Source organism: Bacillus sp. AY2-1 (assembly GCF_008368965.1).
Classification (GTDB): domain Bacteria; phylum Bacillota; class Bacilli; order Bacillales; family Bacillaceae_G; genus Bacillus_A; species Bacillus_A thuringiensis_S.
Genome location: NZ_QPEL01000028.1, coordinates 57672 through 114846, shown reverse-complemented (window position 1 = coordinate 114846; position 57175 = coordinate 57672). Strand labels below are relative to the sequence as shown.

Sequence of the window (57175 nt, the reverse complement as noted above, 5' to 3'; positions counted from 1 at the left end):
AGAGTTCGGCAGTAAGTTGCTTGGGGGATAGGGTATGTTGTACGTTTTGGATGTCTAAGGTTGTCGTTAAATCGATATCTTGTGCCGAATCGTTGATATAATGAAAAAATCGTTGATATAAGTGGAGAAACGATCGATATATTTGAAAAATCGTTGATATATTTAAGTGAATACGAAGTGGGGTATGTGGAAAAGAAGTTGCCGTTGGGTAGCTTCTTTTTATTGTAGTGCCGGTGTATGCAAACCAACATAAAAAAGCTGGAAGAATTCCTTCCAGCTTAAGAGTTACTTTCAATTTGGCGACCGCTATCTTCTTCATTGTCTTGTAATAGGTTGAATACGTCTGCTAAGCAGAATGCAATGAACCAAGTCCATAGACCGTGGAAGAAAGCTGAGCTTAATTGAAGTGGTAATGTATAGTTTGTCATTGAGTAGGAAATACATCCACCAACGATTCCAATCATTGTTAATAACATTGTTTTCTGAGCATTTTCTTCTGGATTGAAGAGGAAGTAAATGTATCCGCCTAAAATTGAAGCGCTTACAAGTGTTTCGATTCCATTAAAAATGATATTCTCTCCAAGCTGTGTGTTTGTCCAGAAACAAATCGTACCGCCGATAATAGCAAACAGGACAGCTATTGTATATCGTATATATTGATTCATATGTTCATCTCCCTATGTAATAAGATGATTTGGAAGTCAAAAAGGTAGGTATAGTATATTGAAGTGAGTTTTAATTGTACGTATCTTTTTATAAAAAGATCATTGAAGAGTAACTAAGATGATCGGTTGTTTAAACCGTTACGTGTATGGTGTCTGAAATATACCCGACTGCTCGTTTCTTTTTGCTTGTAAAATAAGAGAAACTTCCAAGTCTATATACTCTTTTTTTGTGAGTCTGCTTTCATTATAACACATTTAGGGACATAATAATAGAATTATCTGATTTTGTAATAAGTGTAAAAAATAAAAAGCGTAAGGAAATACCATTAACAATGCAGTTTAGTGGAAGAAGGATTTTAATTTATTATGATGAAATATGTAATCAAGGTGAGATCTAAGAAGGAGGCTTAAATACAATAAAAAATGTTTTGTAGCATGAATGTAAGGGAGGGGAGCTAACTTGGAGATCACAACAGAAAGATTAATAATTAGACCTTTTAAGAGTACTGATTTACAGGATGTATTTGCTATTTATAATAATGATGATACATGTAAGTTCCTATTACATAATAAGTGGACTCATGAAGACATGCAGAAAAGATTTAATAAGAAGCTAGCAAACAATGCACTTACTGAAGAATCAATATTAAGTTTGGCAGTTATATACAAGACTAAAGTAGTTGGTGATTTATCCGTATGGTACACAAATATGAAGGATACTGTTGAGATTGGTTATAGTTTTTCAAATGAAGTAGTTGGAAGAGGTTTGGCAACAGAAGCAGTAAGTAGTTTGGTATTTAAATTATTTAATGAATGTAATGTACATCGTATACAAGCTAATCTTGATGCACGTAATACAGCTTCAAAAAAATTGTGTGAACGAATAGGTATGAGAAAGGAAGCCCATTTCATACAAGATTTTTGGAATAAAAATGAATGGACAGATAGTTTTGTATATGGAATGCTATCCTCCGATTTGTAGTAATAAACTTCGTGATTTTATTATGCTAAAGGGTGCGTTAGTTGAATAACAAAGGGCATAACATAGTATATATGACTAATATGTTATGCCCTTTAATGTATTAACCTTTTTTATATACGTTTGAAACGGCCGACAATTTCAACTGTTTCAGTAATGTTCATAAATGCTTTGTTATCCACTTGACGGATAATACGTTTCATTTCGCCTAACTCATAGCGAGTCACGACAGTGTAAATCATTTTTTTCTTATGGTTTGTATAGCCGCCGACAGCGTCTACCATTGTCACCCCGCGTATGCCGTGATGTAGTAGTGCGCTTTTTATTTCCTCGCCTTTTTCTGTAATAGTCATTATCGTTAATTTAATATGTTTCGTATGCACAGCATCGATAACTTTGCTGACTACAAATCGACTAATTAACGTATAAAGTGTAATATCCCATCCGAAAATAAAACCTGCTGCGACAAGTAAGATTAAGTTGAATACAAATATGATTGCTCCAATTGAAACATCTCGATATTTTGCTACAATCAATCCAACAACATCAAAACCACCTGTTGAAGAAGCAAATCGGAATATAATTCCTGAAGCTGCTCCGCAGATAACACCACCGAATACAGAAGAAAGTAAAATATCGTCTGAAACTTGGTGTACCGGGATAATATTCATCGCTAAAGATGACACAGCTACAAAGTACGCTGTTAAAAAGGTTGTCTTCTTGCCTAAGTAAAAGTGACTTAAAATAAGAAGAGGAATGTTTAGTAAAAAGATAAGTGCACCGATATTGTAGTGCATTAAATAACCGATAATCATCCCTACACCAGCGAATCCACCGCTAATCATATTATGCGGGATAAAAAACATATTCATAGAAATTGCATACAAAATAGAAGCTATAAAAATAACAACCAACTGTATCATAAATTCTAAATGAAATGTTTTAGCTGCTGGGAAGGATAAAAAGGCGGTGTCGGGAACGTAATCGGCGTCTCCTAGTTGACCCATAGTATGTTTCATCTCCATATTCATTTTTGATTACAAGAAGAGAATAAAGGTTTTTTCAAAAACTGGCAATAGTTTTATTATAATGCAAAAATTTTATAAATTTCTAATAAATCAAGCCTATTCATTGATGTGCGTGAATATACTAAAGAAAGCGAATACAACGTTTCTTAATTATTGTTTTCTTGAGAAAATATGCAAAATACTTTTTTTGAAAATAAAAGGAAATAGAGAATGTTTGCCTAATGTGCTAAAATGACCTTATTAAGGATGTGAAGCGATGGAATTTTTATTGCAGGATGCAATTTTATATATATCGTTTGTAACGACGGCACTTTGTTTATTAGAAGTTTTCTTCCTTGCTAATGTTTCTCGCTTTGTGCGTCAACAAGCATCAAGCGGTAGACAAAGAGCTTTTGCGTTAGTTGATACATGTGAAGATAGTGCGGGAAATGTACCGCTATTTTCTATTTTTTATAAATATGGAATGATTCGTTCTGTACGTAGACAAGAATCAAGTGAAGAGAATGATGAGGTCGGTCCGTATACACCAATGTTTCGCTAAATAATTACGAAACATTGGAGGAATGAACATGTTAAAATCATACCGAGCTGTGCTCGTTAGTTTATCATTATTACTTGTTTTTGTTTTATCTGGCTGCAGTAATGCAGCCCCAATTGATGCACATAGTACTGGGATTTGGGATCATTATTTCGTATATCCAATCTCGTTTATGATTCAATTTGTTGCTCATCATATACCTGGAGCTAGCTTTGGGATTGCAATCATTATTATGACGCTCGTTATTCGTTCAGCGATGATTCCATTAGCTGTTTCACAATATCGTAGCCAAGCGAAAATGAAGAAAATGCAACCTGAATTGCAGAAGCTAAAGAAAAAGTACGGTGATGTAGGCAAAGATCTTGAAAAACAAAAGCAGTATCAAAAAGAAATGTCAGAGCTAATGAAATCAGGCGGTTGGAATCCACTTGCTGGTTGCTGGCCAATTTTTATACAAATGCCGATTTTCTCTGCTTTGTATTATGCGATTAGCAGAACGGAAGAGATTCGCACATCTTCTTTTTTATGGGTGAACTTAGGACATGCAGATCCATATCATATATTACCGATTATTGCAGCGTTAACGACATTTATTCAGATGAAAGTTTTCCAATCTAATATTACACCTGGAGAACAAGTACAGATGCTAAAGATACAGCAAATTATGATGCCGGCAATGATTCTATTTATGGGGTTTGCGGCGCCATCAGGACTTGTATTGTACTGGATAACAGGTAACTTATTTACAATGACACAAACAATCGTATTAAGAAAAATAATGGAACGTGAAGAGTTACAATTACAAAAAGCATAGAGAAACACCGCTCATTATGAGCGGTGTTTTTTATTCGAAACGTTAAGGGAATTTTAAGAAACCAACATTACTATTGGCATTGTATACGAAAGTGTACATGCTTTAGAAATATGAAGGAGGAAATTTCCTATGAAGAAGAAAACAGTTGGGTATTTAGCGATTGCAGGTGCTTTATCATTCGGAATCATTGGAGGAGTCGGTATTCCGGCATTCGCGGCAACGAATACTCCAGCAGCTGAACAGTCTACAAAAACGGCGAAAAAGGATTTGGATGACGCTACAAAACAAAAAGTAAAAACAATTATGGACGATACAAAGAAACAGTTAGAGAAACTAGGTGTAAAGCTTCCGGAGAAAGAGAAGCGTAAAGACATGTTTGCAGGATTAGATGATCAGGCGAAAGCAAAAGCGAAGTCGATTTTAGAGCAAAAGAAATCTGGAAAATTAACGCATGAGCAAGCAAAAGAGGAATTAACAAAGTTAGGCGTGAAAATGCCGGAGAAAGGTAAGCATGGAGACATGTTTGCTAACTTAGATGAACAGGCGAAAGAGAAAGCGAAGTCGATTTTAGAGCAAAAGAAATCTGGAAAATTAACGCATGAGCAAGCAAAAGAAGAATTAACAAAATTAGGTGTGAAACTTCCAGAAAAAGAGAAGCGTGAAGACATCTTTGCGGGATTAGATGAAGCAACAAAAACAAAAGCAAAAGCGATTTTAGACAATGAAAAGAAACAATTAGAGGAATTAAATGTGGATCTTCCGCATCACAAGTTTTTTATGAAAAAAGAAGATAAATAATTGATTTATGTATCTTTCGTGGGGCAACCGGAAGGTACATGCGAGGACCGATTTCTACTTATAGAAATCGGTCTCTTTTAATGATTCAATAAGATTCTTTTCATTGTTAGTATGTATCCGAAGACGCAGTAGAAGATTGCAAAACCGATAAACACTTCCGTATATTGATATTTACCCAATACGTAGAAGGAAACAGCTGGTATAATAGCTACCGCTAAAATGCTATAACCAGGATACTTGTTTCGATACATGATAGCGAATAGAACAGAGAGAAACGTAGCGATGATACAAAAGACAGCAATCATTATTGGTACACCTCCTAAATGAATTATACCATTTTTAGGGAATTAGAGAAGTTTTGTATCTTCTGTTATAATATAAGAAGAGAAATATTTCCTATGTTATATAAAAAAATATATTGATTTTTTCTAACAATTCAATATAATGAACAATAACTACAAAATTCGACATCAAGAAGTGATGATGAGGACACGATTAATTTTTTACGATTCCCAGAGAGGGAAGCCTTTGGCTGTGAGCTTCCTAATACGGAAAAATAGATTACCACCTCTGAACTGCAGCAGTGAACGAACATCTAGTAATTGCTTGCCGGCAAAAACCGTTATTTAGACTTGAGAAATTGGTGAAGTGTGTTACTTTGCGAATTGAAACAAGGGTGGAACCACGAATACAACACTCGTCCCTTTTTTAGGGAGGAGTGTTTTTTTATTTCATTTTTGCATCACACTAGAATTGGAAGGAGGATACGCAGCATGCATCATGATGAGAAGAACAAAATTGGTTTAACAGTAGCACTTTCTATCGTAGTAGGAACGATTATCGGGTCTGGTGTATTTATGAAACCAGGAAGCGTATTAGATTACTCAGGGAGTTCTAATATGGCCATTCTTGCTTGGGTAATTGGTGGTCTGTTGACGTTAGCGAGTGGTTTAACAGTAGCCGAAATTGGAGCGCAAATCCCGAAAAATGGTGGGTTGTATACGTATTTAGAGGAGATTTACGGAAGTTTTTGGGGATATTTATCAGGCTGGATGCAAACAATTGTTTATGGACCAGCTATTATCGGAACATTAGGTTTATACTTTAGTTCTTTAATGATTAATTTTTTCTATTTAGATAAAGTGTGGAATTTACCAATCGCAATCGGAACAGTTGTGTTCCTTGGCTTTGTAAATAGTATGGGAACAAAATACGGAGGTATCGTTCAAACAATCACGACAATTGGGAAAATGATTCCGATTGTATTAATTGTCGTGTTAGGTTTTTGGAAAGGAAACAGTGATATTTTTAACGTAGTAGTGCCGATATCAGAAAATCAAAGTATCGGTATGGCAATTTTAGCAACGTTATTTGCTTATGACGGCTGGATTTTACTTGCTTCGATTGGTGGAGAAATGAAGAATCCAACAAAGTTATTACCGAAAGCAATGACAGTTGGGATTTTAATTGTAACAGCTGCATACGTATTAATTAACTTGGCGTTATTAAATGTATTACCAGCAGCGAAAATTGTAGACCTTGGAGAAAATGCAACAGCGACAGCTGCGGGCATGTTACTTGGAGAATATGGTGGGAAAATTATTAGTATCGGTATTATCGTTTCTATTTTCGGTTGTTTAAATGGAAAGATTTTAACATTCCCACGTATTCCAATGTCTATGGCGGAACGTGGACAACTTCCATTTTCTAAGTTTATTGCAAAGGAAAGTCCAAGATTTAAAACACCAGCAAATGCGATTACTGTTGAAATCATTTTAGGGATTATTTTAATGATTATTAGTGATCCGAATAAGCTATCTGAGATTTCCGTATTTATTATTTATATTTTCTATGTAATGACGTTTATTGGTGTCTTCATTTTAAGGAAACGTAATAAGAATAAAGAGCGTGCATATAGTGTACCGTTATTCCCAATCGTACCAATCGTTGCGATTTTAGGTTCGTTCTTTGTAATCGGTAGTGCGATTATTAATGATCCGGTAAGTTGTTTCTTATCAATTGGAATTGTCTTTACGGGACTTCCGGTGTATTGGTACTTGAATAAGAAGAAAGAAACAGAATGATGGAAGGGTAGGCGTATAATACGCCTACCTTTTTTACTGTAAAAAAATTGTACTTGCGTCAACTTTCTATTTTGGTTACTATAGTCGTAGTAACCAAAATAGAAAGCGTGGGGAAAGACTTGAATTTTCGTGTTTATATTTTAGCTATCGCGGCTTTCGTAGTCGGAACGGTTGAGCTAATTATAGGAGGAACGCTCGATTTAGTTGCCAATGATTTAGGAGTATCTATTAGCGCAGCTGGTCAGCTTATAACAATATTTTCGGTAGTATTTGCTTTGTCAGGTCCAGTTTTATTAGCTTTGACAGGGAAATTTGAAAGAAAAACATTGTATGTTGGAGCATTATCGATTTTCTTAATCGGAAATATTATTTCGGCATTTAGTGTGAATTACGGAATGCTAATGTTCTCAAGGGTTATTTGTGCGGCGAGTGGTTCATTAATTATTGCACTATCGGTAACACTTGCTTCTAGTGTAGTAGAACCGCATTTTCGTGCGCGTGCAATTGGAATCATTTTTATGGGAATTAGTGGATCACTTGTACTTGGAGTACCGCTCGGTCTTGTACTCGGAAATGCATACGGATGGCGTGCGCCATTTGTATTGATTTCAGTATTAACAGTTATGGCAATTGCTTGTATTTCATTGTTCTTAACGAAAGTACCACCGACATCGGTATTATCAATAAAAGAACAACTTGCTACTTTAAAAGATAAAAAAATTGTAAGTGCACAGTTAACATCATTTTTGTTTTTAACGGGGCATTTAACATTGTATGCATATTTAACACCGTTTTTAAAAGATGTTATGCATGTTGAAGCAAATTGGATTAGTGTGTTTTACTTCATTTTCGGAATCGCAGCAGTAATCGGCGGTGGATTCGGTGGATGGCTTGCTGATAAATGGGGATCGAAGAAAAGTATTATCTCGATTATTATCGTATTTGCATGTGCAATCTTCATGTTGCCATTAATGACATTCTCATTCCCACTCTTCATCATTATGATGGGACTTTGGAGTATGCTGAGCTGGGCGATTTCACCAGCACAGCAAAATTATTTAATTGACATTGCACCGGAATCAGCTGGTATCCAGCAAGGTTTAAATAACTCTGCGCTTCATTTAGGAATTGCACTCGGTTCAACAGTAGGCGGAGTTGTTATTGAAAAATCATCTGTTATATATAACGCTTGGGTAGGCGGTGGCTTTATTATATTAGCACTGCTTTGCGCGATTTTCTCGATTACGAGAGGACGCTCTACTCAGTTTGCGAAAGAAGAATCTATCGTTTGATAGGTTCTTTTTTTATTTGTAAAAAATTGCAGGTTTTAGTAGAGAAATGGAGAAAGGGTGTATAGCGAGGTGAGGTATATGTATACGAATTTTTCAATTATTGGTCTTCTAATTTCAATGCTCCCTTTGTTTCTTATTATTCTTGCACTTAGATGGGTTCGTTTCATCTATAAAAATTCAGAGAAACAGGTAGAGCAAAATGAGAAAATCATTGAGCTGTTGATGGAGATAAAGGAACAAAACGAAAAGGAGTCTAAGTGAAAAACTAGACTCCTGTTTATTATTTAATTAGTATCTTAACTTCATCAACAAACTCTTAATTTCCTCATCTTCCATAAAGAGATCATGGTGTTTTTGAGTAATCTTTGCAAGTGCAACGTCGTGATAGAAAAATTCTGTAAAGAACTTTACGAAAGGTTGTGACATTGTTTTCATCGCTTGCCATGACTCTTGTTCTAAGCCAGCAAATAAAATTTCACGATCGTCAACGATGAGTAGCAAGTAGCGCTCTAATGCATTAGGCTCTTCAGCTGGGATTAGAAAATGCATGTTTTCTAAGTCTGTTTCTACTTCTCCAACAATAAGGGATTCAATTTGAACACCTTGTTTTGCTTTTTGTTCTAGTAAAGGAAGATATTCTAAAAGAGTATCATTCCAAGCTGAAATATGGATTGATTCTTTTGCACTTTCAATGAGTTCTTTACTTTGAACTCGAATAGAAGATTGCATCTTTAAGCTCCAAACACGGTCATCTGTAAATGATTTTTTTGATATATTTGTTTCCAGTTCCTTAATATTTGATTGAAATTCTGTCGTTAATTTTTCAATTGCTAGCTTTAGTGGTAATGCTGTATACAATTTTTTCTTTTCTGAAACAGAATCCATTACCATTCCTTTATCGATTAGGCGTGCTAGTACTTCATATATTTTTGCTTTTGGAACACCTGAATGCTTCACAATTGTTGTAGCATCTAATGGTTCATTGCTTGATACGACAACTTCATAAGCTTGGCTTTCATATTGTGAGAAACCGAATTTTTGTAACATAGTTCCCTCCGAACGAATGAGATTATATTTTAAGGATAATGAACTATTTGTTTTTGCACAAGTGGTAGTCCGTTTTCTAATTGTATTAAGGTGAGAATTAATTTCAATTTTTTAATTTTATCTATTATACTTAATATAATGATTAATAATATTTCAATTTAATGCGAAGGGGATGCTGGGGGGAAGATGTTAAGAAGTTTACGTTTAAAAATTGCGGTAGTGTTTTCAGTACTTATTTCTATGATGTTCGTAATATTGGGTACAGCTGTGTATCAATTACAGAAAGAAAAGGAAGTGCGTTCCTTAGACGAGTATTCTCAAAATGCGATGGATCTTGTGACAGAGCAACTTACGACATTTGTTCAAAGAACGGATGAAGATATGGGGTATTACGCGAACAGTGAGATGATTCGTAATATGCTTCAAGGTGGGGTTACTCCAGAAGAGGAAGCGTTTTTAACGAAAGAGTTTGCGGAGTATAAAAAGAATCATCCTGGTATTTTAGATTTATATATTGGTACGAAAGATAAAAAAACATTAAGTGCCAATCTTGCTGAAGGTGGGCAAGTGCCAGAAGGATATGATCCAACGACAAGACCATGGTATAAAGATTCAGAGGCTGATGTAAAAAAGGTCCATTGGGGACAACCTTCTTATGAAATTGCAACAGGAAAGTTAAGTGTAGGTGTTTCTAAAGCAATTACAGCTCAAGATGGATCTGTATTAGGCGTTGTTGCGATGGATGTATCGCTTGGGACGATTCAGAAGTTGCTTCACAATATTCAATATAATAATGACGGAGAAATGTTTATTATAAATGATAAAAATATGGCTCTTGTTTATCCAGAAAAGATAGGGAAAGATGTTTCTAAAGAGCCACTTATAAAGAGCTTAAATAAAGAGGTAACAAAATATGCGGTCACTACAATAAAAGGTGAAGATGTAGTTGTTTATAGTCAATCATTTGATACGATGAAATGGACGATAGGAATCTTTTATCCGAAAGAAACGATCGATGGGCTATTAAATAGTACGAGAAATACAGTCATTATGATGGCGTGTATTAGTTTATTAGTTGGAATCGTAGCTTCCTACTTGTTCTCAAGAAGATTAGCAAGACCACTGCAATTATTAAAGAATCACGTTCAAAAAGTAGCAGAAGGGGATTTAACGCTGCGAATGAAGGTGACAAGTAAAGATGAAGTTGGAGAGTTGACGAAGCACTTTAATGATATGGTTGAACAAATGAATGAAATGGTAAGTAAAATTAAAAACAGCGTATCAACAGTGCAACAATCAACGAATAGTTTACATTATTTAACGAACGAAACAGTAGCGGCTAGTAGAGAAGTTTCCGGAGCAATGGATGATGTGAGCGGGGGAGCTTCTACTCTTGCGAATAGTGTGGATGAAGTTTCAGCTCAGCTCGAGAATATGGCAGAGTCAGTGGAACAAATGAATAGCTCCGTTGGTGAAATAAAAGGAGTGACTGGCAAAGCGGAAGAGGCATCTAAGCAAGGATTAAATACAATGAGGAACTTAGTCCGTACGAGGGGACAATCATCTTCGATTGTTGTTCATACAGAAGAAGCATCGGATAAGTTAGAACAAAGAGTTGGATCGATTCAAAATGTTGTTGAGCTTATAAAAGGTATTTCGGATCAAACAAATTTACTTGCTTTAAATGCCTCGATTGAAGCTGCCCGTGCAGGTGAGCAAGGTAAGGGATTTGCGGTTGTTGCTGAAGAGGTTCGGAAATTAGCGGAACAATCAAAAGAGGCAACAGGAGAAATCACAACGATGATTGGTGATGTGCAATTAGAAGTAAAAAGGGTTGTAGAAGTTGTAAGTAAATTGAAAGACATTGCAGATGTGCAAAATAAAGTGACGACAGAGGCAGAAATGGAGTTCCGCACAATTATGTCAGTTGTAAATACGATTAGTACTTCAGTTGAAAAAATTGTAGAAGAGGTACATAACATAGGTTACGAGCAAGGAGAAATTACAGCGGTAATGCATACAATTGCTGGTACGAGTCAAGAAAGTGCAGCTGTTTCTGAAGAGGTACATGCTGCAACGGAATCACAGGTTAATCATCTAGAAAAGGTAGCCCACACGATGGAAAGTTTGACAGAGCATATGAAAGATTTAGAAAGATTAGTTGAGCAGTTTAAAGTGGAAGAGTAACATATTAGTAAAATGATGAGGATTTCGGTAAAATAGACAATGGATATATAAGAAGCGATTATAGGAGGAAGACTACTATGGCAATTGTTGACGTATCGATTATTCCGGTAGGAACAGGTAATCCAAGTGTTAGTGAATATGTAGCAGAAGTACAAAAGGTGCTAGAGAAAAATGCGGATCGCGTGAAGTATCAATTAACACCGATGAATACAATTATTGAAGGAGATCTTCCTGTCATTCTAGAAGTAATTCAACAAATGCATGAAGTTCCATATACGAAAGGTGCACAGCGTGTTGCAACAACGATTCGTATTGATGATCGTCGTGATAAAGTAAGCACAATGGAGAAAAAATTAAACTCTGTCCGATCAAAATTATAAGAAAAAGCAGCGATCTTCGCTGCTTTTTTCATATAGGAGGTAAATAAAATGAGTGAAAAGTTTAACGAGCAGTTTGACGGTTTACTAGAGAAATACACTGAGCTGTTACTTGGCGAGAGTAATGAAGAGCGAAAAGAACAGGTAAAGAAGTGGGCACTTTATTCTTACATAGCGAAGACGATGCCAGCTTTAGTGAAGCATTGGAATGAAACTTATCCAGATGCGAAAGAAGAGATGGTGCAGTTAATTACGGATATTAAAAGGCTGAATGAGGAGAAGCGAAATGAGAATTAAAAAACTTAGGTGATGCTACTTTAAGTTTTTCTTATTAATATCCTTATATAATTTACATGGAATATTAAGGGTTTTATAGGCATGTCGAATATTTTCGGTATGCCTATTTTTGCCCTAGTAAACCCGTTTTTTCTAAATGTCGAAAAATATTCCCTTCATATTTGCATGCGAGAATATAGGTTTTTAAATGTTTTTATAGTATTTTATAAATTATCTAAATAATTATTTGTATCCAATAATTTTAAACAGTGATATAATTTTGAAGAGGGGTAAAAAACAGATAAATTACAGTCATAGGGGTGAATTACATGGAACAATTAATGCGAAATTCGTTTCTTTTCTTATCTAAAAATAAAGCGCTAACAAAACTGGCTAAAAAGTACGGTTTACGCTTTGGTGCAGGTCGCTTCGTCGCAGGGGAGACGATTGAATTAGCGACAGCTGCCATTCAGGCATTAAATAAGCAAGGTCTTTGTGTAACAATCGATTATTTAGGTGAATTCGTTGATAATGAAGCGGAAGCAAATGAAATGGCTAACCAATCGATTGAAGCGATCCGTGCAATTGGAAGAGAAGGTCTTGATTCGCAGCTTTCTTTAAAGATGACTTCTATGGGATTAGATATCTCTGATGAAATCGTAATGAACAATATGCGCCGTATTTTAGAAGCTGCAAAAGAAAATGGTGTGTTCGTTACCATTGATATGGAAGACTATACACGCTGTGGTAAAACAATTGATATCTTTAAACAATTAAAATCTGAATACGATAATATTGGTACTGTTATTCAAGCTTACCTATATCGTACAGAAAAAGATATTGAAGATTTAAATGCTTATAATCCTAATTTACGTCTTGTAAAAGGTGCTTATAAAGAACCTGAAGAAGTGGCGTTCCCGGATAAGAAAGATGTAGATGACAATTATAAAAAAATTATTAAAATGCACTTATTAAATGGAAATTATACTGCAATTGCTTCACATGATGAAGCGATTATTGAATATACAAAAAAACTTGCTGAAGAACACAACATTCCAAGGGATCAATTTGAATTCCAAATGTTATATGGAATTCGTAATGAGCGTCAACTTGAGCTAGTAAAAGAAGGTTACAAAATGCGTGTTTACGTACCTTATGGAAACGACTGGTATGGCTACTTCATGCGTCGTCTAGCAGAGCGTCCAGCAAACGTTGCGTTCGTATTAAAAGGTATGGTTAAAAAATAACCAAGGAGAAAATACTCCTTGGTTATTTTAATTGCTGAAATGCATAATGTGCCATTTTCTTCGTATCAGGATATAGTTGCGCGCGAGTAGAAGATAATACGACGTTAATGACGCGTTTACCGTCTTTTTCATCGACTGTTACGACTGTATATTTGCCAAGTGCTGATAGACCACTTTTACTTCCAATCGCATATGGATCGTCATATAGTTCTTCTCGTCCATAGTTTGCGATGTTTGGAGAGCGTTCTGAAGTATGTAGAGTTGTACGTGTTGAATTCATATATTCTAAAACAACTGGATACTTTAATGCTTCTTTCGTAATAATAGCAATGTCATATGGTGATACTTTATTCCCAATTGCATCAGCACCACTTGCATTCTTGAAAGTAGCATGCTTTGTACCAAGTTCCTTCGCTCTAGCATTCATCATCTTCACAAATTCATTTTTTGATCCTGCGATATGTTCTGCAATTGATTCAGCTATTGGATCTGCACTAATGATAAGCATAAGTTTTAATGCCTCATCACGCTTTAATTTTTCCCCAGCACGAAGTTTAATTTTCTTACTTTGACTTTCTGTTTTAATTGCGTTTTCTGTAACTGTAATTTCTTCATCTTCTTTTACATTCTCTAGTAAAAGAAGGGTTGTCATCATTTTGGCTATACTAGCCGGATAAGAACGTTCGTCTTCGCGTTTCCCATACAAAATTTCACCTGTGTCTGCATCGATTGTAACGCCATATTGCCCAGTAATCTTAGGTTGATCAGCTCTTACAGCTTGTTGCCTCTGTGCATAAGAGAAGAAAATCATCCCTGTAAATAGTGTAGCAATCATTACAATCATAACTATTGTTCGTTTCATCATCGTTCCCTCTTTTGTTTTCCATATGTACAAATAAATTGGGCAGAAAAAGCAGCCATTAATCATTATGCCACGTTCTCTGCCCAAAAATATAGCGTTATTTTTCGCCCATATTATGCTTCTTATATTGTTGATTATTACCTTGGCGTCCTTTTTCAACACCGTGATTATGCGGACCTGCATTTCCAGTTACACTAGCTGCACTAATTCCAGCCTTTGAAGGGTTCTTCTTAAGTTTTGCCATATATATTCCTCCAGTTTCGTCAGATTATAAAAAGGAAAAGTGCATTTAAACAAAGAAAATACACATGTATAGCATAGCCAAATGAAAGAAAAATATTTATTTCAGAAAATTTTATCAATAAATATATTGCGAAAATTTAAACAGTATCATATATTTATTAGTAGAGGCTCACTCATTGATTGCGACTTATGTCGAAAAATTGAATGAGCATTCATTCAAGAATAGGGGGAGAATTGGATGTTCCAAATTAAAAAGGCTGCTGTTCTAGGTTCAGGCGTAATGGGTTCAGGGATTGCGGCACACTTAGCTAATATTGGTATTCCGACATTATTGCTTGATATTGTACCACCTGCGCTAACAAAAGAAGAGGAAGCGAAGGGACTTACATTAGAACATAAAAGTGTGAGAAATCGTTTTAGTAATACGGCTGTGCAAAAATTATTAAAGCAAAAACCAGCTCCTCTGACAGTGAAAGGAAATTTAGCACTGATTGAAGCAGGTAACTTAGAAGATGATCTTGAGCGTCTAGCTGATGTAGATTGGATTATTGAAGTAGTAGTTGAAAACTTAGATATTAAAAAGAAATTATTTGAAAAAGTAGACGCTGTTCGTAAACCGGGTTCTATTGTAAGCTCGAATACGTCAGGCATCTCAGTTGAAAAAATGGCAGAAGGTCGTTCAGACGACTTCCAGAAACACTTCTTAGGCACACACTTTTTTAACCCACCACGATATTTAAAACTTCTAGAGGTAATACCGACGAAAGAAACAGATCCACAAGTATTAAGCTTCATGAAACTATTTGGCGAAGACGTTCTTGGAAAAGGCGTTGTTATCGCAAAAGACACACCAAACTTTATTGGAAACCGCATCGGTACGTACGGTTTATTAGTAACTCTTCAAGAGATGATAAAACGCGGCTATAGCATTGGGGAAGTTGATTCTGTAACAGGCCCACTTATTGGTCGTCCGAAGAGCGCGACGTTCCGTACATTAGATGTTGTCGGTTTAGATACATTCGTACACGTTGCAAATAACGTATATGAAAACGTACAAGAAGAAGAGCGTGATGTATTTAAAGTACCAGCTTTCATGCATGACATGCTTGAGAAAAAATGGCTTGGAAGTAAAACGGGTCAAGGCTTCTTCTTAAAACAAGGAAAAGAAATTTTAGAATTAAATCCTGAAACGATGGAATACGAAGCGCGTAAAAAATTAAAAGCTGCATCCGTAGAGTTAAGTAAACAAGAAAAAGGATTAGCGAATAAATTGAAAGCGCTTGTATACGCGAAAGACCGTGCAGGAGAGTTGTTATGGAACATCATTACACCAACTCTTTTATACTCTGCAAAACTTCATAAAGAGATTGCTGACGATATCGTTGCAATTGACCAAGCGATGAAGTGGGGCTTCGGCTGGGAGCAAGGGCCATTTGAAGTGTGGGATGCAATTGGTGTTGAAAAATCTGTTCAAAAGATGGAAGAAAACGGCGTAGTTGTTCCTACTTGGGTGAAAGAAATGTTAGAGAAAGGTTTCACTACTTTCTACAAACATGATAACGGAGATAGCTACTATTACGATAATGGCGAATATAAGCGAATCGAACGTAATAAAAAGGCAATTTCTCTTAAGCAATTAAAAGCGAAAAATGGCGTATTAAAGAAAAATAGCGGAGCGAGCTTAATTGATTTAGGTGACGGTATCCTTTGCTTAGAATTCCATTCGAAGAGCAATGCAATTGGTATGGATATTACGCAAATGATTAACTACGCTGTTGATGAAGTAGAAAAGAATTATAAAGGTCTTGTTATCGGTAACCAATCGAAGAACTTCTGCGTTGGTGCGAACCTAGCAATGATCTTAATGGAAGCACAAGACGACAATTACTTTGAAATTGAGTTGGTTGTGAAAAACTTCCAAGATGCAATGACGAAAATTAAGTACTCTTCTAAGCCAGTTGTAGCAGCACCATACGGTATGACGCTTGGCGGAGGTACAGAAGTTTGCTTACCAGCAGCTAGCATTCAAGCTTCTAGTGAAACGTATATGGGCTTAGTAGAAGTTGGTGTTGGTTTAATTCCTGGCGGAGGCGGTAATAAAGAGCTATACATTAAACACTTAAATAAAATGCCAAACGGTGTAGAGTTTGACCTGCAAAAAGTTGCGAATAAAGTGTTCGAATCTGTAGCGATGGCGAAAGTTTCTACATCAGCACAAGAAGCTGTATCGAACAACTTCTTAGGCGATAAAGACGGTATTAGTGTGAATGGTGATCACTTACTATATGATGCGAAACAAAAAGCACTTGCTTTATATGAAGCTGGCTATAAAGCGCCGATTCGTAAAAAGATACCAGTTGTTGGTGAAACAGGATATGCAACTCTTGTACTTGGTGCAGAAGCAATGCATTTATCAGGTTACATTTCTGAACATGATCTTCACATTGCGAAGAAACTTGCATATGTCATCGCGGGCGGAAAAGTACCGTACGGAACAGAAGTTGATGAGCAGTATTTATTAGATGTAGAACGTGAAGCATTTATTAGCTTAGTAAGTGAGATGAAATCACAAGCAAGAATGCAGCACATGCTTGTAAAAGGAAAGCCATTACGTAACTAATAACGAGGGGAGATATCGTTCATGAGAGAAGCTGTCATTGTTGCGGGAGCAAGAACACCAATTGGAAAAGCAAAGAGGGGTTCATTAAAAACAGTTCGTCCTGACGATCTAGGGGCATTAGTAGTAAAGGAAACGTTAAAGCGTGCGAATTATGAAGGACCAATCGATGATTTAATTTTCGGTTGTGCGATGCCAGAAGCAGAGCAAGGTTTAAATATGGCTCGTAATATCGGCGGATTAGCAGGACTTTCTTACGATGTTCCAGCTATTACGATTAACCGCTACTGTTCTTCAGGTTTACAAAGTATCGCTTACGGAGCAGAGCGTATTATGCTTGGTCACTCTGAAGCTGTATTATCAGGCGGGGCAGAATCAATGAGTTTAGTTCCAATGATGGGACACGTTGTTCGTCCGAATAGTCGCCTTGTAGAAGCAGCTCCAGAATATTATATGGGTATGGGACATACAGCAGAGCAAGTTGCTGTGAAATATGGAATTTCTCGTGAAGAGCAAGATGCATTTGCAGTAAGAAGTCATCAACGCGCTGCGAAAGCATTAGCGGCAGGTAACTTCGCTGATGAAACAGTATCTGTAGATGTGACGTTACGTACTGTTGGATCAAACAATAAACTGCAAGAAGAAACAATCATTTTCGCACAAGACGAAGGTGTGAGAGCAGAAACGTCGCTAGACATTTTAGGTAAATTACGTCCAGCATTTAACGTTCGCGGTTCTGTAACAGCTGGTAACTCTTCACAAATGAGTGACGGTGCAGCATCTGTACTATTAATGGATCGTGAAAAAGCAGTGAGCGATGGCATGAAGCCGCTTGCGAAATTCCGTTCATTTGCAGTAGCTGGCGTACCACCAGAAGTAATGGGAATCGGCCCAATCGCTGCAATTCCAAAAGCATTAAAACTAGCTGGCTTAGAGCTATCTGATATTGGCTTATTCGAACTAAATGAAGCATTCGCTTCTCAATCAATTCAAGTTATTCGTGAACTTGGTTTAGATGAAGAAAAAGTAAACGTAAACGGTGGTGCAATCGCACTTGGACATCCACTTGGCTGTACAGGAGCAAAACTAACACTATCTCTTATTCACGAAATGAAACGCCGCAACGAACAATTCGGTATCGTAACAATGTGTATCGGCGGCGGAATGGGAGCAGCGGGAGTATTTGAATTACTTTAAAAAGTGCAGGTGGCTCGTTTAGAACAGGAGGGGGATGGAGCTTCAGACGTAGAGGCGCTCTTTACCTCGTAGGAAGAAGCGAAGCCACCGAACATTCTAGCCACTGGAACTGGATTATAAAAAAAGTGCAAGCGGTTCGCTCAGAACGAGACGACGCTAAAGCAAAGAATGGAAGCAACCAAGGTTTATAAAAAATAAAATTGAGAGCCAGCTTCTTTCAAAAAGAGAGAAGCGGCTCATGAAAATATGAAGGAGGAAATTTTCATGGAAAAAACAGTAGGAAATGCGGTTAAAGGCGGTAGCTTTTTAGTTGATGAGATTACGATTGATCAAGTGTTTACGCCAGAAGATTTTTCATCTGAGCATAAAATGATTGCAAAAACGACAGAGGACTTTATCGTAAATGAAGTTCTTCCAGAGCTTGAATATTTAGAACAACATGAGTTTGATCGTTCTGTTCGTCTTTTAAAAGAAGCTGGGGAGCTTGGTTTATTAGGCGCTGACGTACCAGAAGAGTACGGCGGGATTGGTCTTGATAAAGTAAGCTCAGCGTTAATCGCAGAGAAATTCTCTCGCGCTGGCGGCTTTGCAATTACTCACGGTGCTCACGTAGGTATTGGATCGTTACCAATCGTATTATTCGGTAACGAAGAGCAAAAGAAAAAGTATTTACCATTACTTGCAACTGGTGAGAAATTAGCTGCATACGCATTAACAGAGCCAGGTTCAGGATCTGACGCATTAGGTGCAAAAACAACTGCACGTTTAAATGCAGAAGGTACACATTATGTATTAAATGGTGAAAAACAATGGATTACAAACTCTGCATTCGCTGACGTATTTATCGTGTATGCAAAAATTGATGGAGAGCACTTCTCAGCATTTATCGTAGAGAAAGAATATGCTGGCGTATCTACAAGCCCAGAAGAAAAGAAAATGGGTATTAAATGTTCTTCAACTCGTACGTTAATTTTAGAAGATGCATTAGTACCGAAAGAAAACTTACTTGGTGAAATCGGTAAAGGTCATATTATCGCTTTCAACATTTTAAATATCGGCCGTTATAAATTAGGTGTTGGTACAGTTGGATCTGCGAAACGTGCAGTAGAAATTTCAGCACAATATGCAAACCAACGTCAACAGTTCAAGCAACCAATCGCTCGCTTCCCATTAATTCAAGAGAAACTTGCGAATATGGCAGCAAAAACATATGCAGCTGAAAGCTCTGTATATCGTACAGTAGGTTTATTCGAAAGCCGCATGAGCACATTATCTGAAGAAGAAGTAAAAGACGGTAAAGCAGTAGCAGCTTCTATCGCTGAATATGCAATCGAGTGCTCTTTAAATAAAGTATTCGGTTCTGAAGTACTAGATTATACAGTAGATGAAGGTGTTCAAATTCACGGTGGTTACGGATTTATGGCAGAGTACGAGATTGAAAGAATGTACCGCGATTCTCGTATTAACCGTATTTTCGAAGGAACGAATGAAATTAACCGCCTAATCGTACCAGGTACGTTCTTACGTAAAGCGATGAAAGGTGAATTACCACTTCTTCAAAAAGCACAAAAATTACAAGAAGAGTTAATGATGATGATGCCAGAAGAAGTAGGCGATGAGCCATTAGCACTTCAAAAGTATTTAGTAACTAATGCGAAGAAAATTGGTTTAATGGTAGCTGGATTAGCGGCTCAAAAATACGGTAAAGCATTAGATAAAGAGCAAGAAATTCTTGTGAATATCGCTGACATCGTAAGTAACCTATATGCAATGGAATCAGCTGTTCTTCGTACAGAAAAAGCAATTAAAACAACTGGTCTTGAAAAGAATAAACAAAAAGTGTTATACACTGAAGTATTCTGCCAAGAAGCATTCAACGAAATCGAAGCAGATGCGAAAGAAACACTTATCGCAGTTGAAAACGGCGACATGCTGCGCATGATGTTATCATCATTACGTAAATTAACTCGCCACACACCACTTAACGTAATTCCGAAGAAACGTGAAATTGCTGCGAAAATTTTAGAAGATGAGCGTTATACAGTTTAATAGATGAAAGAGAACCAGTAGCCGATTGGCTACTGGTTTTTTATTGCTGAATTCTTGAATAAAGCTGTTTTACATATGTATGTGTAAACAGCTCTTTTTTATGGAGGTAAAGAAGATGAAGGTAATAAGTGTAGGAACAGTTCATCAAATCGCATTTTTACCGCGTCTATTTCCAATTAACTGTTACTTCGTTGAAGAAGAGACAGGATTAACTTTAATTGATGCGGCTTTACCGTTTTGTGCAAAGAAGATTTTACAATCAGCTCGGAAAATAGGAAAACCGATTACGAATATCGTTATTACACATGCGCATGATGACCATGTAGGAGCGCTTGATGTTATAAAACAAGTGCTGCCGGATGTTCCGGTCTATATTTCAAAAAGAGATGCATGTTTACTTGAAGGAGATAAGGTACTGCAAGAGGGAGAACGAAATACACCAATAAAAGTGGGAGTGTCAAAACAGATAAATACGATTCCAGATATTCTTCTTCAAGAGGGAGATAAAGTTGGTTCTCTTGTAGCGACTGGAGCTCCAGGTCATACACCGGGATCAATGGCGTTTTTAGACACAAGAAATGATGCACTCATTGTTGGAGATGCATTTCAAACGAGAGGAGGATTAGCGGTAGCAGGACAGTTGAAGTGGCTTTTCCCGTTTCCTATGTTTGGTACGTGGGATGCAGAAGTTTCATTAGCAAGCGCGCAGAAATTGCTGGAGTATAAGCCGTCTTTATTGGCGACAGGACATGGGAAAATGATTGAAAATCCGTTAATACAAATGCAACGGGCGATTGAAGAAGCGGAAAGGAATTTAAGTAGAAAGAGCCTCTAATCGTTTAGAGGCTCTTTTTAGTTAAATGATTATTTAGCAGACTTTTTAATGAATACGATTTGAAAAAAACAGAATACTAAAGAAGAATGAAAGAAGAAAGGTAGGAGTATTCCATGCAAAATTTAACAGAGCTTGAAGTAGAAAACTTACGTCATTTAATTGGTGGACACGCAACAATTATTAACAAGTTGGAGCAGTATGCACAGACGTGTACAGATCCACAACTGAAACAAATGCTACAAAAAGATGCGCAAGATGCAAGAAATACGAAACAGCAATTAATGACTTTCCTAGGATAGGAGGAAGAGAAAGATGAATGAAAAAGATATGGTAAATGATTATTTAGCAGGATTAAATGCAAGTTTAACAAGTTATGCAAATTATATTGCTCAGTCTGATAATGAACAGTTACATCAAACGTTAATCCAAATTCGTAATCAAGATGAAATGCGTCAACGTAATATGTATGAGTACGCAAAGCAAAAGAGTTATTATAAACCAGCAGCACCTGCGAATCCGATGATTGTGCAGCAATTGAAAAGTCAGTTAAGTGCAGAATAATAGGATGAAAAAACGAGCGAAAATGAATTCGCTCGTTTTATTTTTTGTATGTCAATAAATACATAATAAATATTTTTCCAGTTGTAACAAATATGACGAAAATAGAATATAACAATTCACAAAAAGGACAAAAACTTTGTTCAATATTTCACAAAGCATCCATGGTTTCTATCGTGGGAACCTCTATAATTAAGAATGTAAAGAACAAAAGAAATAGATTATATGATCAATTAGGAGAGATTGCTATGAAAAGACATACAAGAAAAATTGCAATTATCGGTACTGGATTAGTTGGATCAAGTTGTGCGTATTCTATTGTGAATCAAGGCATTTGCGAAGAGCTATTATTAATTGATATAAATCATGAACGTGCAGTTGGGGAAGCGATGGATTTATCACATTGCATTAACTTTACAAATACAAGAACAAAAGTATATGCAGGAAGCTATGAAGACTGCAAAGATATGGACATCGTTATTATTACTGCAGGGCCAGCACCAAAACCTGGACAAAGTCGCTTAGATACTTTAGGAGCAAGTGCAAAGATTATGGAAAGTGTTGTTGGCGGGGTAATGGAAAGTGGATTTGATGGTATTTTCTTACTCGCATCGAACCCAGTTGATATTATTACATATGAAGTGTGGAAATTATCTGGATTACCTAGAAATCGTGTGATCGGTACAGGTACATCATTAGATTCTTCTCGCTTAAGAACAATTTTATCTGAAATGTTACATGTAGATCCTCGTAGTATTCATGGGTATTCATTAGGAGAACATGGTGATTCTCAAATGGTTGCTTGGTCTCACGTAACTGTTGGTGGAAAGCCAATTCTGCAAATTTTAGAAGAACAAAAAGAACGATTTGGTGAAATAGATTTAGATGAAATTGTTGAGAAGACTGCGAAAGCTGGATGGGAAATTTATAAGCGAAAAGGAACTACTTATTACGGAATCGGAAATTCTCTAGCATATATTGCGAGTTCAATCTTTAATGATGATCACCGTGTCATTGCTGTATCAGCCATTTTAGATGGTGAGTATGGTGAATATGATATTTGTACAGGAGTACCAGCTATTATTACTAGAGACGGTATAAGAGAAGTTGTAGAACTCAATTTAACAGAGGATGAAGAATCTCGATTCGCAAAATCAAACGATATTTTACGTGATTATATGAAAACAATTGGTTACTAACTTATAGAAGAAGGTGAAACAAATGAAGGAATATATAATGTCTCGTGTATTTAAAGCATCTGCTGGAATCGCACAAGGTATTTTCGTATCCCTCGGAATTGGTTTACTGATCGAAAATATAGGAAGAATTGTTGATATACCATTACTTATTACAATCGGAGTTGTTGCAAAATCACTTATGGCACCAGCAATTGGTGCCGGAATTGCTTTTATGCTCGGTGCAAATGGCCTTGTAATCTTCTCGGCTATGGTGGCTGGAGCAATTGGTGCCGGATCCATTTCAATTACTGAAGCAGGTCTAATTATTAAAACAGGTGAGCCAATCGGTGCTTTATTAACAGCAACTTTAGCTGTATATATTGGTAAACGTTTAAGCGGAAAAACTGCGTTAGATATGATGCTCGTTCCATTTGCGGCAATATTAGGTTCTGGTTTAGTAGGTATTTGGTTATCTCATAATATTACTCCTGTTTTAAATGCAGTTGGAGCGTTCATTAAAGATAGCTCAGCTGGTAGCCCGTTTATCGCTTCTATCGTCATTGCAGTAGTTTGGGGACTATTACTTATCTCTCCAGCTTCATCAGCTGCGTTAGCGATTGCACTTAGTTTAGACGGTGTTGCAGGTGGTGCAGCTCTTGCCGGATGCGTTGCTCAGTTTATCGGATTCTCTGTCATCTCAGCGAAAGAAAACAATTTAGGTGGCATATTAGCTCAAGCTCTTTGTACTCCGAAAGTACAGTTGCCAAATATCACTAAAAATCCAATGATTCTCGTCCCAACTGTCGTCGCCAGTGCTATAGTCGGTCCGGTATCCGCATTAATTTTCCAACTGGAAGCAGGAAAAGAAATTGCAGGTCTTGGATTAAGTTCTCTTATCGCACCAATTAATTTAATTTCCAGCGAAGGATGGGAAGTTCTCCCGGCGATGGTAATTACTTATATCGTCATTCCAGTAGCTGTTTCTTATATACTTTACATTGCTCTTAAAAAAGCAGGTCGTATTCATTCTGGTGATATGACTGTACCGCAATCTTAAATTGAAAATCTCCTTAATAATAGATAAAAGCAGACTGAGAAGCCACAGTCTGCTTTTTTGTCATGTTACATTCTATGATTTTGTTTTACTGGAACTCTTATTGGTTCTTTGGCCAATAAGAGTTGAACGCCGAAGTATAGTATGCTTGCGAGTGTCATTCCAGAAACGGCATCTACAAAGGCATGTTGCTTCGTAAATAGCGTTGATAAAATAATAAGTGTACCGAAGAAAGTAAGGATGTAATATTCAAAAGCATGTTGCTCTCTACGCTTAAAGGCAGCTAACATAATTACAAATGTAGTAAGAACGTGAATGCTAGGGAAACAGTTTACCGGTTGATCGATACTATAAATATAGCGAACTAGTTCAGAAAATACATCTGTTCCAACGACAGTCGGACGCGGTACAGTTGTTTGCCAAAAATAATAAATAGAAAAACAAGCAAGCTTTCCAAAAATAACACTACTTAAAGTGACATAATATTGCTTTCGGTCAGCGAAGCAGTAATAAATAAGTGCGCCGTATAAGTATGGAAACCAAAGTAAATAAGGAATAATAAATGCTTTTACAAATGGAATCCAATCATCTACTACAGTTGTAACGTCTACTGCGTGAACAGTCGATTTATTTAATACGTCGTAAAGGGGACTTACGAGTACGAGTAGAAGTATATAACTTAACGGAAGAAAAGATGAAAGTTTAAATTTCTTCATGTTGATCTCCTATGTTTAGTAATGTAAGTAAATTCAATTGATTATAATATAGAAACGTGAATTGGGCTATCGATTTTACTTACATTTTCTTGAATTAACCTTACGTTTTTGTCACTTGACTAAAAAGAAGGGTGAGGGTGCTAAATGAAGCGTTTATCATATTTTTTAGTTTTTATATTGTTATGCCTAGTAGGTGCTGGGTGTGCAAAGAATAACGAAGGAGAAAAATTAGAATATAACGGAAGAGCACTCGTAATTGGAGTTGTTGGAGAAAAGCCGAAAGATACGTTTAGGAATGTAAAGTTTGAAAGTATAAAGTTAGAAGAAATGCAGGAGAAATCAGCAAAAGTTGATAGTTTTTTCGTTATGAAAGAATACTTTAAAGAGGCATCAAAGGAGCAGTATACGGACTTATTTTTATCGCTAAAGAAGCCGGTATTTTTTATTGGTTTGCAAGATAGACCGTATTTAATTTTTACTAACAAGGATTTAGATTATGATAATACCCCAAAGGATAAAACGATGACGTATACGCAAGGGTTTGTAAATATGGGGAACCCTGAAGGTCAATATTGGGGTATGGGATTATATAATGATACTGTTTCCAATCGAAATATTCATAATATGTATATAGTAGTATTTCAAACCATTTCGGATTACTTAAGTCGATGATGAAGGAGCCTGTAAAAAAGGCTTCTTATTTTTTTAAAATAAACGTTTGTTTAAGCTGTATGTTCGGTAGAAAGAAACTCATGTAGTTCAAAGGTTAAGAAAGAAAAATAAGAAATTAATCAAACGTTTGTTTAAGCTGTATGTTCGGTAGGAAGAAACCGATGTAACTTAAGGGTTAAGAAAGAAAAATGGAGAATTAATCAAACGTTTGTTTAAGCTGTATGTTCGGTAGAAAGAAACTCATGTAGTTCAAAGGTTAACGAAGAAAAATGGAGAATTAATCAAACGCTTGTTTAAGATATATGTTTGGTGCAGAATCTAAAAAAATTTATATATTTATTTTTTTCTTAACAAATGGCGGAAAAATAAGAAAAATTCGCAGGATTATTAAAAATTATCACGAAATAAGTAAAAGTTTAGCGAATAATGGTTTGAAATAATAAAACGTTTTCTATATGATAAAGGTAAAGGTTAGTAAAAAAGTAGGTGAATTTATGACAGTAACATTTTATTCATATCCAAAGTGTGGCACATGTCAAAAGGCAAAGAAATGGTTTGAGGCAAACGATGTAGCATATGAGATGATTCATATTGTTGAAAATCCACCATCAAAAGAAGATTTACGTAATTTACATGAAAAAAGTGAATTACCATTAAAAAAATTCTTTAATACAAGTGGAATGCGTTACCGTGAACTTGGTCTAAAAGATAAGTTGAAAGATGCAAGCGAAGACGAAATGTATGAGCTTTTAGCATCTGATGGCATGTTGATCAAACGTCCAATTGTAACAAATGGAACGAATGTAACACTTGGTTTTAACGAAGAGCAGTTTGAAAGTGTGTGGAAAAAGTACCAATAAGGTATTTTTACATAATTAATACATTCACTGGAGGTACAGTCATGAGCATTCCAAATAATTTACGTTACTCTGAAGAACACGAATGGGTAAAAACTGAAGGTAATGAAGTTGTTATCGGTATCACTCACTTTGCACAAGGTGAGCTAGGTGATATCGTATTCGTTGAACTTCCTGAAGTAGGTGCAACAATCGAAGCTGACGAGCCATTCGGAAGCGTAGAATCTGTTAAAACAGTTTCTGAGTTATACGCACCTGTAAGCGGTAAAGTTGTAGCAGTAAACGAAGAATTAAGTGACCAACCAGAACTTGTTAACGAATCTCCATACGAGGGTGCATGGATGGTTAAAGTTGAACTTTCTGATGCAAGCCAAGTTGAGAAGTTATTAACTGCAGAAAAATATGCAGAAATGACAAACCAAGACTAATTATAGTCGACTAAAGGACAGCCTTTGTGCTGTCCTTTTTTATTTTGTGTAAAATAATGAATGTAGAATCATATACTAATTATCGTGTAGGAGAACGTTTTTTGAAAAAACTTTTTCGTTTAATCTTTATGCAGGTCTAGCCGTTTTTGTTTTTCGTTGTCTAGCTCCAGCGACTAGATTGTTCGGTGGCTTCGCTTCTTCCTACAAGGCAAAAAGCGCCTCTACGTCAGAAGCTCCATCCCCCTCACAATCTAAACGAGCCGCTTCCGCTTTTCATTGTCCATCTCCAGCGGCTAGATTGTTCGGTGGCTTCGCTTCTTCCTACAAGGCAAAAAGCGCCTTTACGTCAGAAGCTCCATCCCCCCTCACAATCTGAACGAGCCGCTTGCGCTTTTCATTGTCTAGCTCCACCTCCTAGCCCTTCATGTCTAAGAACCTTCCGCACGAGAAGACAAAAAGCGTCTTCTGTACGGAAGAACCTTAGCCAACAGGGCTAAACAGTCGGTTTCGCTTTTCTTTTGCAAAAATAAACAGGAAACAACATGAAAATAACGAATATACTATATACTAAGTTCAAGGTTATATAGTATATGGTGATCGGGTGATGACATATGATTTATGTAGAAAAAGTCATTATTGTAGAAGGTACATCAGATAGAAGAAAGATTGAATCTATTATTCGTGAACCGGTGGAAATTGTTTGTACAAATGGTACAATTGGTTTATCGAAAATGGATGAGCTCGTTGATCAGTTTTTTGATAAGGAAGTGTATGTGCTAGTAGATGCTGATGATGCTGGAGAAAAGTTAAGGAAACAATTTCGAAAAGAATTTCCGCAAGCCGAGCATATCTATATTGATCGCTCGTACCGAGAAGTGGCAACTGCGCCATCTACACACTTAGCAAATGTATTATGGGGAGCCGACATTGACGTTTATACAGAATATTTACGGTAAGGAATGATAGAAGTGATTGATTGGACAGGAGCCGAAGCTACATCCCTAATAGAGAACGAAGAAAAAACAGTGTTATATGTATATACTCCAATGTGTGGAACATGCCAATTAGCAAAAAAGATGTTAACAGTCGTTGAGATGACAATTGAAGAGTTGAAAATTGGGATGTTAGATTTAAATTATGCTCCACATTTAGCAAAAGAGTATGGGATTGAAAGTGTACCTTGTTTACTTGTTTTTGAAAATGGGACACTGATGAAGAAGATATACGCATTTCATTCGGTTGAATATTTATATACGGAATTAAAGTAGGCGGCAAAATTTTTGCCGCCTCGACATATTTCTTGGGAAATATGTCGAGATGCAGGATGGATACAGTATTTGTCGAGCGAAAATAACAGGATTGCTCTTTAGTGAGAGGGAATGGTATGTAATAGAAAGTGATATGAAGGATGTGATTTAGGGTGAGATTATATTCTTTGCTTCAATCATTTGTAAATTACGCTAATGGTCAATATCATTTAGAGCCGCTTTTAAGACGAGAGGAAAAAACTGTTAATTTTCGTTTGGGAGATGAAAGTTGTTCGTTACAAATTTCAAGAGATTATATAGAGCTGGTACATGAGGAAAGAGGAACGGAACAAATCATTTGCTTAGACGAAAAGGATATAGAACAATTGGTTAATGGAAATGTACGATTGCAAATGTTAATGAACGATGGACGTGTACAATATTCGGGAACGTATCGAACGATGCTATTAGTCGAATCGATGTTTCATATATGTAAACCGATGTCAGTAGGTGCTTAAAATTCTGAAGGTTCATTTTTTGCGAAAATTTCTGTTGACATGGTGTTTGGATATTGATACAATTCAATTCATAAAATATAGACAATTTCATAAATTACAAATCAGACGAAAATTGAATCTGATTTCTCTTATCAAGAGAGGTGGAGGGACTGTGCCCTGTGAAGCCCGGCAACCGTCAACTTATGTTGAAATGGTGCCAATTCCTGCAAAGCAAATGCTTTGAGAGATGAGAGAGAGGGATAATGTTGTTATATACGCACATAAACCTTTCTGCTTCTCTAAAGCAGAAAGGTTTTTTTATTGTTTGAATGTGGAGGACATTCAAACAATAAAAGTAGTGATAACGGTGGACTACACGCATTAAACATAAAAAATTGCGGAGTCGACCTAAACAAAAAAAGGGGTGATACATCATGATTCTATTAGAGAATGTAAAGAAAATATATAAAGCAAAAAGCGGTGATGTCACTGCTGTAGATAACGCCAATTTAAAAATAGAAAAAGGCGAAATATTTGGTGTTATCGGATATAGCGGCGCTGGGAAAAGTTCTTTAATTAGATTGTTTAACCAGTTAGAAAAACCGACTTCTGGACAAATTACAATTGCGAATCGTGTTATATCAACAATTACAGGAAGTGAACTTCGTAAGGCAAGGCAAGAAATCGGAATGATTTTTCAACACTTCAACTTACTTTGGTCACGAACTGTACGTGAAAATATTGAGTTTCCACTTGAAATTGCAGGTGTTGATAAAGCGAAGAGAAGAAAACGTGTTGATGAATTAATTCATCTTGTCGGATTAGAAGGAAGAGGAGACGCATACCCATCTCAGCTAAGCGGAGGACAAAAGCAACGCGTTGGGATTGCAAGAGCATTAGCTAACAATCCACAAGTACTTTTATGTGATGAAGCAACGTCAGCTCTTGATCCAGAAACGACAGATCAAATTTTGGATTTACTATTAGACATTAATAAGCGCCTTGGTTTAACGATTGTACTGATTACACATGAGATGCACGTGATTCGAAAGATTTGTAATCGTGTGGCGGTAATGGAGAGAGGAAAGATTGTAGAAACGGGTCCAGTACTTGATGTATTCCGTAATCCGAAGCAAGATATTACAAAACGATTTGTACAGCAGTTAACAGATTCTGAAGATACAAATGAAACGATTGAAAGTTTAATTGAAAAATATCCAGATGGAAAAGTAATTCGTTTGCAATTTATCGGTGAGGCTGTAGAAAGACCAGTGCTTCAACGATTGATGCAACGCAGTGATATAGAAGTTAGCATTTTGCAAGGAAATATCGCACAAACGAATAACGGTTCTTACGGTAGTTTAGTTGTTCATTTAAATGGTGAGGAAACAGCGATCCAGCAAGCAATAGAAGGAATTCATCAAGATCAAGTAGAGCTGGAGGTGATTGCACATGGATAAGTTACTCGCAAATGTTGATTGGAATCAAATGTTAGAAGCAACGGGTGAAACGTTATATATGACGGCAATCGCAGCTCTTGCGACATTTGTTTTAGGACTAATTTTAGGATTGTTACTCTTCATGACAGCAAAAGATAATTTATGGGAAAACAAATCAATTAATACGGTGATTGGAGCATTTGTAAATATATTCCGTTCTATACCGTTCATCATTTTAATTATTTTATTAATCCCATTCACAAAGATTCTTCTTGGAACAATTCTTGGAGCAAGTGCAGCGCTGCCGGCTTTAATTATTGGAGCGGCACCATTCTACGCGAGAATGGTTGAAATCGCACTTCGCGAAATTGATAAAGGTGTAATTGAAGCTTCAAAAGCAATGGGAGCAAAAACAAGCACAATTATTTTGAAAGTGTTAATTCCAGAATCGTTACCAGCATTAGTATCTGGTATTACGGTTACGACAATTGCTTTAGTAGGATATACAGCAATGGCGGGAGTTGTTGGTGCTGGTGGCCTTGGAACACTTGCTTACTTAGAAGGATTCCAAAGAGGAAATAACGATGTAACAATCGTTGCGACAATTTGTGTATTACTAGTTGTATTTTTAATTCAGTGGATTGGTGATAGTTTAACGACTCGAATAGATAAACGATAATAAAAAACGGGAGGATGTTTCAAATGAAAAAATTATTACTTACGGCACTTATTTCAACTTCAATTTTTGGCTTAGCTGCTTGTGGCGGGAAAGATAAAGATGAAAAGAAGCTTGTTGTTGGTGCTTCTAACGTACCGCACGCTGAAATTTTAGAAAAGGCAAAACCGTTACTTGAGAAAAAAGGAATTGAATTAGAAGTGAAAAAATTCCAAGATTACGTGTTGCCAAATAAATCGTTAGCGGATAAGGATTTAGATGCAAACTACTTCCAGCACATTCCGTATTTAGAAAAAGAAATTAAAGATAAAAAGTATGACTTTGAAGTAGCAGGGAAAATTCATTTAGAGCCAATTGGTGTATATTCTCAAAAATATAAGAGCTTAAAAGAACTTCCGGACGGAGCGACAATTATTATGAGTAATTCTGTTGCTGACCATGGACGTGGTTTAGCAATTTTACAAAAAGAAGGTATTTTAAAAGTTAAAGATGGGGTAGATCCAGTTAAAGCAACTCCAAAAGATATTGCAGATAATCCGAAAAATCTAAAATTCAAAACGGATATCGAGCCTGGTTTATTGCCACAAGTGTATAACAATAAAGAAGGCGACGCTGTTTTAATTAACTCTAACTATGCAATTGATGCAAAGTTAAATCCGGAAAAAGATGCAATTGCAATTGAAGGAAATGATTCACCGTACGCAAACATAGTAGCTGTTCGTAAAGGCGATAAAGATAAGAAAGAGATTAAAGCTCTTGTAGAAGTATTACATTCTAAAGAAATTGAAGACTTCATTAATAAAGAATATAAAGGGGCAGTTGTTCCTGTAAAAGAATAATTGCTGAAAAGGGCTGGTGTATGCCAGCCTTTTTTATAACTACATAACTATAGGGGAGAAGGGGACATAATATGAGAAAGATTCTATTGTCAGTTGTTACAGCGCTGTCTGTATTTACATTAGCTGCTTGCGGAGGGAAAGAAGAGAATAAGCTTGTTGTTGGAGCTTCTAACGTGCCGCACGCTGTTATTTTGGAGAAAGCACAGCCAATCTTAGAGAAAAAAGGCATTAAGTTAGAGATTAAAAAGTTCCAGGATTATGTACTGCCAAATAAAGCGTTAGCGGATAAGGAAATTGATGCGAACTACTTCCAACACATTCCTTACTTAGATAAAGAAATTCAAGAAAAGGGATATAAAATTGTAAACGCAGGAAAAATCCATTTAGAGCCAATGGGGATTTATTCTAAGAAATATAAAAGTTTAAAAGAATTGCCAGATGGCGGAACAGTTATTATGAGTAATAACGTAGCGGAGCGTGGCCGTATGCTCGCATTGTTACAAAAAGGCGGCGTTATTAAATTAAAAGACGGTGTAGATGTTGTTAAAGCGACAGTAAAAGATGTTGTAGAAAATCCGAAAAACTTAAAGTTTAAAACAGATGTAGAGCCTGGATTGTCACCAAAGCTGTATGAAAATAATGAGGGAGATGCTTTATTTATTAATTCGAACTATGCAATTGATGCAAAATTAAATCCAACGAAGGATGCAATTGCGATTGAAGGATCAGACTCTCCGTATGCAAACATCATTGCAGTTCGTAAAGGTGACGAGAAGAAAAAAGAAATTAAAGAATTAGTAGAAGTATTGCATTCAAAAGAAATTCAAGACTTTATTAATAAAGAATATAAAGGTGCTGTACTTCCGATAAGTGAATAATTATAAGGAAAGGACTGGGAATTTACCGGTCCTTTTTTCTTTATATAAATAAGAAGAAAGGTGTATCATATAAAGGTGAAAAGGAAATACTTATATACATTTGTGAAAAAACGGTTACTTTTTTTCGTCGTTTGCGATATCATTTTATTTGATATAAAATTAGAATGAGAATAAAATGAGAATATGAACGTTTTAGGAATTTTTAAAATGTATATATAGGATTAATGGAGGTATTGAGATGGCTGGTTCTACATTAACGGTTAAAGACTTACACGTATCAATTGACGGCAAAGAAATTTTAAAGGGTGTAAACCTTGAAGTAAAAGGTGGAGAAATCCACGCAATTATGGGACCTAACGGAACAGGTAAATCAACTTTATCTTCTGCAATTATGGGTCACCCAAAGTATGAAGTAACAGAAGGTAGCATCATCATCGACGGTGAAGATGTATTAGAAATGGAAGTAGACGAGCGCGCACAAGCGGGTCTATTCCTAGCAATGCAATATCCAAGTGAAATTAGCGGAGTAACAAACGCTGACTTCTTACGTTCTGCAATTAACGCACGTCGTGAAGAAGGCGATGAAATTTCTCTTATGAAATTTATCCGTACATTAGATAAAAACATGGAATTCCTAGAAATGGATCCAGAAATGGCACAACGTTACTTAAACGAAGGTTTCTCTGGTGGAGAGAAAAAACGTAACGAAATTCTTCAATTAATGATGATTGAGCCAAAAATCGCAATCTTAGACGAAATCGACTCAGGTCTTGATATCGATGCATTAAAAGTTGTATCTAAAGGTATTAACCAAATGCGCGGCGAAGAGTTCGGTTGCCTAATGATTACGCATTACCAACGTTTATTAAACTACATCACTCCAGACTTCGTTCACGTTATGATGAACGGTCGTATTGTTAAATCTGGTGGCCCTGAGCTTGCACAACGTCTAGAAGCTGAAGGTTACGACTGGATTAAAAAAGAATTAGGTATTGAAGACGAAACAGCAGAGCAAGAAGCGTAAGAGAGGAGCATAAACATGACAATCGGTACATTACCTTTCGATCAAGAAACAATCCGTCAGCGCGCAAGCGAAGTAAACGAAGCTGCTTGGTTGACTGAGTTCCGCTTACAAGCTCTTGCACAAGCTACAGAACTTCCAATGCCAACGCCTGATAAAACGAAAATTGAAAAATGGGACTTTATCGGAAAAGGCGACGCTGCTAAGCAAGAGCCTGTAAGTTCTTTAACAGAGCTTCCAGAAGCAGTGAAAAACTTAATCGATGAAAATAACAGTGTATTAGTACAACGTACTGGTACAACTGCGTTCGTTTCTTTAGCAGACGAAGCAAAAGAAAAAGGTGTTATTTTTACAGACATCGTAACAGCTGCAACAGAGCATGCTGAACTATTACAAAAGTATTTAATGAAAGACGGCGTGAAGGTAGACGAGCATCGTTTAACTGCACTTCATGCTGCATTAATCAACGGCGGTGCATTCGTATATGTTCCGAAAAACGTTGTTCTTGAAACTCCACTTCAAGCTGTATTCTTAGTAGACGGCGAAGAAGCTAACGTATATAACCATGTATTATTCGTAGCTGATGCGAACAGTACTGCAACTTATGTAGAAAACTATGTTGCAAATGAAAATGCTAAAGGTATTGCAAATATCGTAGCAGAAGTAATCGTGGAACAAGGCGCACAAGTTAAATTTGGTGCGGTTGATCTATTAGCAAAAGACGTAACAACTTACGTTAACCGCCGCGGTGTTGTTGGACGCGACGGCCGCATTGATTGGGCTCTAGGCCTTATGAATGACGGAAATACAATTTCCGAGAACGTTACAAACTTAATGGGCGACGGTTCATATGCTGATACGAAAACAGTAACAATTGGCCGTGGTAACCAAACACAAAACTTTACAACTAAAGTTGTTCACTTCGGTAAACACTCTGAAGGTTGGATTTTAAAACACGGTGTACAAAAAGATAGTGCAACATCTATCTTTAACGGGATTGGTAAGATTGAACACGGTGCATCTAAATCAAACGCACAACAATCTTCTCGCGTTCTTATGTTAGATGAGAAAGCTCGTGGGGATGCAAACCCAATTCTTTTAATCGACGAAGATGATGTAATGGCAGGTCACGCAGCTTCAGTAGGCCGCGTAGATCCGTACCAATTATACTACTTGATGAGCCGTGGTATTCCAAAACGCGAAGCAGAACGTTTAGTCATCCATGGATTCTTAGCACCTGTAGTAAATGAGCTTCCAATTGAAGGAGTAAAAGCACAGCTTGTTGAGGTAATTGAAAGGAAAGTTCGCTAATGAATATTCATGAAATACGCAAACAGTTTCCAATTCTTGATCAAAAAGTGAACGGCAAACAACTTGTATATTTCGATAGTGCAGCAACTTCTCAAAAACCAATTCAAGTCATTGAAACGTTAGAACGTTACTATAAAGAATATAATTCTAACGTGCATCGCGGTGTTCATACGCTCGGTACGAAAGCTACCGACGCGTATGAAGGTGCACGCGAGAAAGTTCGCAAGTTTATTAACGCGAAATCAATGGAAGAGATTATTTTCACGCGCGGAACGACAACTGCATTAAATACAGTAGCGGCTAGCTATGGTCTTGAAAATGTAAAAGAAGGCGATGAAATCGTTATTTCTTACATGGAGCACCATAGTAACATCATTCCGTGGCAACAAGTTGCGAAGAAAACTGGTGCAACTTTAAAATACCTTCCGCTTCAACCAGACGGTACAATTTCTTTAGAAGATGTTCGTCAAACAGTTACACCGAATACAAAAATCGTTTCTATTATGCAAGTTTCAAACGTGCTTGGAACGATTAACCCTGTAAAAGAAATCGGAGCAATCGCACACGAAAATGGCGCAATTATGGTCGTTGACGGTGCACAAAGTACACCTCACATGAAAGTAGATGTACAAGATTTAAACTGTGATTTCTACGCATTATCTGCTCATAAGATGTGCGGACCTACAGGCATCGGTGTATTATATGGTAAAAAAGAATTGCTGAACAATATGGAGCCAATTGAATTTGGCGGTGAAATGATTGATTTCGTAGATTTACAAGAATCTACTTGGAAAGAGCTTCCGTGGAAGTTTGAAGCAGGTACACCGATTATCGGTAATGCAATCGGACTTGGTGCGGCAATTGATTTCCTAGAAGAAATCGGTCTTGATAATATTGAAAAGCATGAACATGAATTAGCGCAATACGCTTTAGAAAGACTATCAGAAGTAGATGGCGTTACAATTTATGGTCCAAAGCATCGCGCTGGTCTTGTTACATTTAATATTGAAGACGTACATCCTCACGATGTAGCGACTGTATTAGATGTAGAAGGCATTGCAGTTCGCGCAGGACATCACTGTGCACAACCGCTTATGAAGTGGCTAAAAGCTTCTTCAACAGCACGTGCGAGCTTCTATTTATATAATACAAAAGAAGAAATTGATACATTTGTTGAATCGCTAATCAAGACAAAGGAGTATTTCACAAATGTCATTTAATAATTTAGATACGTTATATCGTCAAGTTATTATGGATCATTATAAGAATCCTCGTAACAATGGCGTGTTAGAAGATAGTGTTACTGTTAACTTGAACAATCCAACTTGCGGCGATCGTATTCAACTTACGATGAAAGTAGAAGAAGGTATTGTGCAAGAGGCGAAGTTTGAAGGCGAAGGATGTTCAATCTCAATGTCTTCAGCTTCAATGATGACACAAGCAGTAAAAGGTAAGAAAATTGAAGAAGCACTTCAGCTTTCGAAAATTTTCTCTGACATGATGCTAGGAAAAGAGTACGATGACAGCATCGATTTAGGAGATATTGAAGCATTACAAGGCGTATGCAAGTTCCCTGCACGTATTAAATGTGCAACATTAGCGTGGAAAGCGTTAGAAAAGGGCTTAAACGAAGATAAGTAATGTTAAAGGTTCCTAAAAATGAGGTTATCTAAGGAGGGACACACCAACATGGCGAAGCAACTGCCAGATATCGGCGATTACAAATATGGTTTCAAAGACAAAGACGTTTCGATTTTCCGTGCTGGACGCGGTTTAACAAAAGAGATCGTTGAAGAGATTTCACGTATGAAAGAAGAACCACAGTGGATGTTAGACTTCCGTTTAAAATCACTGGATAAGTTCTATGAAATGCCAATGCCACAATGGGGCGGCGACTTAAATGACTTAGATTTCGATGAAATTACGTACTACGTAAAACCATCTGAGAAATCTGAGAAGTCTTGGGATGAAGTACCTGATGAAATTAAAGCAACATTTGATAAATTAGGTATTCCAGAAGCTGAGCAAAAATATTTAGCTGGTGTATCTGCACAGTACGAATCTGAAGTTGTATACCACAACATGAAAGAAGACCTAGAAGCTCTAGGAATCGTCTTCAAAGATACAGATAGCGCATTAAAAGAGAACGAAGATATTTTCCGTGAGCATTTCGGAAAAGTAATCCCACCAACAGACAACAAATTCTCTGCATTAAACTCTGCAGTTTGGTCTGGTGGATCATTCATCTACGTTCCAAAAGGTATTAAAGTTGATACACCACTTCAAGCGTATTTCCGTATTAACTCTGAAAATATGGGACAATTCGAGCGTACGCTTATCATCGTAGACGAAGGTGCACACGTACACTACGTAGAAGGTTGTACAGCACCTGTTTACACTACTAACTCACTTCACAGTGCGGTAGTAGAAATCATCATTAAAAAAGATGCGTATTGCCGTTATACAACAATCCAAAACTGGGCGAACAACGTATACAACCTAGTTACAAAACGTGCGGTTTGTGAAGAAAACGCGACGATGGAATGGATTGATGGTAACATCGGATCTAAATTAACGATGAAATACCCAGCAGTTATCTTAAAAGGCGAAGGCGCTCGTGGTTTAACATTATCAATCGCGATTGCTGGTAAAGGCCAACACCAAGATGCTGGTGCGAAAATGATTCACTTAGCACCAAACACGTCTTCAACAATTGTTTCTAAATCGATTGCGAAGCATGGTGGTAAAGTAACTTACCGTGGTATCGTACACTTCGGACCAAAAGCGAAAAACTCTCGCTCTAACATCGAGTGTGACACGTTAATCATGGATAACCAATCTACATCTGATACAATTCCTTACAACGAAATCAAAAACGATTACGTTTCACTTGAGCACGAAGCGAAAGTATCGAAAGTATCAGAAGAACAATTATTCTACCTAATGAGCCGCGGTATTTCTGAGCAAGAAGCTACAGAAATGATCGTAATGGGCTTCATCGAGCCATTCACTCGCGAACTTCCAATGGAATACGCAGTTGAAATGAACCGCCTAATCAAGTTTGAGATGGAAGGTTCTATTGGTTAAATAGAAATGCGGAGCCGACTGTTCAGACCCGTTGGCTAAGGTTCTTTCGCACAGAAGATGCTTTTTATCTTCTGGTGCGGAAGGTTCTTAGACATGAGGGTTTAGGAGGCAAAGCTGGACAATATTTAAAGTGGAAGCGGCTTGTTCAGAATGTGAGGGGGAAGAAGTGAAGCCACCGAACATTCTAGCCGCTAGAACTGGATAATATATGTATGAAGAAAGCGCCCTGCTGTGCAGGGCGCTTTTTTGTTTTGCGGATTTGTCTTGGCTTGGGAGAGGATACCCGGGTGGGTGTTCAGCTAAATATATCAACGATTTTTCAAATATATCGATCATAAACGGGAATATATCAACGATTATTTCAATATATCAACGTTTCGACAAGGAATATCGATTTGTCGACAAGATAAGACAAAAGAAAATTCTCACATACCCCAAACATTTTATAAGAACAGAGAACGACTAGGTTTAAGACAAAGAGACTGACAAATCCACTTGAACAATCAACCACTGAATTTTATATTAAACTTTTTGACAAATCCACCCCTCCTTCCACTATCTGGAATTCTTTCCTGCATTAGCAAAAGTTTCTCATATAAAAAAGGGCAATCTTTTGCTTTTTCTCACAATGCGAGTACAATGTAAAATAGCAAGAAAAGACGAAAAGTATTTACAGGATTATTGTGTGCGCATAGCGTAAATGGCAGTAAGGAACTGAGAGGAGGTTTTTTCTCTGAATATAAATAAGGAAACAATCATCCACCTTTATCATACAAACGATATACATAGTCATTTTGAAAATTGGCTGCAAATTTCTCGGTTTGTACAGGGAGAGAAAAAGCGAAGACAGGAAGCGGGAGAGACCGTTTTGACGGTTGATATCGGCGATCATGTGGATCGTTTTCATAGTATTTCGGAAGCGACGAATGGACTTGGCAATACGAAGCTTTTAAATGAGGCGTTATATGATTATGTAACGATCGGAAATAATGAAGGAATTACGTTAGCGAAGGAGCATTTGAATCGTCTATATGATGAGGCTGGATTTGAAGTGCTTGTCGCGAATTTATTTGAAAAAGAAGGTGTACGTCCGGAGTGGGCAAAGCCTTATAAATTACATACAACGACAGATGGGATTACGATTGCCTTTATCGGGTTAACGGTAGCTTATCCAGAGTTCTATCATATGCTCGATTGGCATATTGAAGATCCGCTTATCCATTTAGAGTCTATTTTAGAAGAAGTGCGAGATGAGGCTCATATTACAGTTGTCCTTTCTCACCTTGGAAAAAGCATGGATGAGTATATGGCAGAGCATTATGATATAGATGTGATTTTAGGTGCGCATACGCATCATTTATTTGAGTGTGGTGTTCTTATGAATAATACGTTACTTTGTTGTTGTGAAAAGTGGGGGCGTTACGTTGGTCACGTACAGCTTACTGTGGATATAGAGACGAAGAAACTACTGAAAAAAGACGGTAGAGCAATTAAGACGGAACGGTTAGGGGCTTATAGCGAGCCGTTATCCACAATTGAAATACTGCAGGAAGAAAGTAAGCATATAATGGCAGAGCCTGTCGTTCATTTAAAAGAGTCATTACCGGTTGATTGGTTTCATGAGGCGCCGTTTTCTCATATGTTAGCAAGTGCGCTGAAAACATGGTGCAGTGCAGAAATTGGAATGGTGAATGCTGGTGTACTTCTTGAAGGATTAGAAGAGGGTGTTGTAACGCGCGGAGATATTCACAGAATTTGTCCACATCCAATTAATCCGTGTGCTTTGAAAGTTCCAGGAAAGATATTAAGAGAAGTTATTTTGAAAGCACGTAAACCGAATATGGAGAATCTTGAGGTGAAAGGATTCGGATTTCGGGGGAAAGTGATGGGGAAAATGATTTACGCTGGTGTAGAAGTAATTCCAGATACGATTCCTGGGAATAAAATTTTATTAGAAGATGTATTGATTAACGGCGAATCGCTGGAGTTAGACCGTATATATACAGTAGGAACAATTGATATGTTTACGTTTGGATACTTATACCCAGAGCTATCCACACTTTCTAGCAAACAATATTATATGCCAGAACTACTTAGAGATGTGTTAACAGATATGTTAATAACTTATACATCTTCCGTTAAACTATAGGCTAGTTAACTTGTAACACTCATTTTTCTCTTGTCATACAGATAAGAAAGAGAGGAGTGTGAACTATGGTTAATGTGGAGCCAATTATAATTGATAATTATACGTTTATTGCAGTTAGCGTCAAACTTCCAAAGACGAATTTGCTAGCTGTAATGAGCGATAAAGGATATATTATGTGTGGTGCATTAGATGTAGGTCTTTTAAATAAGAAGTTAGGTGATCGAGGAATTATTGCTGGCCGTGCGGTTGGTGTAAGAACGATTGAACAACTTCTTGAAGCGCCACTAGAATCGGTAACGACTGGAGCTGAAGCATTAGGCATTCCAGCAGGAACGATTGGAAAAGAAGCATTATTAAAAATGAGATAAGCATATATCGTCCCTCCTTCTTGCATAGAAATGATATAAGAAGGAGGTTTTTTTATGAGTATATTTCGCTCGAAAAACTCGCGGTTTCGAAAGGGACCTATTGCCTTTCGGTATATACTGCTTATGTCGTTTATTCTTTTTGTTATATTACTTACGCAAGGGCTGTGGATTGTGAATAATAGTATTCAGCCGACCTTAATTAAATATGGAGAAGTAGAGACAAAGAAAATGGCGACGGCAATTATGACGAAGGCGGTAAAGGATCGAATTAATGAAGGATTCGATGTCGATTCGTTAATGAAAGTACAAAATGATAAAAACGGGAAAGTATCCACAATTAATTTAAATACAAAGCAAGTAAATGAAATCGTAACGTCAACGACTACGTACATAGAAAAATATTTGCAGCAAGTAGAACAAGGGAAGTTGAAGGAGCTAGGTATTTCTGAAAAAAACGGGGCGACTATGGCAGTTCCTTTTGGGCGTGTAACTGATAATGCGCTTCTTGGTAATATAGGACCAGATATTCCGATTCATTTCACGCCAATTGGGCATGTGAATACAGATATTAAACAAAAAATTGAGCCGCACGGGATCAACACTACAGCGATTCAAATTGTTATGGAAATGGAAGTAACGTTGCAAGTAATCATTCCATTTCATACAGAAGAGATAACGGTGAAACAAAATGTTCCGATTGCGACGCGTATCGTTCAAGGGGAAGTGCCTACGTATTATGGAAGCGGAAGTGTTGCTGTACCTGATAAAAAGAAAACAGATAGTTAATTGCATATAAAGTGAAACTTGAATCAATCGGGCTTTTACTGGATAAAAAATAACCGTAGCAATGCGCTACGGTTATCGTTTTGTATTTGCTCGTTCTTTGCGTTCCCAAAGGCTTAAATGCATATATGGATCGAAGGCCCATTCTGTATAGCCATTGTCTTTATATATGCCAAAATGTAAGTGGGGTGGGAATTTTCCGGCTGTACCAGGGGGGCCATAGCCAGTGCTACCAACAAACCCGATTACTTTTCCGGGCTCAACAATTTGTCCAAGCTGTATTTCTTTTGAGAACCCGCCTAAATGAGCGTAATAATGGTAATTGTTATGAAGGTCGCGAATACCAATGCGCCATCCACCAAGGCGGTTCCAACCTTTCGTTTCAATAATGCCATAGCAAGTCGATCTTACTGGCACGCCATATCCGGCAAAAATATCGGTTCCTTCATGAACTCGTCTGCCCCCAAAACTTCTTCCAGCACCGAAAGTACTACGGTAGCTATGGTCACTACGAATCGGAAGAGGAAAAGCATTTCCTTCTAAATTAATACGTCCATAATGTTTATAAATTTGGGCGTACTCGCTAATTAAATCAACTGTTTTTGCACGTCTATAATATTCCCAAAGCATAATTTTAATACGGTCTTCTGACGTTCCTTGTTTCCTTAAAATAGTCGCTGCGGTATGCAGAAGATCACGGTCGCTATTTGCATTTGCAAATCCATCTTTGTCACCATCTAAACCTATTCCGCCAAATAGAGAAATTGTATGGGGGAGAGTGTCGTTACTATTAACAGGTCCAGCCCATATTTCTGGTTTGAAATAAAGGGAAATGATGGCATCTGGTTTTTTTGGAATATCTTTTCTTACGCTCCGTATATTTCTTTCATATTGATCCATTGCAGCTAAGTAATACCATGGAATGCCTGAAGACTGCTCGGTTTCTTTATATAGTGCCATGCGCTTTTCGTATATGCTTTGCTGATTATCTTCACCGTAGGCGATGTTTTGGTGGAGAAGAAAACAAATAGAAAGCAAAAGAGAAATTTTTCGAAGCATGAAATAGACTCCTTTCACAACATCACTCTTTTTAGTGTGGGATATACGGAGTATTTCATTATAGGGAACGATTGGAAAAAATCTTAGAATCTTCATTTGAGCAAATCGCTTTCATACGTTAGAATAGATATGTTACATTGAAAGAAGCGAACACGGTAAACTATTTCATATTGTGCGGAGTTGATAACCATGACAAAACAAACAGAATATAAGCGCAAGCCCGAATGGTTGAAAATTAAGTTAAACACGAATGAAAACTATACAGGCTTAAAGAAAATGATGCGTTCTAAGAATCTTCATACCGTTTGTGAAGAGGCAAAATGTCCGAATATTCATGAATGCTGGGCTGTAAGAAAAACAGCAACATTTATGATTTTAGGTGCGGTTTGTACACGCGCTTGTCGTTTTTGTGCGGTTAAAACAGGCTTACCAACTGAGCTTGATTTACAAGAACCAGAACGCGTAGCAGATTCAGTAGTACAAATGGGCTTAAAGCACGTTGTTATAACAGCGGTTGCACGTGATGATTTAAAGGACGGCGGAGCAGCTGTTTTTGCTGAAACAGTACGAGCAGTACGTCGTAAAAACCCATTCACGTCTATCGAAGTATTACCATCTGATATGGCTGGGGTAGAAGAAAACTTAAAAATGTTAATGGATGCAAAACCAGATATTTTAAACCATAACATTGAAACAGTACGTCGATTATCTAACCGAGTTCGCGCTAGAGCAAAATATGACCGTTCATTAGAGTTTTTACGTCGAGCAAAAGAAATGCAGCCTGATATTCCAACTAAATCGAGCATTATGGTCGGCTTAGGTGAAACAAGAGAAGATTTAATTGAAGCAATGGATGACTTACGTGCAAACAATGTGGATATTTTAACTCTTGGACAATATCTACAACCATCTAAGAAGCATTTACCAGTTATTAAATATTATCCACCAGCAGAATTTGCAGAGCTTAAAGAAATTGCACTTAGCAAAGGATTTAGCCACTGTGAAGCTGGCCCACTTGTGCGTTCTTCTTACCATGCGGACGAGCAAGTACGTTCTGCAAAAGAAAAAACAGCAGAAGCTAAATAATGAAAAAAGAGAGCTAACGATTAGCTCTCTTTTTGTTTGTACTCTAAAACGGTATTTGGACATGTTAATAAAATCTTTTTTAATTCTTCTGTGGATAATTCAATTGTAAATTCAGGAACACCAGGTGTAATTAAAATTTTATCGTACGCATAAACGGAACTGTCCACAATAATTGTTACATCTTGTGAATAACCAAAAGGAGCTACACATCCTGGAGTACAGCCAGTTTTCATTCTTAGTTCATCAGGAGAACAGAGCGATAAGCGTTCTCCAGTTATTTCTTTCATCTCTCCTCGGTTAAGCCGAGTTCCTTCTAACGTAAAAAACACGTAAAAATTTCCAGATGTTGATTTTAAAAATAAGCTTTTACTTGGAGTACCTTGTAAGCCAAGTCTTTCACGTACAATCCGATCTGTCTCATAATCGAGTACCGGTTCGTGTTCGAACTTTTCATAAGAAACATTTGTTTTATGTAGTAGAGCAAGTACGTCTTCGTACATATGAAATAATACCCCTTTCTATTGTTAGAACAGTCTCTTCTCGTGGCGTCAACTGAATGTTTTTGAAAGGGATATTACTTGGACGATGCTTTCCATAAGCGTGTTATGATACATTGTTCGTCGATTGTAATTTCGTAAATATCAGGATTCGTTAAAGCTCTCCATTCATTAAAGCCAATCGTATGATCAAAATGCTTTAAAATGAGTGTAAGTAAATTGCCGTGTGTAACAAGTAGTGTTGTCGTATGGTTTAATTGTAAAACGTCTTGAATAAGCGATATGGCACGGTCTGTTGCTTGTTTTGTTGACTCTCCGCCTGAAAAGGCAATATCTATGTTCGTAAAAGTGGATTCTAGTTTTTGCATCCAATCATCCATTGGAAAGTTGCTCAATATGCGTTCAGTTAATCGTTCATCTTCTTGGATAGATAAGCTAGCTTGGAGCGCATAGGGCCGAATGGAATCGATAGCTCGGACAAATGGGCTTGAAATAATATGATCGATTTGTAGATGATTTTCTAAGAGGAATGTAGCAAGGTTATTTGCTTGATCTTTCCCATCGGTCGTTAATTCAGCATCACGTTTTTGCCCAGTTGCTGAACAATGTCGTATTACAATAATTTTCTTCATAATTCATCCCCATCTTTCAAGTTGACGCTATATACTTCGACAAATGTGGAAATAATTCCTTTTTATTGGAAACGGCATATGGATTTAAATATGTGGAAAAGTAATGTGGATAATAAAAAATTGAGGTACAATGATGAAAAAAATGATATGTATCATATTCATTATTTGTTTTCTTACGCAATTGTCCACAACATATGCAGAATCCAACCAAAAACTAAATTATCCAAGCAATCGAAATAAGTCATTTGTGAGTGAGGATGTTTTTTATAAACAGTTAGATAAGAAAATCTATAAAGAATATAAAAATGCAGCATATAGTGTTCGGAAAAAAATCTTATTTAAAGAAGTGCCTGATGAAGAATTTTCTTTCCTAAAAAAAACAGCTGTCGGTTGTCGAAGTAGAGTGGTGCTTCAAGATTTTTTTGTTCACCCTGATCGCCAAGTTTATTTTTTCGCTTCTTTTACTCAAAATGAAGTAGAAGAGTTTCATAAGTACATCGTTATAGATGCAGAAACAAAGAGGGAGCTAAAGGAGGGTAAAAGTTATCATCATTGTGATAGTCCTTATAAAAAAATAACCCACCAACCGGTGGGTTATTTTTTTACTCTGGTACACTCATTAATTTCTCTTTCATTTTGCGAATAAGAACGACAGCACCAATTGTACAGAGAAGTGTAATTCCTTCGGCAACAAAGATATTGATTGTCTTTGTTTGGTAAAGTGCCGCAAAGAAGTCTACAAATGCGTGGAATAGTATAGCGTATACTAGGAAGATATATTTCTTCTGTTTTACTGCGTATAAAACAAGCATTGTAAAGGCGATTTGAAGCACGAGTGCCATAATTCTTTCTACGCTACCAAGGAAGTATAAGTAGGCAGGTTGCTGAATTAACATGTCTTGTAAAATGCTGAGTTCGGGTTTTTGTTCAATCAGTTGAGCGAAGCTACCATCGTTAATAGAATTAGCAAAGATTAATGCTTGTAATGCAGAAAAACCGCCAATTAAAATAGATTCAATTCCGCCGTGACCAATTCCATAAGCGAAGCCATCTTTATATTCTAGATATTTTTTTAGTAAGAAGAAGAAGGCAACGAAGCGTCCTAATTCTTCAAAAATACCAGCAGTCAATCCGCCATAAATTGCGAAGGCAAACGGATTTTCTAAAAATGGAGCGATTGTTGGATTACCGCGCATAAATAGGTGGAATGGTGTTTCAAGAATTTGGGTAAATCCGATAAAGATAAGAACACCAATGCCGACCACTTTCCAATTAATATTATATTTTTTACGGAAATAAACGAGTACGATAATTGGGACCAGAATCGAGACAATGAGTTGAAATATGATGCTGGCAATTACAGTATTTGAAACCATACTTTCACCGCTTTCTAATATATGTACATATCTATTATGCATGAAATACGGGAGAGATGAAACTTTTAGAAAGAAAATGAATTTACTTATTGACTCTAACGTTGCGTCATACTTTATCGTATGTACTAAGGGGGAGATACAAATGACAATGAGAGTAAAAGAAGTAGCTGATTTAGTTGGAATTAGTGTGCGCACACTGCATCATTACGATGAAATTGGGTTGTTAACCCCAGACGAGACGACAGAGTCTGGATATCGTCTGTATTCCAATGAGAATTTAGAGACATTGCAGCAAATTTTGTTTTTTAAAGAACTAGGCTTCCCTTTGAAAAAAATTAAAGAGATTATCATGAGTCCATCATTTGATCGCGAAGAGGCACTACAGCTTCATAAGAAAATGCTTCTTGAAAAGCGTACCAGATTAGATAAGGTGATTGCGACGATTGATAAAACAATTCAGCATACAAAAGGAGAGATTGAAATGACGAACAAAGAGAAGTTTGAAGGATTCGATTTCAGCCATAACCCATATGAAGAAGAAGCACGTGAAAAATGGGGAGACGCAGCTGTAGATAAAGCGAACGAATATGCAAAAGGTATGTCAAAAGAGAACCAAGAAGAGTTTAATACTATTTATAGAAATTTAGCGGTACTGAGACACGGTGCACCAGATTCTAAAGAGGCGCAGGGAGCAATCAAAGTATGGTACGATTACTTGCAAAACTTTAGTCACTATTCATTAGACGCTTTTAAGGGACTCGGTCAAATGTATGTCGCTGATGAGCGCTTCACGAAAAATATCGATAAGTTTGGCGAGGGGTTAGCGCAGTTTATGTGTGATGCGATGGAAGTTTATGCGGATCGTAATAAAAAGTAAAACAGGTGGAGATTTTCTCCACCTGTTTTACTTTTTAATCATATCATTCAAGGCCTGATCTCCCGTATTGTTCAAATGAGGATTTTTACAAAGTACAACAGGTGGAGATTTTCTCCACCTGTTTTACTTTTTAATCATATCATTCAAGGCCTGATCTCCCGTATTGTTCAAATGAGGATTTTTACTCATTTCACGTTTTAGCATATCGAGGCTTTGCGTATATTCTGTATCATTTAATGCGCCAGATTGAAGGCCTTGAATTTGGGAAATCAACTTTTGGTCTGTTGATACATATGCTTTATAATAGCGAGGGACGATGGACAAGGCAGCTCTATATACTTGATCCGCTACAAGTTTTGGATCCGTTGTGTTTGCACGATATACAACAAATACTTCATCATCGGTAACGAGTGTAGCAGCGTTTGTAACGTCAGGAAGTTTGACGGTCATGCTTGTAATCATTTCAGCGACTTTCTCGCGATTAATGGCCCCTACTTGTTTGTTAGATACTTCATGCTTTTGTTTAGAAGAATAACCGACTCTTGTGAGTCTTGTATTTGTATTTTCCGTATGATACATGTCGTTTTTATTGGAAACAAGAACACGGCTTCCTTCTTCACGTTCCATTTCAGCTTTGTTCGCTGATTGGCACCCTGCAAATAAGGAAATAGTGAGAAGGGAAAGTAAAATTTGTTTTTTCACGATGTATCACCTCCTTCTCCATAGCATGCACTAATTTTCAATTTTTTGTATTTGAAATTGTTGGTTGGTATGCTTTGTGATACGATAAAAAGAAGAATGCTTAGAGAGGAAGTTAATGATGGAGCAAAAGCAAGAGCAAGAGATTCATGCTACGGTGAGCATTAATAATGTTCAGTACGAAGTAATTAAAAACTTTCGTGACGGTTTTAGTGAAGAAGCATTTAAAGAGCGCTATGCAGAAATTTTAAATAAATATGATTATATCGTTGGGGACTGGGGATATGAGCAACTTAGATTGCGCGGATTCTTTGATGATAGTAACCAACGTGCGACATATGATACGAAAATTAGTACGTTAACGGAGTATTTATACGAGTACTGTAACTTCGGTTGTGCACACTTCGTATTAAGAAAAGCGAAGAAATAAAAAAATCCTCTTACAATTGTAAGAGGATTTTTTGCATATGCTCGCTTATAAACAAATCGAGATATAATCGCCTTCAGAAAGTATTGTATTTGGCTTCATTTGTTGTCCGTTCAATTGAATATCCCCATTTTTAATTTTATCCACAATGAGTGTACGGCTCCAGTCAGAAATATATGTGGATAAGGCTTTATCGATGCGGTGGGAACCGAAAATGAGGTCTAATACAAGCGTGATTTCGGCTATGCCGTTTTCTTTATGTTGCATAATGGAAATAGTAGTAGTTGTTTCGGCTTGATCTTGCTGGGTCATATCGATCGTTTCAACGTGATCAGTAAATGATTTATAAATACGCAGTTTTTGATTCCACGTATGATCTTTCGGACATTTATAAATAGCAAAGCGGTATATGTTTTTTCCATTGGCGTTATGCCTACGAATATTCGTATCAGTAAATAGGGTAGTACGTCCGCAATTTTTACAATATTTTTCGATTGTGTGTTGCTGATTTTCATATAAACTCCAAGAAAGTTGTACTTTCTGCATTTTCCTTCACCTCTTATAGTAGTGGCAAAGAAACGTAATACAGCTATTTGGATGTCTTGTAGTATGAAGACATGAGAAAAAGACAAAAATAAAAGGAGGTTCCCCAAAGAGGAACCTCCGTAAACATCATACTACAGATGCAATACGTTCCTTTGTAATGGGAATGGGCAGACTACTCCCTTGAAAAAGCGTGGTGCTTTTTTGAGAGTAATGCTATCCAATTGCTGGTCCATTACAAAGTAAATGTTGGCATACGTAGATAACGTCCTTTCTATCCAAATAGATTTATTCTTAATTATAACATAAAAGATTGAAAATTCGAAACTCTTATAACGGAAAAACACCAGCTAAAATAGCTGGTGCATACGATAAATTATATAAGTTCAAATAAAAATGAGCGTAACTCTTCTGCAATTTCTTCAGTCATAGAAAATGCGTGCTCTAAGTAGCCTGGTTCGTTTAAATCGTCAGCACCGATAATTGCAAATTTATTACTTTGCATATCAAGTACAATTGTTTTACCGTAATGACGATCGGAATATAAAAGCGCTAAATCATGACGCTCATTTTCTCCCATAAAGCTAACGAAACGAGTTTTTGTAGCGACAGTGTCGTCGTACAGAAAGAAACGTTCTTCCATACACATGGCTCCTTTTATTAAATATCTAAGTTTAAGTGTGGCTTATGATCTAAATGGTGATGCGTTTTAATGAATCGTACTGTTCTTGTTTTGTAACGCATTACGATAGAGTATGTTTCAGCTAAATCTCCGCCTAGGAATTTCACGCCGTCTAATAACTCACCAGCAGATACACCTGTTGCTGAGAAGATTGCATCATCACCAGATACTAAATCGTCTAACATAAGAAGTTGACGAGGATCTTCTAATCCCATTTCACGACAACGAGCTTCTTCTTCTTCGTTCATTGGAACTAAGCGAGCTTGCATTTCACCTTCAAGGCACTTTAATGCTGCTGCAGAAATAACACCTTCTGGAGCTCCGCCAATACCTACGAATAAGTCGATACCCGTTCCAGGTAGTGCTGTTGCGATTGACGCACCAACATCACCGTCACCAAATAATTTTACGCGTGCACCTTTTGCACGAACACGGTCAATAATATCTTGATGACGCTCACGTTCTTGAACGATAACTGTTAGATCACGAATCTTTTTATTGTTAGCTTCTGCTACAATTTCAATTGTTTTTTCAATTGGATCATCTAAGCTAATTTTACCAGCTGCTTTTGGACCAACCGCGATTTTTTCCATGTACATATCAGGAGCATGAAGAAGGTTCCCTTTGTCTGCGATTGCAATAACTGCCATTGCATTTGCAAGACCTTTTGCAACGATGTTTGTACCTTCTAATGGGTCAACGGCGATGTCTACTTCTGGACCGTTACCTGTTCCTAGTTCTTCACCAATATACAACATCGGTGCTTCATCAAGTTCTCCTTCACCGATTACAACTGTACCTGCCATGTTTACTGAATCAAACATATCACGCATTGCTGTAGTTGCTGCATCATCTGCTTCGTTCTTCTTTCCGCGGCCCATCCACTGTGCGGATGCTAATGCTGCTGCTTCTGTTACACGGACAATTTCTAGTGCGAGTTCACGTTCCAAGATTTCATTCCTCCAATTTCAAAAATCATACAAATATAACTATAACAAATAACGGAGAAAAGGTGAATTCGAAAAATTGTCGATTTTTTCAGAAGAAAGCGTTACAATTAAAATGTAAATGCTTTAATTTCCAGGTAGGTGACATTCATGTATTTTGTAGACAGAAAGAAAATAGAACAAATGCTAGTATGTTTAGAACGAGCAACAAGTACATTTCAAGAGAAAAAGATATATGAAACCGAGTTTGAATTTTACGCATTAGAGCGCATAGCCCATCTTATTATTGATACTGTATTAGATGTAGGAAATGCGATGATTGATGGATTTATTATGCGCGATCCAGGAAGCTATGAAGATATTATTGATATTTTAATGGATGAGCGAGTGATAAGTGAAGAAGATGGACAAGGGATGAAAGAAATTATCCTTCTTCGAAAAATGCTTACGCAAGATTATATTCAAATGAATCATGATGAATTATATAAGACGATTCAAAAACATATTGCAGTGGTAGAAAAATACCCAGCAAATATTCGCAGTTATTTAGAAAAGGAATTAGGACCTGTATCTGCATTTGTACCAGAATAATTATGCTTATAAGATCCCCAGAGAATGCCTTTTGGGGATCTTATATTGTATGTGAGAAAGAAAAGGGAGAAGGGTGAAGTATGGGGGAAGCACGTACTACGAAAGACGAGATTGTACAATTGTTGAAAGTAAAGGGAGAGCACACAGTAGCGGAACTAGCTGACGTTTTAGAGATTACAGAAATGGCAATCAGAAGACATTTAAGTAATCTTGAGAAAGATGGACTCATTTATTCTAAGATGGTAAGGCAACATGTCGGAAGACCAACTTATTTGTATGGATTAAGTGAAAAGGGAGAAGATACATTCCCGAAAGAGTATAAGCAATTTGCGATTGATATGCTAGAAGATTTAGCTCGGATGGGCGATGAAAAAATACTTCAATATGTTTTAAAAGAAAGAACGAAGCGTATGGAAGAACAGTTGCAAAAGCGAGTGAGTAATCAAAAGAATTTAGCATATAAAGTGCAAGAGATAGCAGCTATGCAAGAGAAAAATGGTTATATGGTTCAAATAAAGAGAGATGGAGAGAAATCTTTCGTAATTGAAAAACAAAACTGTCCGTTAAAAGAAATTGCAGAGAGATTTCCGCAAGTATGTAAAGATGAAAAAGAGATGTATAAGCGTTTATTTACGAACGCAGATGTGAAAACGCTAGCAAACATGTGCGAGGGCGATTGTAGTTGTTCTTACCAAATAAAAGAGAAAAAATGAACGTTATGGGGCGCTTTAAGGTAAAGCGTTTTTTTCTTTTGGAAAAGCGGGTAATATAAGAGTGGTATGATAAGGTGAGAACGTTAGCATAAAAGGAGAGACATAATCGATGTATAAAGGTTACTTAATTGACTTAGACGGTACGATGTATCGCGGGGAAGAACAAATTGAAGAAGCAAGCGACTTCGTCAAAGCATTAGGAGAGCGCGGCATTCCATATTTATTCGTTACGAATAACTCAACTCGCAAACCAGAACAAGTGGCAGAAAAGCTTGTTCGTTTCGATATTCCAGCGAAAGCGGAGCAAGTATTCACAACGAGTATGGCGACTGCGAACTTCATTTATGAACGTAAACAAGATGCAACTGTATATATGATTGGTGAAGAAGGCTTACACGATGCACTTGTGGAAAAAGGATTTGAACTTGTGGATGAAAATCCTGATTTCGTTGTTGTTGGTTTAGATCGTGACATCACATATGAAAAATTAGCAAAAGCGTGTCTTGCTGTGCGTAACGGCGCGACGTTTATTTCTACAAATGGAGACATTGCCATTCCGACTGAGCGCGGATTGTTACCAGGTAACGGCTCATTAACATCAGTTGTAGCAGTATCAACAGGTGTGGATCCAATCTTTATCGGAAAACCAGAATCAATCATCATGGAACAAGCGTTAAAAGTTCTTGGTATAGGAAAAGATGAAGCATTAATGGTTGGGGATAACTATGATACAGACATTTTAGCGGGAGTAAATGCTGGCATGCATACGCTTCTTGTCCACACTGGAGTCACAACTGTGGAGAAGTTAACAGAATATGAAGTACAACCAACGCAAGTTGTGCATAACTTGACGGAGTGGATTGAGAAGATGTAATGAAGAAAACTGTTCCAAACTTTGGAACAGTTTTTTTATCCCTGCTATTTACAGGCAGCCGGAAGAGGTTGCCTGTTTTTTTATGCATAATTGCATATTTGCTGTTGTTATATAAAATGTAAAATTTATATGTAATGATACAAGGAGGAGTCAGCGTGTACTGGATGTCATGTATTATGTTTGTTTTTACATTATGTGTTTTGTTTTTTGTTCTATGGAAGATATATAAAATAAATGAAATGAAAAAAAGCGCAGGAAAACGCATTGCAATGTATCCTCGGGTGAAAAGACGTTGGATTGTATTACTTGGACCAGCATATTTCATTGGACAATGTATGTATATATGTGCTCAGTACGTAAGTGGCGGTATTGATACTGTTGAACAGTTTCTCATTCAGCTAGGTATTGATACTGTTGAACAGTTTCTCATTCAGCTAGGTATTCATGCTGTAGCAAGTTGTTTTATGACTTTAATAGCTATCCATCTTATTAAAAGTGTACAAATATATGAAAAAGGTGTAGTAGACGGATTAAACTTTTATTCATACGAAGAATTAAAAGGCTATAAAACATCAACATGGGAAAATCCAAAAGAAAATATATTTTTATATCGCGGGCGAGAAAAAATGAATGACAATGTAAATTTACTTATTAGACAGGAAGATATGAATGAATTAGAAAGCGTTCTTCAAAGATATATTCCGAAATTAATGATGAAATAAAAAAACTCCGGTTAACAACCGGAGTTTTTTTATTAAAACGCACGATTCACAACATCTTTAACTTCTTCAAGATATTGTTTACGCACACCATCATCCACAGAAGGGACACTCGTATAGAATGTGTGCTCAATTGTTTCAATGCCTGTAAATTCAAAAATACCAACATCCACTGTTTTCTTCATTGCGTCAAACATACCGCCTGCTGTGTATGCTTCTTTCGAATTTCCCATTGTAGATAATAATAAGCCCTTTTTACCGCTTAATAACTTTTCAATACCGTTTTCACCGTAAGCATAAGCGAAGCCGTGGCTAAATACACGGTCAACGTATCCTTTTAAAATAGCAGGAAGTCCCGCCCACCAAACCGGATAAATGAATGTAATGCTATCAGCCCAAGAGATATGCTCTTGCTCTTCTTTAATATCTTCTGGTGTGTTTCCTTGAGAAAACGAGATGAAATCGGAAGCGCCCAATACTGGATTGAAGTTTAATTCGTATAGATCGCGAACGCGTACTTCATGACCTTTTTCTTCTAATTCACTTTTTACCGTTTCTAAAATTGCATGGTTGAAGCTTTCTGTATTTGGGTGTGCATAAACGATTACATGTTTCATTGTTCTTCCTCCTATTTTGTGGATATGTGAATAGTTATTTGTATATATGTAACCGTTATGGTTACTCCTTTTATGGAAGTCAAGTAATACATATGTATAAAAAGACGCTCAAAAATCGCCTTTTTATACCCCGCTCATACAAAGTACAAAGAAGACAAATAAAATAATGACAAGACCAATGCCGAAGTTAAATACGAGAGTGCTATCCATATATGTAGCCTCCTTGTTTGAAAGTAAAAAGCACTCTAGTTAAGAGTGCTTTTTTATTTTGAATCTACTTTATAACTTTTAGAAAGTGATTCATGCTTGTAATGATTTACATTATTTTATGTATTTATACTTTGAAATGAGTAAGTCCTTGTGGGATATAGAAAAAAAGACACTCTTTCGAGTGTCTTTTAAGATGACAAAATGTGCCAATTGCTTGAGGTTGATAAGACGCTAATTTCCGTGTTAGCGCCTTTTCTTTAATCAAGAAGTGTAGCAACAGCGATTCAAATAAATTGTACCATTTGTTTAATTGTGGTGCGTATGCAATTGTGCATATTTTAATCATGAGGTAGGTAATGAACTGTGAATAATTTGAAGTGATTTATTTACGATTTCTTCTGCGGCATATATGCCGATTGCGTCTGTTTTTAAAATATGGGATTGTAAGTTATCATGCATTGCTCCTAACTCACCATGAAGTGGTGCGAAGGCATGGTTCGCCTTTTCAAGCATGCATAAATCAAGTAAAGAATCCCCAGCTGTAATAATCGTATCTATTTGCAAAATTTCTTTTATATATTGCACGGCATCCCATTTGTTAATTGGTTTTGGTACAAAGTATAGCTTCCTACCTTGAAGTGAATGATTCCAGCCTTGTTTGTCTAACCAGGAAGTGAAGGATGATAATTCATCATAAGGAATGTTCTCCCGTTTAATGATGCAATAATGGAATAGATCATCGGCTGTTTTTTGTGATATAACCCAATCTTTATGAGCAATTTGTCCAAACTCCTTTAGTATGTCGTTTCTCTCTATACATTCAACCGATAGTCTTTCTTTTACTGTCCTGTTCCAAGTACCATCTTGTTTACCGTTATGAAGGATATTACCGCCGTTACTTGTAATGGCGTATTCGGGAATGATTTCGTTTTGGAATAAAGTAATACGCTGAAACTGCTCAATAGTTCTTGTTGTAACTGGGATGAAATGTGAGTGCAGTTGTAATTTTTTTAGTAGTGAAATGGTTTTATGTGATATGAAAGAAATTTCTTTCCCATCTAAAGTTTCAATGAGTTGAATTGATTCATCTTCTATAGGGGCACGAAACGATTTCCGGGAATAAATAAGCGTTTGATCAAGATCACTGGCGAAAATCATAACGTTTCCCTCCTAAGAGGCTTAATGAGCCCGCAACATGAATAAGTCATATTCTCATAGATTTCAATAGGGACATTCTTTTCTTTAGCGAGAAGTAAAATATGCTTTAAATCGGGATTGTTTTGCTTACATATTAAAATTTTCCACGGTATTCTCCGGAGTAATACGCGAGTTGTTTCACCGACTCCTGGTTTGATTAAGTTAATATCGTCAATTTCAAAGTGACTTTGGATAGACTGTATATCTTTTAATCCTTGCCAAGAGGGATCAGTGTAAGTTGAAGTAATATAACGTAATTGATTATCTATATGAGAATGAACAGAAGGGAATAAATCTGTCACCTCATCAATGAAGAAATTTGATAAGTCTTCTTGTTCTAGCTCTTTATAATATTTAACACCATGAAAATCATTTGGACCAATATAGGTATCATTTAGTACAGTGCGGCTAATGAGTCCAGAGACGGTTGCATTTAAGCAAGCGCTAGGAATAAGAAAATCTTCACGTGTACCGTAAATTGAAGTACAGTAACCGGGATCAGCAAGCACAGCCATACAATGAGAAATGTGTGTATTATTTCGTTCGTTAAATGTGTGTACTGCATATTCTAATTCTTTTTTTATTGCACCTTTCCCAGTCCATCCATCAATGAATTGAATTGTTTCTTTAGGGTGATGTTCCAAAATATAATGGAGTGCATTTTCATCAATACCGCGTCCGCGAACAATAGAAATACAATAGTGAGGTACATCAAGGTTGTATTGATAGCGTATGTAGCGTTTTATAAGAATGCCAATAGGTGTACCAGCACGAGCTAATGAAACGAGGACAAGGTTAGTTCCTTTAGTCTGTATAATTTGTTCGGCGACAACTCCAACAGCGATGGCTAGTTTGTGTTTGTATTGTTGCAGAGAAGAAAAGAATAAATCCATATACGCTTTAGATGGTTTATATTCCATTGGTAACATTTCAGAATAATGTGTGCCAGCTTGAATTGCTTGTTCTCTAGTTTCTGTGGAACTTTCTTTCATTAAATCACTAATATCTTTTAATAGAAAAATAGCATCATTTGGATCATAACTACTAATGTGAGAATTTACTTTTACCATAATTATCAACCTTCCTTTTCTATGCTATTTGAAAATGAGACGATATGAATAAAAGGAATAACTGTTTGTAACTGCTGTAGAAGAGGAGACAGGGCTTCTTCTCCTAAATCACGTTCAATAAAAACAAATACTTCATCGTAATCATGAGGTGAAATATTATAAAAGTAATTTGTAATAGTAGAATCTTCAGGACTTGGATATGAGAAATGATTATGAATGGCGTAGTTCACATCATTTGAAACAGGATGGATAGGGCTTCTTGTTGTAGATTGATATAAAATATTTTCACCCATTTCAGCAGCAATTTTCATTGGGATATACATAAATTCACCCGTTCCGAGGCAGAGTGTTCGTTTTCCAATTCTTTCTCTTTTTAAAGTTTTTCCTGCTTCTTGAGCGAAAGAATGAATGTGCTGTTGTTCATATGCTGAAATGCCAAATCGCCCAGTATATTTTATATAATTTGATGTATAGGGTAATTTTGGGCAGGTAAGGGTATGTTTTTTGAAATCAGGTTTTGTTTCTTCAATTTGAATATCTGTTTTGGCAATATTCAATGGTTGGCCAGTTGTATGAATACTGCCTTCTAATAAAGAAATAACATGAATCTTAATTTGAAGTTCGTCTTCTAATTGTTTAAATTGTCTTCTATTAGTATGAGAACGCCAGTCTAATAAAGAAGCAATAATATATTCTTCTCGTGGGAATTTATTTTGAATCGATCTAATAATATTTAATGCTGTTTTTCCTGTTGTCATCTCATCATCTACGAGAACAATAGGATTGCTGTTTTGAAAAAAGCTTTCATCCACATAACAACGGTGCGATGTTGCATGAGAATGTTCTTCCTCAAATGTAATGACAGATTCTAGGTGGGGTATCGATTCCCTAGTTGTATGTACATACTTTGCATTTTGAAAGCATTGAAACATAGAATGACCAAGTGCTGTCGCTGTCTCAGCGAATCCGATGAACAAAACTTCTTCTTGCAGAGGATATTGATAACGAAATACTTCCTCTGGGATTTCATGAATTTCTAATGAAATGAGATTTAAAATTTCTTTTTGAAATGGATGAGAAGTATTATGTAGCATTTCCATATATCTTGTAGCGAGAGCAAATCCACTTGATAGAGAGACTGCAGGTTTAATAGGAAGATGCTTTCCAAGGATTGTACTCACAAATAAAAAACTACGTTTCTTATTTATTCTAGCAGCCATTTGAAAAAGATTGTCTAGCGCTAAGTTATATGGATTATCACGTACTTCTACATGAACTTGTATATTATTTAAAACGTTATACGTGTTGCTTTGCGTTTGTAATAAGGAGATCGGTGAATTGTTTGTTTTCATGTAGCACCCCATAAATATTAGATTTTAAAATGGTTTTGCGAGCCCAGCCATAATGCGGCTTTACTTCATTCATTTTGTTAGAAAAACTGCTTTTTAGCACTCCATTATACGTAT

65 protein-coding genes, 1 pseudogene, 1 riboswitch and 1 other annotated feature (2 of these 68 only partly in view) are annotated in these 57175 nt (G+C 36.8%); of the genes and pseudogenes, 46 read left to right on the top strand and 20 right to left on the bottom strand.

Annotation, left to right across the window (positions count from 1 at the left end):
- Positions 1-31, top strand: the 3' portion of a protein-coding gene (locus tag DN403_RS08005; RefSeq protein ID WP_000404758.1) for a DUF3985 family protein. 110 nt of this gene lie to the left of the window's left edge; 31 of the gene's 141 nt are visible here — the last part of the coding sequence; the start codon falls outside the window, past its left edge; its stop codon occupies positions 29-31.
- A gap of 247 nt (positions 32-278) precedes the next feature.
- Here the strand turns inward: DN403_RS08005 and DN403_RS07990 are convergent, their stop codons facing one another.
- A complete protein-coding gene (locus tag DN403_RS07990) occupies positions 279-665 on the bottom strand; it encodes a DUF3938 domain-containing protein (protein WP_001077773.1) in 387 nt (128 codons plus the stop codon).
- A gap of 460 nt (positions 666-1125) precedes the next feature.
- Between DN403_RS07990 and DN403_RS07985 the strand changes: the two genes are divergently transcribed.
- Entirely contained in the window at positions 1126-1647 is a 522-nt protein-coding gene (locus DN403_RS07985; RefSeq protein WP_000406909.1) for a GNAT family N-acetyltransferase, read from the top strand.
- 110 nt (positions 1648-1757) lie between these two features.
- Here the strand turns inward: DN403_RS07985 and DN403_RS07980 are convergent, their stop codons facing one another.
- On the bottom strand, positions 1758-2651 hold the full coding sequence (locus DN403_RS07980) for a YitT family protein (RefSeq protein ID WP_000530044.1): 894 nt from the start codon (positions 2649-2651) through the stop codon (positions 1758-1760).
- Positions 2652-2928: 277 nt separating this feature from the next.
- Between DN403_RS07980 and DN403_RS07975 the strand changes: the two genes are divergently transcribed.
- The 3 genes from DN403_RS07975 to DN403_RS07965 all read left to right on the top strand — a co-directional run bounded on the left by DN403_RS07975 (position 2929) and on the right by DN403_RS07965 (position 4822).
- A complete protein-coding gene (locus DN403_RS07975) occupies positions 2929-3213 on the top strand; it encodes a hypothetical protein (protein ID WP_000394930.1) in 285 nt (94 codons plus the stop codon).
- Positions 3214-3241: 28 nt separating this feature from the next.
- The gene (gene yidC / locus DN403_RS07970) at positions 3242-4024 is read left to right on the top strand and encodes a membrane protein insertase YidC (RefSeq protein ID WP_000920528.1); all 783 of its coding nucleotides are present in this window, start codon (positions 3242-3244) and stop codon (positions 4022-4024) included.
- Positions 4025-4153: 129 nt separating this feature from the next.
- Positions 4154-4822 carry a hypothetical protein gene (locus DN403_RS07965; protein ID WP_000730844.1) on the top strand — a complete coding sequence of 223 codons (669 nt, stop codon included), beginning with the start codon at positions 4154-4156 and terminating at the stop codon, positions 4820-4822.
- A gap of 77 nt (positions 4823-4899) precedes the next feature.
- Here DN403_RS07965 and DN403_RS07960 read toward each other — a convergent pair whose 3' ends face one another.
- Positions 4900-5127, bottom strand: coding sequence for a hypothetical protein (locus DN403_RS07960; RefSeq protein ID WP_000562245.1), 228 nt, complete (start codon positions 5125-5127; stop codon positions 4900-4902).
- Between the two features lie 166 nt (positions 5128-5293).
- Positions 5294-5530, top strand: a binding site (T-box leader).
- Between the two features lie 65 nt (positions 5531-5595).
- Here DN403_RS07960 and DN403_RS07955 point away from each other — a divergent pair.
- From DN403_RS07955 to DN403_RS07945, 3 genes are all read left to right on the top strand, one after another.
- Positions 5596-6906: an APC family permease gene (locus DN403_RS07955; RefSeq protein WP_000546308.1), complete on the top strand. Its 1311-nt coding sequence runs from the start codon at positions 5596-5598 to the stop codon at positions 6904-6906.
- Between the two features lie 107 nt (positions 6907-7013).
- Positions 7014-8198 (top strand): MFS transporter, encoded by a 1185-nt coding sequence (locus tag DN403_RS07950; RefSeq protein ID WP_003280661.1) that lies wholly within the window; start codon positions 7014-7016, stop codon positions 8196-8198.
- 78 nt (positions 8199-8276) lie between these two features.
- Positions 8277-8459, top strand: a complete 183-nt coding sequence (locus tag DN403_RS07945; protein ID WP_000288473.1) for a hypothetical protein — start codon at positions 8277-8279, stop codon at positions 8457-8459.
- Positions 8460-8486: 27 nt separating this feature from the next.
- Here the strand turns inward: DN403_RS07945 and DN403_RS07940 are convergent, their stop codons facing one another.
- Positions 8487-9245, bottom strand: coding sequence for a TrmB family transcriptional regulator (locus DN403_RS07940; RefSeq protein ID WP_149185386.1), 759 nt, complete (start codon positions 9243-9245; stop codon positions 8487-8489).
- Between the two features lie 186 nt (positions 9246-9431).
- On the opposite strand from DN403_RS07940, the gene DN403_RS07935 reads away from it, so the two are divergent.
- The 4 genes from DN403_RS07935 (at position 9432) to DN403_RS07920 (ending at position 13332) form a co-directional block, all read left to right on the top strand.
- A complete protein-coding gene (locus DN403_RS07935) occupies positions 9432-11432 on the top strand; it encodes a methyl-accepting chemotaxis protein (RefSeq protein WP_000946369.1) in 2001 nt (666 codons plus the stop codon).
- Between the two features lie 77 nt (positions 11433-11509).
- Positions 11510-11812, top strand: coding sequence for an MTH1187 family thiamine-binding protein (locus tag DN403_RS07930; protein ID WP_001018860.1), 303 nt, complete (start codon positions 11510-11512; stop codon positions 11810-11812).
- Positions 11813-11860: 48 nt separating this feature from the next.
- Positions 11861-12106 (top strand): YusU family protein, encoded by a 246-nt coding sequence (locus DN403_RS07925; protein ID WP_001290589.1) that lies wholly within the window; start codon positions 11861-11863, stop codon positions 12104-12106.
- Between the two features lie 308 nt (positions 12107-12414).
- On the top strand, positions 12415-13332 hold the full coding sequence (locus DN403_RS07920) for a proline dehydrogenase family protein (protein WP_000436780.1): 918 nt from the start codon (positions 12415-12417) through the stop codon (positions 13330-13332).
- Positions 13333-13354: 22 nt separating this feature from the next.
- Here DN403_RS07920 and DN403_RS07915 read toward each other — a convergent pair whose 3' ends face one another.
- Both DN403_RS07915 and DN403_RS07910 read right to left on the bottom strand, forming a co-directional pair.
- Positions 13355-14194 carry a D-alanyl-D-alanine carboxypeptidase family protein gene (locus DN403_RS07915; protein ID WP_000831456.1) on the bottom strand — a complete coding sequence of 280 codons (840 nt, stop codon included), beginning with the start codon at positions 14192-14194 and terminating at the stop codon, positions 13355-13357.
- Positions 14195-14291: 97 nt separating this feature from the next.
- The gene (locus DN403_RS07910; protein ID WP_001096344.1) at positions 14292-14438 is read right to left on the bottom strand and encodes a YuzL family protein; all 147 of its coding nucleotides are present in this window, start codon (positions 14436-14438) and stop codon (positions 14292-14294) included.
- Between the two features lie 237 nt (positions 14439-14675).
- Here DN403_RS07910 and DN403_RS07905 point away from each other — a divergent pair, with 237 nt between their 5' ends.
- From DN403_RS07905 to DN403_RS07870, 8 genes are all read left to right on the top strand, one after another.
- Positions 14676-17057, top strand: a complete 2382-nt coding sequence (locus DN403_RS07905; RefSeq protein ID WP_000486371.1) for a 3-hydroxyacyl-CoA dehydrogenase/enoyl-CoA hydratase family protein — start codon at positions 14676-14678, stop codon at positions 17055-17057.
- 21 nt (positions 17058-17078) lie between these two features.
- Positions 17079-18251, top strand: coding sequence for an acetyl-CoA C-acetyltransferase (locus DN403_RS07900; RefSeq protein ID WP_001206339.1), 1173 nt, complete (start codon positions 17079-17081; stop codon positions 18249-18251).
- 264 nt (positions 18252-18515) lie between these two features.
- The gene (locus tag DN403_RS07895) at positions 18516-20300 is read left to right on the top strand and encodes an acyl-CoA dehydrogenase family protein (protein WP_000416287.1); all 1785 of its coding nucleotides are present in this window, start codon (positions 18516-18518) and stop codon (positions 20298-20300) included.
- Positions 20301-20415: 115 nt separating this feature from the next.
- Complete coding sequence (locus tag DN403_RS07890) at positions 20416-21135, top strand: MBL fold metallo-hydrolase (RefSeq protein ID WP_000864825.1); 720 nt, start codon at positions 20416-20418, stop codon at positions 21133-21135.
- Between the two features lie 113 nt (positions 21136-21248).
- The gene (locus DN403_RS07885; protein WP_001180555.1) at positions 21249-21434 is read left to right on the top strand and encodes a hypothetical protein; all 186 of its coding nucleotides are present in this window, start codon (positions 21249-21251) and stop codon (positions 21432-21434) included.
- 13 nt (positions 21435-21447) lie between these two features.
- Positions 21448-21696, top strand: a complete 249-nt coding sequence (locus DN403_RS07880) for a spore coat protein (RefSeq protein WP_001002987.1) — start codon at positions 21448-21450, stop codon at positions 21694-21696.
- A gap of 245 nt (positions 21697-21941) precedes the next feature.
- On the top strand, positions 21942-22892 hold the full coding sequence (locus DN403_RS07875) for an L-lactate dehydrogenase (protein ID WP_000820650.1): 951 nt from the start codon (positions 21942-21944) through the stop codon (positions 22890-22892).
- Between the two features lie 22 nt (positions 22893-22914).
- Positions 22915-23928: a PTS sugar transporter subunit IIC gene (locus DN403_RS07870; RefSeq protein ID WP_000666168.1), complete on the top strand. Its 1014-nt coding sequence runs from the start codon at positions 22915-22917 to the stop codon at positions 23926-23928.
- 65 nt (positions 23929-23993) lie between these two features.
- Here the strand turns inward: DN403_RS07870 and DN403_RS07865 are convergent, their stop codons facing one another.
- Positions 23994-24641, bottom strand: a complete 648-nt coding sequence (locus DN403_RS07865; RefSeq protein ID WP_000713772.1) for a phosphatase PAP2 family protein — start codon at positions 24639-24641, stop codon at positions 23994-23996.
- Between the two features lie 144 nt (positions 24642-24785).
- On the opposite strand from DN403_RS07865, the gene DN403_RS07860 reads away from it, so the two are divergent.
- The 18 genes from DN403_RS07860 (at position 24786) to yunB (ending at position 40896) form a co-directional block, all read left to right on the top strand.
- The gene (locus DN403_RS07860; protein ID WP_149185384.1) at positions 24786-25313 is read left to right on the top strand and encodes a hypothetical protein; all 528 of its coding nucleotides are present in this window, start codon (positions 24786-24788) and stop codon (positions 25311-25313) included.
- A gap of 494 nt (positions 25314-25807) precedes the next feature.
- Entirely contained in the window at positions 25808-26173 is a 366-nt protein-coding gene (locus DN403_RS07855; protein ID WP_000218969.1) for an arsenate reductase family protein, read from the top strand.
- 41 nt (positions 26174-26214) lie between these two features.
- Entirely contained in the window at positions 26215-26598 is a 384-nt protein-coding gene (gene gcvH / locus DN403_RS07850; protein WP_000026896.1) for a glycine cleavage system protein GcvH, read from the top strand.
- Positions 26599-27209: 611 nt separating this feature from the next.
- Positions 27210-27554, top strand: coding sequence for a toprim domain-containing protein (locus DN403_RS07845; RefSeq protein ID WP_000640870.1), 345 nt, complete (start codon positions 27210-27212; stop codon positions 27552-27554).
- 3 nt (positions 27555-27557) lie between these two features.
- The gene (locus tag DN403_RS07840) at positions 27558-27866 is read left to right on the top strand and encodes a thioredoxin family protein (RefSeq protein ID WP_003280640.1); all 309 of its coding nucleotides are present in this window, start codon (positions 27558-27560) and stop codon (positions 27864-27866) included.
- 152 nt (positions 27867-28018) lie between these two features.
- On the top strand, positions 28019-28363 hold the full coding sequence (locus DN403_RS07835; RefSeq protein ID WP_001242143.1) for a hypothetical protein: 345 nt from the start codon (positions 28019-28021) through the stop codon (positions 28361-28363).
- Positions 28364-28488: 125 nt separating this feature from the next.
- Positions 28489-28596, top strand: a riboswitch (SAM riboswitch).
- 180 nt (positions 28597-28776) lie between these two features.
- Complete coding sequence (locus tag DN403_RS07830) at positions 28777-29802, top strand: methionine ABC transporter ATP-binding protein (RefSeq protein WP_016078139.1); 1026 nt, start codon at positions 28777-28779, stop codon at positions 29800-29802.
- Positions 29795-30460, top strand: a complete 666-nt coding sequence (locus DN403_RS07825; protein ID WP_000359401.1) for a methionine ABC transporter permease — start codon at positions 29795-29797, stop codon at positions 30458-30460. Before DN403_RS07830 ends, DN403_RS07825 begins: the two co-directional genes overlap by 8 nt.
- Before the next feature lie 23 nt (positions 30461-30483).
- Positions 30484-31296 (top strand): methionine ABC transporter substrate-binding lipoprotein MetQ, encoded by an 813-nt coding sequence (gene metQ, locus DN403_RS07820; RefSeq protein ID WP_000735090.1) that lies wholly within the window; start codon positions 30484-30486, stop codon positions 31294-31296.
- 71 nt (positions 31297-31367) lie between these two features.
- Positions 31368-32174 carry a methionine ABC transporter substrate-binding lipoprotein MetQ gene (gene metQ, locus DN403_RS07815; RefSeq protein ID WP_001226751.1) on the top strand — a complete coding sequence of 269 codons (807 nt, stop codon included), beginning with the start codon at positions 31368-31370 and terminating at the stop codon, positions 32172-32174.
- Between the two features lie 238 nt (positions 32175-32412).
- Positions 32413-33198 carry a Fe-S cluster assembly ATPase SufC gene (sufC, locus tag DN403_RS07810; protein WP_000929162.1) on the top strand — a complete coding sequence of 262 codons (786 nt, stop codon included), beginning with the start codon at positions 32413-32415 and terminating at the stop codon, positions 33196-33198.
- A gap of 15 nt (positions 33199-33213) precedes the next feature.
- Positions 33214-34506, top strand: coding sequence for a Fe-S cluster assembly protein SufD (sufD, locus tag DN403_RS07805; RefSeq protein WP_000152177.1), 1293 nt, complete (start codon positions 33214-33216; stop codon positions 34504-34506).
- Positions 34506-35726: a cysteine desulfurase SufS gene (gene sufS, locus DN403_RS07800; protein ID WP_001020767.1), complete on the top strand. Its 1221-nt coding sequence runs from the start codon at positions 34506-34508 to the stop codon at positions 35724-35726. Before sufD ends, sufS begins: the two co-directional genes overlap by 1 nt.
- Positions 35716-36147, top strand: a complete 432-nt coding sequence (gene sufU, locus DN403_RS07795) for a Fe-S cluster assembly sulfur transfer protein SufU (protein WP_000009525.1) — start codon at positions 35716-35718, stop codon at positions 36145-36147. The genes sufS and sufU overlap by 11 nt, the downstream gene beginning before the upstream one ends.
- A gap of 48 nt (positions 36148-36195) precedes the next feature.
- Positions 36196-37593 (top strand): Fe-S cluster assembly protein SufB, encoded by a 1398-nt coding sequence (gene sufB, locus DN403_RS07790; RefSeq protein WP_001118824.1) that lies wholly within the window; start codon positions 36196-36198, stop codon positions 37591-37593.
- 733 nt (positions 37594-38326) lie between these two features.
- Entirely contained in the window at positions 38327-39742 is a 1416-nt protein-coding gene (locus tag DN403_RS07775) for a bifunctional metallophosphatase/5'-nucleotidase (RefSeq protein WP_346655088.1), read from the top strand.
- A gap of 65 nt (positions 39743-39807) precedes the next feature.
- The gene (locus DN403_RS07770; RefSeq protein WP_016099108.1) at positions 39808-40110 is read left to right on the top strand and encodes a YunC family protein; all 303 of its coding nucleotides are present in this window, start codon (positions 39808-39810) and stop codon (positions 40108-40110) included.
- 54 nt (positions 40111-40164) lie between these two features.
- Positions 40165-40896: a sporulation protein YunB gene (gene yunB / locus DN403_RS07765; protein ID WP_000021794.1), complete on the top strand. Its 732-nt coding sequence runs from the start codon at positions 40165-40167 to the stop codon at positions 40894-40896.
- 72 nt (positions 40897-40968) lie between these two features.
- Here yunB and DN403_RS07760 read toward each other — a convergent pair whose 3' ends face one another.
- The gene (locus tag DN403_RS07760) at positions 40969-41952 is read right to left on the bottom strand and encodes a M23 family metallopeptidase (protein ID WP_000944682.1); all 984 of its coding nucleotides are present in this window, start codon (positions 41950-41952) and stop codon (positions 40969-40971) included.
- A gap of 189 nt (positions 41953-42141) precedes the next feature.
- Here DN403_RS07760 and lipA point away from each other — a divergent pair, with 189 nt between their 5' ends.
- On the top strand, positions 42142-43038 hold the full coding sequence (gene lipA, locus DN403_RS07755; protein ID WP_000166367.1) for a lipoyl synthase: 897 nt from the start codon (positions 42142-42144) through the stop codon (positions 43036-43038).
- A 20-nt stretch (positions 43039-43058) separates the two neighbouring features.
- Here lipA and DN403_RS07750 read toward each other — a convergent pair whose 3' ends face one another.
- Together DN403_RS07750 and DN403_RS07745 are read right to left on the bottom strand one after the other, a co-directional pair.
- On the bottom strand, positions 43059-43538 hold the full coding sequence (locus DN403_RS07750) for a YbaK/EbsC family protein (protein WP_000272755.1): 480 nt from the start codon (positions 43536-43538) through the stop codon (positions 43059-43061).
- Positions 43539-43612: 74 nt separating this feature from the next.
- On the bottom strand, positions 43613-44167 hold the full coding sequence (locus DN403_RS07745; protein ID WP_016078135.1) for a histidine phosphatase family protein: 555 nt from the start codon (positions 44165-44167) through the stop codon (positions 43613-43615).
- 142 nt (positions 44168-44309) lie between these two features.
- Here DN403_RS07745 and DN403_RS07740 point away from each other — a divergent pair.
- Positions 44310-44738: pseudogene (locus DN403_RS07740) on the top strand (hypothetical protein); the annotation flags it as partial.
- A 31-nt stretch (positions 44739-44769) separates the two neighbouring features.
- Here the strand turns inward: DN403_RS07740 and DN403_RS07735 are convergent.
- Positions 44770-45585, bottom strand: coding sequence for a YhfC family intramembrane metalloprotease (locus DN403_RS07735; protein WP_002083707.1), 816 nt, complete (start codon positions 45583-45585; stop codon positions 44770-44772).
- Positions 45586-45685: 100 nt separating this feature from the next.
- Between DN403_RS07735 and DN403_RS07730 the strand changes: the two genes are divergently transcribed.
- The gene (locus tag DN403_RS07730; RefSeq protein WP_000178782.1) at positions 45686-46420 is read left to right on the top strand and encodes a MerR family transcriptional regulator; all 735 of its coding nucleotides are present in this window, start codon (positions 45686-45688) and stop codon (positions 46418-46420) included.
- A 123-nt stretch (positions 46421-46543) separates the two neighbouring features.
- Here the strand turns inward: DN403_RS07730 and DN403_RS07725 are convergent, their stop codons facing one another.
- Complete coding sequence (locus DN403_RS07725) at positions 46544-47122, bottom strand: YhcN/YlaJ family sporulation lipoprotein (protein ID WP_000744127.1); 579 nt, start codon at positions 47120-47122, stop codon at positions 46544-46546.
- Positions 47123-47237: 115 nt separating this feature from the next.
- Between DN403_RS07725 and DN403_RS07720 the strand changes: the two genes are divergently transcribed.
- Positions 47238-47549, top strand: a complete 312-nt coding sequence (locus DN403_RS07720) for a YutD family protein (RefSeq protein ID WP_000970507.1) — start codon at positions 47238-47240, stop codon at positions 47547-47549.
- Positions 47550-47594: 45 nt separating this feature from the next.
- Here the strand turns inward: DN403_RS07720 and DN403_RS07715 are convergent, their stop codons facing one another.
- The 3 genes from DN403_RS07715 to glpX form a co-directional block, all read right to left on the bottom strand.
- The gene (locus DN403_RS07715) at positions 47595-48092 is read right to left on the bottom strand and encodes a hypothetical protein (protein WP_001174583.1); all 498 of its coding nucleotides are present in this window, start codon (positions 48090-48092) and stop codon (positions 47595-47597) included.
- Between the two features lie 373 nt (positions 48093-48465).
- Positions 48466-48732, bottom strand: a complete 267-nt coding sequence (locus DN403_RS07705) for a DUF3055 domain-containing protein (protein ID WP_000392611.1) — start codon at positions 48730-48732, stop codon at positions 48466-48468.
- A gap of 17 nt (positions 48733-48749) precedes the next feature.
- Positions 48750-49721: a class II fructose-bisphosphatase gene (gene glpX, locus DN403_RS07700; RefSeq protein ID WP_000439090.1), complete on the bottom strand. Its 972-nt coding sequence runs from the start codon at positions 49719-49721 to the stop codon at positions 48750-48752.
- Positions 49722-49868: 147 nt separating this feature from the next.
- Between glpX and DN403_RS07695 the strand changes: the two genes are divergently transcribed.
- The 4 genes from DN403_RS07695 (at position 49869) to DN403_RS07680 (ending at position 52618) form a co-directional block, all read left to right on the top strand.
- Positions 49869-50309 carry a DUF86 domain-containing protein gene (locus DN403_RS07695; protein WP_000274010.1) on the top strand — a complete coding sequence of 147 codons (441 nt, stop codon included), beginning with the start codon at positions 49869-49871 and terminating at the stop codon, positions 50307-50309.
- An 80-nt stretch (positions 50310-50389) separates the two neighbouring features.
- A complete protein-coding gene (locus DN403_RS07690; protein ID WP_000503340.1) occupies positions 50390-51022 on the top strand; it encodes a helix-turn-helix transcriptional regulator in 633 nt (210 codons plus the stop codon).
- A 109-nt stretch (positions 51023-51131) separates the two neighbouring features.
- Entirely contained in the window at positions 51132-51896 is a 765-nt protein-coding gene (locus tag DN403_RS07685) for a TIGR01457 family HAD-type hydrolase (RefSeq protein WP_000276470.1), read from the top strand.
- A gap of 155 nt (positions 51897-52051) precedes the next feature.
- Positions 52052-52618: an iron ABC transporter substrate-binding protein gene (locus DN403_RS07680; RefSeq protein WP_149185382.1), complete on the top strand. Its 567-nt coding sequence runs from the start codon at positions 52052-52054 to the stop codon at positions 52616-52618.
- Positions 52619-52650: 32 nt separating this feature from the next.
- Here the strand turns inward: DN403_RS07680 and DN403_RS07675 are convergent, their stop codons facing one another.
- The 5 genes from DN403_RS07675 to DN403_RS07655 all read right to left on the bottom strand — a co-directional run.
- The gene (locus tag DN403_RS07675; protein WP_098437025.1) at positions 52651-53232 is read right to left on the bottom strand and encodes an NAD(P)H-dependent oxidoreductase; all 582 of its coding nucleotides are present in this window, start codon (positions 53230-53232) and stop codon (positions 52651-52653) included.
- A gap of 552 nt (positions 53233-53784) precedes the next feature.
- A complete protein-coding gene (locus tag DN403_RS07670) occupies positions 53785-54600 on the bottom strand; it encodes an HAD family hydrolase (protein WP_136983618.1) in 816 nt (271 codons plus the stop codon).
- On the bottom strand, positions 54597-55709 hold the full coding sequence (locus DN403_RS07665; protein ID WP_000241494.1) for a cysteine protease StiP family protein: 1113 nt from the start codon (positions 55707-55709) through the stop codon (positions 54597-54599). The genes DN403_RS07670 and DN403_RS07665 overlap by 4 nt, the downstream gene beginning before the upstream one ends.
- 5 nt (positions 55710-55714) lie before the next feature.
- The gene (locus DN403_RS07660) at positions 55715-57061 is read right to left on the bottom strand and encodes a phosphoribosyltransferase family protein (protein ID WP_000856295.1); all 1347 of its coding nucleotides are present in this window, start codon (positions 57059-57061) and stop codon (positions 55715-55717) included.
- A protein-coding gene (locus DN403_RS07655) for an HpcH/HpaI aldolase/citrate lyase family protein (RefSeq protein ID WP_001106085.1) crosses the window boundary here: on the bottom strand, positions 57006-57175 show its end. The gene runs 934 nt beyond the window's last position; 170 of the gene's 1104 nt are visible here — the last part of the coding sequence; the start codon falls outside the window, past its right edge; the stop codon is at positions 57006-57008. Before DN403_RS07655 ends, DN403_RS07660 begins: the two co-directional genes overlap by 56 nt.

Bases quoted from the DNA above. Each gene is read 5' to 3' on its own strand.
- DN403_RS07990 (WP_001077773.1), bottom strand. From the start codon at position 665: ATGAATCAATATATACGATATACAATAGCTGTCCTGTTTGCTATTATC.
- DN403_RS07980 (WP_000530044.1), bottom strand. From the start codon at position 2,651: ATGGGTCAACTAGGAGACGCCGATTACGTTCCCGACACCGCCTTTTTA.
- DN403_RS07975 (WP_000394930.1), top strand. From the start codon at position 2,929: ATGGAATTTTTATTGCAGGATGCAATTTTATATATATCGTTTGTAACG.
- yidC (WP_000920528.1), top strand. From the start codon at position 3,242: ATGTTAAAATCATACCGAGCTGTGCTCGTTAGTTTATCATTATTACTT.
- DN403_RS07965 (WP_000730844.1), top strand. From the start codon at position 4,154: ATGAAGAAGAAAACAGTTGGGTATTTAGCGATTGCAGGTGCTTTATCA.
- DN403_RS07960 (WP_000562245.1), bottom strand. From the start codon at position 5,127: ATGATTGCTGTCTTTTGTATCATCGCTACGTTTCTCTCTGTTCTATTC.
- DN403_RS07955 (WP_000546308.1), top strand. From the start codon at position 5,596: ATGCATCATGATGAGAAGAACAAAATTGGTTTAACAGTAGCACTTTCT.
- DN403_RS07945 (WP_000288473.1), top strand. From the start codon at position 8,277: ATGTATACGAATTTTTCAATTATTGGTCTTCTAATTTCAATGCTCCCT.
- DN403_RS07940 (WP_149185386.1), bottom strand. From the start codon at position 9,245: ATGTTACAAAAATTCGGTTTCTCACAATATGAAAGCCAAGCTTATGAA.
- DN403_RS07935 (WP_000946369.1), top strand. From the start codon at position 9,432: ATGTTAAGAAGTTTACGTTTAAAAATTGCGGTAGTGTTTTCAGTACTT.
- DN403_RS07930 (WP_001018860.1), top strand. From the start codon at position 11,510: ATGGCAATTGTTGACGTATCGATTATTCCGGTAGGAACAGGTAATCCA.
- DN403_RS07925 (WP_001290589.1), top strand. From the start codon at position 11,861: ATGAGTGAAAAGTTTAACGAGCAGTTTGACGGTTTACTAGAGAAATAC.
- DN403_RS07920 (WP_000436780.1), top strand. From the start codon at position 12,415: ATGGAACAATTAATGCGAAATTCGTTTCTTTTCTTATCTAAAAATAAA.
- DN403_RS07915 (WP_000831456.1), bottom strand. From the start codon at position 14,194: ATGAAACGAACAATAGTTATGATTGTAATGATTGCTACACTATTTACA.
- DN403_RS07910 (WP_001096344.1), bottom strand. From the start codon at position 14,438: ATGGCAAAACTTAAGAAGAACCCTTCAAAGGCTGGAATTAGTGCAGCT.
- DN403_RS07905 (WP_000486371.1), top strand. From the start codon at position 14,676: ATGTTCCAAATTAAAAAGGCTGCTGTTCTAGGTTCAGGCGTAATGGGT.
- DN403_RS07900 (WP_001206339.1), top strand. From the start codon at position 17,079: ATGAGAGAAGCTGTCATTGTTGCGGGAGCAAGAACACCAATTGGAAAA.
- DN403_RS07895 (WP_000416287.1), top strand. From the start codon at position 18,516: ATGGAAAAAACAGTAGGAAATGCGGTTAAAGGCGGTAGCTTTTTAGTT.
- DN403_RS07890 (WP_000864825.1), top strand. From the start codon at position 20,416: ATGAAGGTAATAAGTGTAGGAACAGTTCATCAAATCGCATTTTTACCG.
- DN403_RS07885 (WP_001180555.1), top strand. From the start codon at position 21,249: ATGCAAAATTTAACAGAGCTTGAAGTAGAAAACTTACGTCATTTAATT.
- DN403_RS07880 (WP_001002987.1), top strand. From the start codon at position 21,448: ATGAATGAAAAAGATATGGTAAATGATTATTTAGCAGGATTAAATGCA.
- DN403_RS07875 (WP_000820650.1), top strand. From the start codon at position 21,942: ATGAAAAGACATACAAGAAAAATTGCAATTATCGGTACTGGATTAGTT.
- DN403_RS07870 (WP_000666168.1), top strand. From the start codon at position 22,915: ATGAAGGAATATATAATGTCTCGTGTATTTAAAGCATCTGCTGGAATC.
- DN403_RS07865 (WP_000713772.1), bottom strand. From the start codon at position 24,641: ATGAAGAAATTTAAACTTTCATCTTTTCTTCCGTTAAGTTATATACTT.
- DN403_RS07860 (WP_149185384.1), top strand. From the start codon at position 24,786: ATGAAGCGTTTATCATATTTTTTAGTTTTTATATTGTTATGCCTAGTA.
- DN403_RS07855 (WP_000218969.1), top strand. From the start codon at position 25,808: ATGACAGTAACATTTTATTCATATCCAAAGTGTGGCACATGTCAAAAG.
- gcvH (WP_000026896.1), top strand. From the start codon at position 26,215: ATGAGCATTCCAAATAATTTACGTTACTCTGAAGAACACGAATGGGTA.
- DN403_RS07845 (WP_000640870.1), top strand. From the start codon at position 27,210: ATGATTTATGTAGAAAAAGTCATTATTGTAGAAGGTACATCAGATAGA.
- DN403_RS07840 (WP_003280640.1), top strand. From the start codon at position 27,558: ATGATAGAAGTGATTGATTGGACAGGAGCCGAAGCTACATCCCTAATA.
- DN403_RS07830 (WP_016078139.1), top strand. From the start codon at position 28,777: ATGATTCTATTAGAGAATGTAAAGAAAATATATAAAGCAAAAAGCGGT.
- DN403_RS07825 (WP_000359401.1), top strand. From the start codon at position 29,795: ATGGATAAGTTACTCGCAAATGTTGATTGGAATCAAATGTTAGAAGCA.
- metQ (WP_000735090.1), top strand. From the start codon at position 30,484: ATGAAAAAATTATTACTTACGGCACTTATTTCAACTTCAATTTTTGGC.
- metQ (WP_001226751.1), top strand. From the start codon at position 31,368: ATGAGAAAGATTCTATTGTCAGTTGTTACAGCGCTGTCTGTATTTACA.
- sufC (WP_000929162.1), top strand. From the start codon at position 32,413: ATGGCTGGTTCTACATTAACGGTTAAAGACTTACACGTATCAATTGAC.
- sufD (WP_000152177.1), top strand. From the start codon at position 33,214: ATGACAATCGGTACATTACCTTTCGATCAAGAAACAATCCGTCAGCGC.
- sufS (WP_001020767.1), top strand. From the start codon at position 34,506: ATGAATATTCATGAAATACGCAAACAGTTTCCAATTCTTGATCAAAAA.
- sufU (WP_000009525.1), top strand. From the start codon at position 35,716: ATGTCATTTAATAATTTAGATACGTTATATCGTCAAGTTATTATGGAT.
- sufB (WP_001118824.1), top strand. From the start codon at position 36,196: ATGGCGAAGCAACTGCCAGATATCGGCGATTACAAATATGGTTTCAAA.
- DN403_RS07770 (WP_016099108.1), top strand. From the start codon at position 39,808: ATGGTTAATGTGGAGCCAATTATAATTGATAATTATACGTTTATTGCA.
- yunB (WP_000021794.1), top strand. From the start codon at position 40,165: ATGAGTATATTTCGCTCGAAAAACTCGCGGTTTCGAAAGGGACCTATT.
- DN403_RS07760 (WP_000944682.1), bottom strand. From the start codon at position 41,952: ATGCTTCGAAAAATTTCTCTTTTGCTTTCTATTTGTTTTCTTCTCCAC.
- lipA (WP_000166367.1), top strand. From the start codon at position 42,142: ATGACAAAACAAACAGAATATAAGCGCAAGCCCGAATGGTTGAAAATT.
- DN403_RS07750 (WP_000272755.1), bottom strand. From the start codon at position 43,538: ATGTACGAAGACGTACTTGCTCTACTACATAAAACAAATGTTTCTTAT.
- DN403_RS07745 (WP_016078135.1), bottom strand. From the start codon at position 44,167: ATGAAGAAAATTATTGTAATACGACATTGTTCAGCAACTGGGCAAAAA.
- DN403_RS07735 (WP_002083707.1), bottom strand. From the start codon at position 45,585: ATGCATAATAGATATGTACATATATTAGAAAGCGGTGAAAGTATGGTT.
- DN403_RS07730 (WP_000178782.1), top strand. From the start codon at position 45,686: ATGACAATGAGAGTAAAAGAAGTAGCTGATTTAGTTGGAATTAGTGTG.
- DN403_RS07720 (WP_000970507.1), top strand. From the start codon at position 47,238: ATGATGGAGCAAAAGCAAGAGCAAGAGATTCATGCTACGGTGAGCATT.
- DN403_RS07715 (WP_001174583.1), bottom strand. From the start codon at position 48,092: ATGCAGAAAGTACAACTTTCTTGGAGTTTATATGAAAATCAGCAACAC.
- DN403_RS07705 (WP_000392611.1), bottom strand. From the start codon at position 48,732: ATGGAAGAACGTTTCTTTCTGTACGACGACACTGTCGCTACAAAAACT.
- DN403_RS07695 (WP_000274010.1), top strand. From the start codon at position 49,869: ATGTATTTTGTAGACAGAAAGAAAATAGAACAAATGCTAGTATGTTTA.
- DN403_RS07690 (WP_000503340.1), top strand. From the start codon at position 50,390: ATGGGGGAAGCACGTACTACGAAAGACGAGATTGTACAATTGTTGAAA.
- DN403_RS07685 (WP_000276470.1), top strand. From the start codon at position 51,132: ATGTATAAAGGTTACTTAATTGACTTAGACGGTACGATGTATCGCGGG.
- DN403_RS07675 (WP_098437025.1), bottom strand. From the start codon at position 53,232: ATGAAACATGTAATCGTTTATGCACACCCAAATACAGAAAGCTTCAAC.
- DN403_RS07670 (WP_136983618.1), bottom strand. From the start codon at position 54,600: ATGATTTTCGCCAGTGATCTTGATCAAACGCTTATTTATTCCCGGAAA.
- DN403_RS07665 (WP_000241494.1), bottom strand. From the start codon at position 55,709: ATGGTAAAAGTAAATTCTCACATTAGTAGTTATGATCCAAATGATGCT.
- DN403_RS07660 (WP_000856295.1), bottom strand. From the start codon at position 57,061: ATGAAAACAAACAATTCACCGATCTCCTTATTACAAACGCAAAGCAAC.